43 protein-coding genes, 6 tRNA genes and 1 riboswitch are annotated in these 50,867 nt (G+C 72.9%); of the genes, 25 read left to right on the top strand and 24 right to left on the bottom strand.

The window, feature by feature from the left end:
* Positions 1-392: 392 nt before the first annotated feature.
* Positions 393-467, bottom strand: a tRNA-Asp gene (locus tag ABT122_RS14635).
* Positions 468-562: 95 nt separating this feature from the next.
* Positions 563-4,510, bottom strand: a complete 3,948-nt coding sequence (gene hrpA / locus ABT122_RS14630; RefSeq protein WP_351550648.1) for an ATP-dependent RNA helicase HrpA — start codon at positions 4,508-4,510, stop codon at positions 563-565.
* 151 nt (positions 4,511-4,661) lie between these two features.
* On the opposite strand from hrpA, the gene ABT122_RS14625 reads away from it, so the two are divergent.
* From ABT122_RS14625 to ABT122_RS14615, 3 genes are all read left to right on the top strand, one after another.
* Entirely contained in the window at positions 4,662-5,036 is a 375-nt protein-coding gene (locus ABT122_RS14625) for a hypothetical protein (protein WP_351550645.1), read from the top strand.
* 283 nt (positions 5,037-5,319) lie between these two features.
* Positions 5,320-6,153, top strand: coding sequence for a DsbA family protein (locus ABT122_RS14620; protein WP_351550643.1), 834 nt, complete (start codon positions 5,320-5,322; stop codon positions 6,151-6,153).
* Entirely contained in the window at positions 6,150-7,013 is an 864-nt protein-coding gene (locus ABT122_RS14615) for a cytochrome c biogenesis CcdA family protein (protein WP_351550641.1), read from the top strand. The genes ABT122_RS14620 and ABT122_RS14615 overlap by 4 nt, the downstream gene beginning before the upstream one ends.
* A 9-nt stretch (positions 7,014-7,022) precedes the next feature.
* Here the strand turns inward: ABT122_RS14615 and ABT122_RS14610 are convergent, their stop codons facing one another.
* From ABT122_RS14610 to ABT122_RS14590, 5 genes are all read right to left on the bottom strand, one after another.
* Positions 7,023-7,700, bottom strand: a complete 678-nt coding sequence (locus ABT122_RS14610; RefSeq protein ID WP_502976143.1) for a histone deacetylase — start codon at positions 7,698-7,700, stop codon at positions 7,023-7,025.
* 185 nt (positions 7,701-7,885) lie between these two features.
* Positions 7,886-7,959, bottom strand: a tRNA-Phe gene (locus tag ABT122_RS14605).
* 22 nt (positions 7,960-7,981) lie between these two features.
* Positions 7,982-8,056: transfer RNA gene (locus tag ABT122_RS14600), tRNA-Asp, on the bottom strand.
* Positions 8,057-8,094: 38 nt separating this feature from the next.
* Positions 8,095-8,167: transfer RNA gene (locus tag ABT122_RS14595), tRNA-Glu, on the bottom strand.
* Positions 8,168-8,247: 80 nt separating this feature from the next.
* Positions 8,248-9,882 carry a metallophosphoesterase family protein gene (locus ABT122_RS14590; protein WP_351550638.1) on the bottom strand — a complete coding sequence of 545 codons (1,635 nt, stop codon included), beginning with the start codon at positions 9,880-9,882 and terminating at the stop codon, positions 8,248-8,250.
* Between the two features lie 196 nt (positions 9,883-10,078).
* Between ABT122_RS14590 and ABT122_RS14585 the strand changes: the two genes are divergently transcribed.
* The 6 genes from ABT122_RS14585 to ABT122_RS14560 all read left to right on the top strand — a co-directional run bounded on the left by ABT122_RS14585 (position 10,079) and on the right by ABT122_RS14560 (position 14,798).
* A complete protein-coding gene (locus ABT122_RS14585) occupies positions 10,079-10,429 on the top strand; it encodes a metallopeptidase family protein (RefSeq protein WP_351550634.1) in 351 nt (116 codons plus the stop codon).
* Positions 10,426-10,920, top strand: coding sequence for a fluoride efflux transporter FluC (locus ABT122_RS14580; protein ID WP_351550631.1), 495 nt, complete (start codon positions 10,426-10,428; stop codon positions 10,918-10,920). The genes ABT122_RS14585 and ABT122_RS14580 overlap by 4 nt, the downstream gene beginning before the upstream one ends.
* Entirely contained in the window at positions 10,917-11,270 is a 354-nt protein-coding gene (locus ABT122_RS14575) for a fluoride efflux transporter FluC (protein ID WP_351550628.1), read from the top strand. Before ABT122_RS14580 ends, ABT122_RS14575 begins: the two co-directional genes overlap by 4 nt.
* A 114-nt stretch (positions 11,271-11,384) precedes the next feature.
* Positions 11,385-11,996 carry a hypothetical protein gene (locus ABT122_RS14570; RefSeq protein ID WP_351550625.1) on the top strand — a complete coding sequence of 204 codons (612 nt, stop codon included), beginning with the start codon at positions 11,385-11,387 and terminating at the stop codon, positions 11,994-11,996.
* Between the two features lie 215 nt (positions 11,997-12,211).
* The gene (locus ABT122_RS14565) at positions 12,212-14,500 is read left to right on the top strand and encodes a DEAD/DEAH box helicase (RefSeq protein ID WP_351550622.1); all 2,289 of its coding nucleotides are present in this window, start codon (positions 12,212-12,214) and stop codon (positions 14,498-14,500) included.
* Positions 14,501-14,725: 225 nt separating this feature from the next.
* Positions 14,726-14,798: transfer RNA gene (locus ABT122_RS14560), tRNA-Lys, on the top strand.
* Between the two features lie 353 nt (positions 14,799-15,151).
* Here ABT122_RS14560 and ABT122_RS14555 read toward each other — a convergent pair.
* Both ABT122_RS14555 and ABT122_RS14550 read right to left on the bottom strand, forming a co-directional pair.
* Complete coding sequence (locus ABT122_RS14555; RefSeq protein ID WP_351550619.1) at positions 15,152-15,583, bottom strand: 4a-hydroxytetrahydrobiopterin dehydratase; 432 nt, start codon at positions 15,581-15,583, stop codon at positions 15,152-15,154.
* A gap of 16 nt (positions 15,584-15,599) precedes the next feature.
* Positions 15,600-16,862 (bottom strand): helix-turn-helix domain-containing protein, encoded by a 1,263-nt coding sequence (locus ABT122_RS14550; RefSeq protein ID WP_351550616.1) that lies wholly within the window; start codon positions 16,860-16,862, stop codon positions 15,600-15,602.
* A 377-nt stretch (positions 16,863-17,239) separates the two neighbouring features.
* Between ABT122_RS14550 and ABT122_RS14545 the strand changes: the two genes are divergently transcribed.
* The 4 genes from ABT122_RS14545 (at position 17,240) to ABT122_RS14530 (ending at position 19,929) form a co-directional block, all read left to right on the top strand.
* Positions 17,240-17,431 (top strand): hypothetical protein, encoded by a 192-nt coding sequence (locus tag ABT122_RS14545; RefSeq protein ID WP_351550614.1) that lies wholly within the window; start codon positions 17,240-17,242, stop codon positions 17,429-17,431.
* Positions 17,432-17,546: 115 nt separating this feature from the next.
* Positions 17,547-17,837, top strand: a complete 291-nt coding sequence (tgmA, locus tag ABT122_RS14540) for a putative ATP-grasp-modified RiPP (RefSeq protein WP_351550611.1) — start codon at positions 17,547-17,549, stop codon at positions 17,835-17,837.
* On the top strand, positions 17,837-18,841 hold the full coding sequence (locus tag ABT122_RS14535; protein WP_351550608.1) for an MvdC/MvdD family ATP grasp protein: 1,005 nt from the start codon (positions 17,837-17,839) through the stop codon (positions 18,839-18,841). The genes tgmA and ABT122_RS14535 overlap by 1 nt, the downstream gene beginning before the upstream one ends.
* Entirely contained in the window at positions 18,838-19,929 is a 1,092-nt protein-coding gene (locus ABT122_RS14530; protein ID WP_351550605.1) for a methyltransferase domain-containing protein, read from the top strand. The genes ABT122_RS14535 and ABT122_RS14530 overlap by 4 nt, the downstream gene beginning before the upstream one ends.
* A 63-nt stretch (positions 19,930-19,992) precedes the next feature.
* Here ABT122_RS14530 and ABT122_RS14525 read toward each other — a convergent pair whose 3' ends face one another.
* The 6 genes from ABT122_RS14525 to ABT122_RS14500 all read right to left on the bottom strand — a co-directional run bounded on the left by ABT122_RS14525 (position 19,993) and on the right by ABT122_RS14500 (position 23,656).
* Positions 19,993-20,604 carry a DUF4352 domain-containing protein gene (locus ABT122_RS14525; RefSeq protein WP_351550602.1) on the bottom strand — a complete coding sequence of 204 codons (612 nt, stop codon included), beginning with the start codon at positions 20,602-20,604 and terminating at the stop codon, positions 19,993-19,995.
* Positions 20,605-21,093: 489 nt separating this feature from the next.
* Entirely contained in the window at positions 21,094-21,330 is a 237-nt protein-coding gene (locus ABT122_RS14520; RefSeq protein WP_351550600.1) for a hypothetical protein, read from the bottom strand.
* 44 nt (positions 21,331-21,374) lie between these two features.
* Positions 21,375-21,572 (bottom strand): hypothetical protein, encoded by a 198-nt coding sequence (locus tag ABT122_RS14515; RefSeq protein WP_351550597.1) that lies wholly within the window; start codon positions 21,570-21,572, stop codon positions 21,375-21,377.
* Positions 21,569-21,856, bottom strand: a complete 288-nt coding sequence (locus ABT122_RS14510) for a hypothetical protein (RefSeq protein ID WP_351550594.1) — start codon at positions 21,854-21,856, stop codon at positions 21,569-21,571. Before ABT122_RS14510 ends, ABT122_RS14515 begins: the two co-directional genes overlap by 4 nt.
* On the bottom strand, positions 21,856-22,374 hold the full coding sequence (locus tag ABT122_RS14505; RefSeq protein WP_351550592.1) for a hypothetical protein: 519 nt from the start codon (positions 22,372-22,374) through the stop codon (positions 21,856-21,858). The genes ABT122_RS14510 and ABT122_RS14505 overlap by 1 nt, the downstream gene beginning before the upstream one ends.
* A 100-nt stretch (positions 22,375-22,474) precedes the next feature.
* Positions 22,475-23,656 carry a helix-turn-helix domain-containing protein gene (locus ABT122_RS14500; RefSeq protein WP_351550590.1) on the bottom strand — a complete coding sequence of 394 codons (1,182 nt, stop codon included), beginning with the start codon at positions 23,654-23,656 and terminating at the stop codon, positions 22,475-22,477.
* Between the two features lie 122 nt (positions 23,657-23,778).
* On the opposite strand from ABT122_RS14500, the gene ABT122_RS14495 reads away from it, so the two are divergent.
* On the top strand, positions 23,779-24,351 hold the full coding sequence (locus tag ABT122_RS14495) for a flavoprotein (protein WP_351550587.1): 573 nt from the start codon (positions 23,779-23,781) through the stop codon (positions 24,349-24,351).
* Positions 24,352-24,550: 199 nt separating this feature from the next.
* On the opposite strand, the gene ABT122_RS14490 is transcribed toward ABT122_RS14495, so the two are convergent.
* The gene (locus ABT122_RS14490; protein WP_351550584.1) at positions 24,551-24,877 is read right to left on the bottom strand and encodes a 4a-hydroxytetrahydrobiopterin dehydratase; all 327 of its coding nucleotides are present in this window, start codon (positions 24,875-24,877) and stop codon (positions 24,551-24,553) included.
* 205 nt (positions 24,878-25,082) lie between these two features.
* The gene (locus ABT122_RS14485; RefSeq protein WP_351550581.1) at positions 25,083-25,772 is read right to left on the bottom strand and encodes an HNH endonuclease family protein; all 690 of its coding nucleotides are present in this window, start codon (positions 25,770-25,772) and stop codon (positions 25,083-25,085) included.
* A gap of 220 nt (positions 25,773-25,992) precedes the next feature.
* On the opposite strand from ABT122_RS14485, the gene ABT122_RS14480 reads away from it, so the two are divergent.
* From ABT122_RS14480 to ABT122_RS14450, 7 genes are all read left to right on the top strand, one after another.
* Entirely contained in the window at positions 25,993-26,220 is a 228-nt protein-coding gene (locus ABT122_RS14480) for a hypothetical protein (RefSeq protein WP_351550578.1), read from the top strand.
* A 153-nt stretch (positions 26,221-26,373) separates the two neighbouring features.
* Complete coding sequence (locus tag ABT122_RS14475; protein ID WP_351550575.1) at positions 26,374-26,790, top strand: YciI family protein; 417 nt, start codon at positions 26,374-26,376, stop codon at positions 26,788-26,790.
* A gap of 51 nt (positions 26,791-26,841) precedes the next feature.
* Positions 26,842-28,131 carry an RNA polymerase sigma factor gene (locus ABT122_RS14470; RefSeq protein WP_351550573.1) on the top strand — a complete coding sequence of 430 codons (1,290 nt, stop codon included), beginning with the start codon at positions 26,842-26,844 and terminating at the stop codon, positions 28,129-28,131.
* 167 nt (positions 28,132-28,298) lie between these two features.
* Complete coding sequence (locus tag ABT122_RS14465) at positions 28,299-29,045, top strand: MerR family transcriptional regulator (RefSeq protein WP_351550571.1); 747 nt, start codon at positions 28,299-28,301, stop codon at positions 29,043-29,045.
* A gap of 195 nt (positions 29,046-29,240) precedes the next feature.
* Positions 29,241-29,314: transfer RNA gene (locus ABT122_RS14460), tRNA-Met, on the top strand.
* A gap of 196 nt (positions 29,315-29,510) precedes the next feature.
* On the top strand, positions 29,511-30,734 hold the full coding sequence (locus tag ABT122_RS14455; protein WP_502976142.1) for a PP2C family protein-serine/threonine phosphatase: 1,224 nt from the start codon (positions 29,511-29,513) through the stop codon (positions 30,732-30,734).
* 223 nt (positions 30,735-30,957) lie between these two features.
* Positions 30,958-31,114: riboswitch (cyclic di-AMP (ydaO/yuaA leader) on the top strand.
* Between the two features lie 11 nt (positions 31,115-31,125).
* A complete protein-coding gene (locus ABT122_RS14450) occupies positions 31,126-32,202 on the top strand; it encodes a M23 family metallopeptidase (RefSeq protein ID WP_351550568.1) in 1,077 nt (358 codons plus the stop codon).
* Between the two features lie 95 nt (positions 32,203-32,297).
* Here ABT122_RS14450 and ABT122_RS14445 read toward each other — a convergent pair whose 3' ends face one another.
* The 4 genes from ABT122_RS14445 to ABT122_RS14430 all read right to left on the bottom strand — a co-directional run bounded on the left by ABT122_RS14445 (position 32,298) and on the right by ABT122_RS14430 (position 37,786).
* Complete coding sequence (locus tag ABT122_RS14445) at positions 32,298-33,725, bottom strand: PrsW family intramembrane metalloprotease (protein ID WP_451067321.1); 1,428 nt, start codon at positions 33,723-33,725, stop codon at positions 32,298-32,300.
* Positions 33,726-33,799: 74 nt separating this feature from the next.
* Positions 33,800-34,585 (bottom strand): tRNA (guanosine(46)-N7)-methyltransferase TrmB, encoded by a 786-nt coding sequence (gene trmB, locus ABT122_RS14440; protein WP_351550565.1) that lies wholly within the window; start codon positions 34,583-34,585, stop codon positions 33,800-33,802.
* A gap of 410 nt (positions 34,586-34,995) precedes the next feature.
* The gene (gene lhgD / locus ABT122_RS14435; RefSeq protein ID WP_351550763.1) at positions 34,996-36,174 is read right to left on the bottom strand and encodes an L-2-hydroxyglutarate dehydrogenase; all 1,179 of its coding nucleotides are present in this window, start codon (positions 36,172-36,174) and stop codon (positions 34,996-34,998) included.
* A gap of 175 nt (positions 36,175-36,349) precedes the next feature.
* Positions 36,350-37,786 carry an NsdA family TPR-like regulatory protein gene (locus ABT122_RS14430; RefSeq protein ID WP_351550562.1) on the bottom strand — a complete coding sequence of 479 codons (1,437 nt, stop codon included), beginning with the start codon at positions 37,784-37,786 and terminating at the stop codon, positions 36,350-36,352.
* 913 nt (positions 37,787-38,699) lie between these two features.
* On the opposite strand from ABT122_RS14430, the gene ABT122_RS14425 reads away from it, so the two are divergent.
* A complete protein-coding gene (locus ABT122_RS14425) occupies positions 38,700-40,820 on the top strand; it encodes an asparagine synthase-related protein (RefSeq protein WP_351550560.1) in 2,121 nt (706 codons plus the stop codon).
* Between the two features lie 223 nt (positions 40,821-41,043).
* On the opposite strand, the gene ABT122_RS14420 is transcribed toward ABT122_RS14425, so the two are convergent.
* Positions 41,044-43,287 carry a sigma-70 family RNA polymerase sigma factor gene (locus ABT122_RS14420; protein ID WP_351550557.1) on the bottom strand — a complete coding sequence of 748 codons (2,244 nt, stop codon included), beginning with the start codon at positions 43,285-43,287 and terminating at the stop codon, positions 41,044-41,046.
* Positions 43,288-43,469: 182 nt separating this feature from the next.
* Positions 43,470-44,288 (bottom strand): TetR/AcrR family transcriptional regulator, encoded by an 819-nt coding sequence (locus ABT122_RS14415; protein WP_351550554.1) that lies wholly within the window; start codon positions 44,286-44,288, stop codon positions 43,470-43,472.
* A 325-nt stretch (positions 44,289-44,613) separates the two neighbouring features.
* Between ABT122_RS14415 and ABT122_RS14410 the strand changes: the two genes are divergently transcribed.
* Both ABT122_RS14410 and ABT122_RS14405 read left to right on the top strand, forming a co-directional pair.
* Positions 44,614-46,245, top strand: a complete 1,632-nt coding sequence (locus ABT122_RS14410; protein ID WP_351550552.1) for an NAD(P)/FAD-dependent oxidoreductase — start codon at positions 44,614-44,616, stop codon at positions 46,243-46,245.
* Positions 46,246-46,415: 170 nt separating this feature from the next.
* Positions 46,416-48,260, top strand: a complete 1,845-nt coding sequence (locus ABT122_RS14405; protein ID WP_351550549.1) for an ATP-binding SpoIIE family protein phosphatase — start codon at positions 46,416-46,418, stop codon at positions 48,258-48,260.
* Positions 48,261-48,284: 24 nt separating this feature from the next.
* Here the strand turns inward: ABT122_RS14405 and ABT122_RS14400 are convergent, their stop codons facing one another.
* Positions 48,285-49,553 carry an MFS transporter gene (locus ABT122_RS14400; RefSeq protein ID WP_351550546.1) on the bottom strand — a complete coding sequence of 423 codons (1,269 nt, stop codon included), beginning with the start codon at positions 49,551-49,553 and terminating at the stop codon, positions 48,285-48,287.
* A 144-nt stretch (positions 49,554-49,697) separates the two neighbouring features.
* On the opposite strand from ABT122_RS14400, the gene ABT122_RS14395 reads away from it, so the two are divergent.
* Positions 49,698-50,273 (top strand): MarR family winged helix-turn-helix transcriptional regulator, encoded by a 576-nt coding sequence (locus ABT122_RS14395; protein ID WP_351550543.1) that lies wholly within the window; start codon positions 49,698-49,700, stop codon positions 50,271-50,273.
* The last annotated feature ends 594 nt before the right edge of the window (positions 50,274-50,867 follow it).

Below are 50,867 nucleotides of genomic sequence, written 5' to 3'. Positions count from 1 at the left end.
GGCTCCGCCGCGTGGCACGGCCCCGGGGTGTGCGGCGAGGGCCGGTGCGGTGATCGGGTGCGGGCTCTCGGCCGCGGTCCTGACGGGATGTGCTGTGTCGATCTGCGGCTCCGCCGCGTGGCACGGCCCCGGGGTGTGCGGCGAGGGCCGGTGCGGTGATCGGGTGCGGGCTCTCGGCCGCGGTCCTGACGGGATGTGCTGTGCTGATCTGCGGCTCCGCCGCGTGGCACGGCCCCGGGGTGTGCGGCGAGGGCCGGTGCGGTGATCGGGTGGGGGCCCTCAACCGCGGTCCTGACGGGATGTGCTGTGTCGATCTGCGGCTCCGCCGCGTGGCACGGCCTCCGGGCGCACGACGAGGGCCCGCACCTTCATCAGGTGCGGGCCCTCAACTGCGGTCCTGACGGGATTTGAACCCGCGGCCTCCACCTTGACAGGGTGGCGAGCACTCCAAACTGCTCCACAGGACCAGGTTTCGCGGCCCGTATTTCCTCGCTGGGCTGCGAAACGAGACTCTACAGCAGCGGTGGCCCGGCGGTCGAACTCGCTCTGGGTGACGGGGCCGTCACGGCGCCAGCGCGTCGATCGCCTTCACGATCCGCTTGTCCGAGACCGGGTACGCCGTGCCGAGCGCGTGCGCGAAGTAGCTCACCCGCAGCTCCTCGATCATCCAGCGGACATCGAGCACATCCTGCGGCACGGGCCGCCCGCGCGGCATCTGCTCCAGCAGCCAGGCGTACTCGTCCTGCATCTCGTGGACCTTCTCCATGCGCGAGGTGTCGCGCTGGACCGAGGTCGGCATCTGCTGGAGCCTGCGGTCCGCCGCCACCAGATAGCGCATCAGGTCCGGCAGCCTGCGCAGCCCGGTCCGGGTGACGAAGCCGGCCGGCATCAGGGCCGTCAGCTGCTCCCGAACGTCCCGGACGTTGCTGAGCAGGGTCGGGCTCTTCGTCGCCTTCAGCCGGCGCTCACAGGCCTGCCAGGCCGCCAGGATCTGCTGGACCTGGCCCACCGTGCGGACCGTGGTGTCGACGAGGTCGGCGCGGACCGAGTCGTACAGCTTGCGGTACGACTCCTCGTCCCACGCGGGCCCGCCGCGGTCGGCGAGCAGCTTGTCCGCGGCGGCGGACGCGCAGTCCTCGAACAGGGCCTGGACGGAGCCGTGCGGATTGCCGGAGAGCGCCAGCTTCTGCTGGTTGGTGAGCTTGTCCGAGGCGAATTTGGCCGGGTTCACCGGGATGTTGAGCAGAATCAGCTTCCGGGTGCCCCGCCACATCGCCTGCTGCTGCTCGGCCTCGGTGTCGAAGAGGCGCACGGAGACGCTCTCGCCGCTGTCGACGAGCGCCGGGTACGCCTTGACCGGCTGCCCGGCCCGCCGGGTCTCGAAGACCCTGCTCAGCGTCCCGATGGTCCAGTCCGTGAGCCCGGTGCGCTCGATCGACTCGCCCGTCGGCCCCGCGGTCGCCGCGGCGGCCCGGGAGAGGGCCTGGCGGGCCTTGGGGCGCAGCTGGTGCTGGAGCGCCTCCAGGTCCTTCTCCTCGGCGAGCGCGCGCCGCCGCTCGTCGACGATCCGGAAAGTGATCTTCAGATGGTCGGGCACCTTCGACAGATCGAAGTCGTCCGGCGAGACCGGCACCCCCACCATCCGCTGGAGCTCGCGCGCCAGCGTCACCGGCAGCGGCTCCTGGAGCGGAACGGCCCGCTCCAGGAATGCGGACGCGAAGTTCGGCGCGGGCACGTAATGCCGGCGGATCGGCTTCGGCAGCGAGCGGATCAGCTCCACCACCATCTCGTCCCGCAGCCCCGGGATCTGCCAGTCGAATCCCTCGGCCGTGACCTGATTGAGCACCTGGAGCGGGATGTGGACGGTCACCCCGTCCGCGTCCGTACCTGGCTCGAATTGATAGGTCACCCGGAACTTCAGCGGCCCCTGCCGCCACGAGTCCGGGTAGTCGTCCTTGGTGACGGCACCCGCTTTCTCGTTGATGAGCATTTCGCGCTCGAAGTCGAGAAGCTCGGGCTCCTCCCGCTGTCTCTGCTTCCACCAGGAGTCGAAATGGGCACCCGATACGACGTCCTCGGGCACCCGCTGGTCGTAGAAGTCGAAGAGGGTCTCGTCGTCCACCAGGATGTCGCGGCGCCTGGCCCGGTTCTCCAGCTCCTCCACCTCGGTGAGGAGCCGGCGGTTCGCGGCGAAGAATTTGTGGTGGGTGCGCCAGTCACCCTCGACCAGTGCGTTGCGGATGAAAAGATCCCGGGAGGTCTCGGCGTCGATCCGCCCGTAGTTCACCTTGCGCTGGGCGACGATCGGCACCCCGTACAGCGTGACCTTCTCGTAGGCCATCACCGCCGCCTGGTCCTTCTCCCAGTGCGGCTCGCTGTAGGTGCGCTTCAGCAGGTGCTGGGCGAGGGGTTCGACCCACTCCGGCTCGATCTTCGCGTTGACCCGGGCCCACAGCCGTGAGGTCTCCACCAGTTCGGCGGACATCACCAGCCGGGGCGGCTTCCGGAAGAGCGCCGAACCGGGGAAGACCGCGAATTTCGCGCCGCGCGCGCCCAGGTATTCGTTCTTGGCGTCGGCGTCCTTCAGACCGATGTGGGAGAGGAGTCCGGACAGCAGCGAGATGTGGACACTGGTCTCCGGGCCGTCCTCCTCGTTGATGTGGATGCCCATGGTCTTGGCGACCTGGCGGATCTGCGCGTAGATGTCCTGCCATTCGCGGATGCGCAGGAAGTTCAGATACTCCTGTTTGCACATCCGGCGGAAGCTGGAGGAGCCGCGCTCCTTCTGCTGTTCGCGGATGTAGCGCCAGAGATTGAGGAAGGAGAGGAAGTCGGAGGTCTCGTCCTTGAACCGGGCGTGCTGCTGATCGGCCTGGGTCTGCTTCTCGGCGGGCCGTTCGCGCGGGTCCTGGATGGAGAGCGCGGCGGCGATCACCATGACCTCGCGGACACAGCCGTTCCGGTCGGCCTCGATGACCATCCGGGCCAGCCGGGGGTCGACCGGCAGCTGGGAGAGCTTCCGGCCGAGCGGGGTCAGCTTCTTCCGGGGATCTCGCTCCGCCGGATCGAAGGCCCCCAGCTCCTGGAGCAACTGCACGCCGTCGCGGATGTTGCGGTGGTCGGGCGGGTCGATGAAGGGGAACTTCTCGATGTCGCCCAGCCCGGCGGCCGTCATCTGGAGGATGACCGAGGCGAGATTGGTCCGCAGGATCTCGGCGTCGGTGAACTCGGGGCGGGCGTCGAAGTCGTCCTCGGAGTACAGCCGGATGCAGATGCCGTCGGAGGTGCGGCCGCAGCGGCCCTTGCGCTGATTGGCGCTGGCCTGGCTGATCCGCTCGATCGGCAGCCGCTGGACCTTGGTGCGATGGCTGTAGCGGGAGATCCGCGCGGTGCCGGGGTCGATGACGTACTTGATGCCCGGGACGGTCAGCGAGGTCTCGGCCACATTGGTGGCCAGCACGATCCGGCGGCCGGAGTGCGCCTGGAAGACCCGGTGCTGCTCGGCGTGGGAGAGCCGCGCGTACAGCGGCAGCACCTCGGTGCCATGGCCCTGGCCATGGGCCCCGGCACGGGACTGGAGCTTCTTGTTCAGCGCGTCCGCCGTGTCGCGGATCTCGCGCTCGCCGGAGAGGAAGACCAGGATGTCGCCCCGGCTCTCGCGCCGCAGCTCGTCCACCGCGTCGCAGATCGCGGTGATCTGGTCGCGGTCGCTCTCCTCGCTCTCCTCCTCCAGGAGGGGGCGGTAGCGCACCTCGACCGGATAGGTGCGACCGCTGACCTCGACGATCGGGGCGTCGCCGAAGTGGCGGGAGAAGCGCTCGGGATCGATCGTCGCCGAGGTGATGACGACCTTGAGGTCGGGGCGCTTGGGCAGCAGCTGGGCGAGATAGCCCAGCAGGAAGTCGATGTTGAGCGAGCGCTCATGGGCCTCGTCGATGATGATCGTGTCGTAGGCGCGCAGCTCGCGGTCCGTCTGGATCTCGGCGAGCAGGATGCCGTCCGTCATCAGCTTCACGAACGTGTCGCCGCCCACCTGGTCGGTGAAGCGGACCTTCCAGCCGACGGCCTCGCCGAGCGGGGTGTCCAGCTCATGGGCGACGCGCTCGGCGACCGTGCGGGCCGCGATGCGCCTCGGCTGCGTATGGCCGATCATGCCGCGCACGCCCCGGCCCAGCTCCATGCAGATCTTCGGGATCTGGGTCGTCTTCCCCGACCCGGTCTCGCCCGCGACGATCACGACCTGGTGGTCGCGTATCGCGGAGAGGATCTCGTCCCGTTTCTGGCTGACGGGCAGCTCTTCGGGATAGCTGATCGCGGGGACCCGTTCGGCGCGTCGGGCCACCCGGGCGGCGGATTTCTCCGCCTCGGCCGCGATCTCGTCCAGCACGGCCTGCCGCGCCTCGGGCTTACGGATGCGGCGGGCGCCTTCGAGACGGCGGCCCAGCCGGTGGGCGTCGCGCAGCGACACTCCGGCCAGCAGCGTCTGAAGGTCGGCAAAGGAAGTAGACATACGGCTCCCAGGATCGCACCCCCGTCAAAGCACTGGCGAACGCATTTCCTCCGCAAGCTGGTGCAGTATGGAACAGATCATTCAGCCGCCCTCGGTTCCGCCGTCCGTTCCGGGGCGGCCGAGCCCGGCCCGGGAAGGAGACAGCGCGTCCATGCGGTACCGCGGTGACTCCCCGAGCCGGCTCCCGGTCTCGGTGGCCGTGCTGCTCGCGCTGGTCTGCGCGCTGCTGGTGGCGCTCTGCCCGCCCTCGTACGCGGACGGCCGGGACCCGGCGGGCGCGGACCCGGTCGCGGTGGCGCAGAGCCAGACACCGGGGTGCGGCAAGGGCGCGCCCGAGGACGACCGGGGCGCCCATCCCTCGCCCCCGCCGCGCGGCGGGCCCTCGTACGAGCCGGCGCCCGTCCCGTACGACACCCATGGCACGCCCGGCCCGGTGGGGACGGCGGCGCCCGGGGTGGCTCCGCACCGCGGCCCGCCGCCGCTCGATCCGCCCACTCCGGTGGGTCTGTCGATCCTGCGCGTCTAGGCCCGGCCCCGGCCTCTGCCGCCGCATGCCCGCCCTGCCGCCCCGCCGCGCCTCCGCCCCGGGCCGCTGTCCGGCGTCCGTTTCCGTCCCCGTCCCGTTCCGCCCCGCGCTGTTCCGGCGGGCGGGTGACAGCCGCGCGGCCGGGCCCGGCCGCCCTTCGCGCGGTCGCGCCGGCGCCGGGCCCCGCTCCCCTCACAGGCCCTCACAGGCCCTCACAGTCTTCCCGGACCTTCCCGGACCTGCCCAGACCTGCTCAGACCTCCCTCAGGAGTCCCGAACTCTCATGTCCGCCACCCCGCGCAAGCCCTCTCCGAAGCCCTCTCCGAAGTCCGCTTCGAAGTCCGCCTCGAAGCCCTATGTCACCCCCGCCCAGGCCCGCCGGACCGCCCTCAAGCCGGTGGTCATCTCCGTCGCCGTCCTCGCCGGTGCCCTCCTCCTCGGCCTCGCCTCCTACAGCGCCACCCGGCCCGACGACGGCCCGTCCGCCCACTCCTCGGCCGTCGCCGAGGTCTCCGCCGACCCGCAGGACGACGCCTACGCCGAACTGGCGAAGCTCGCCCGCCGCGACGACGGCGACCCGCTCGCCGTGGGCCGCGCGGACGCCCCCGTCGTCATGGTCGAGTACGCCGACTTCAAGTGCGGCTTCTGCGGGAAGTTCGCCCGGGACACCGAGCCCGAGCTGATCGAGAAGTATGTCGACAGCGGTGTGCTGCGCATCGAGTGGCGGAACTTCCCGATCTTCGGCGAGGAGTCGGAGAACGCCGCCCGGGGCGCCTGGGCCGCCGGGCAGCAGGGCAGGTTCTGGCAGTTCCACTCCGCCGCGTACGCCGCCGGGGCGAAGGAGAAGGGCTTCGGCAAGGACCGGGTGAAGGAACTGGCCGAGCGGGCCGGTGTCCCCGACGCGGACCGCTTCGCCCGTGACCTGGACAGCGACGAGGCGAAGGCGTCCGTCAAGAGGGACCAGGACGAGGCGTACGGACTGGGGGCGACCTCCACGCCGTCCTTCCTCGTCAACGGCCGCCCGATCGCCGGCGCCCAGCCCATGGAGGCCTTCACCCAGGCCATCGAGACCGCCCGGAAGACGGCTCCCCGGGCTTCCCAAGAGGCGGGCCGATGACGGACATCGGCTATCTGGCCGCGTTCCTCGGCGGGCTGCTCGCCCTGGTCAGCCCGTGCAGCGCCCTGCTGCTGCCCGCCTTCTTCGCGTACTCGCTCGACTCGGCCGGCCGGCTGCTGCTCCGTACCGGGATCTTCTACGCGGGTCTGGCGACCACCCTGGTCCCGCTCGGGGTCGCCGGCTCCTACGCCGGGCGGTTCTTCCACGGCAACCGTGATCTGCTGGTCGCGGTCGGCGGCTGGACGATCATCGCGCTCGGGGTGGCGCAGCTCCTCGGCCTGGGCTTCGCCTCCCGCCGGATGGCGGAGCTGTCCGGCCGCATCCGCCCGACCACGGCCGCCCCCGTCTACGCCCTCGGTCTGGTCTACGGGCTCGCGGGCTTCTGCGCGGGCCCGATCCTCGGCAGCGTCCTGACGGTGTCGGCGGTCAGCGGCAGCCCGGTCTACGGCGGGCTGCTCCTGGCGGTGTACGCCCTGGGCATGGCCGTGCCGCTCTTCGCGCTCGCCCTGCTCTGGGACCGCTTCGACCTGGGCCGCCGCCGCTGGCTGCGGGGCCGGCCGCTCACCCTGGGGCGGCTGCGGCTGCACACCACCTCGCTCCTCTCGGGCGTGTTCTTCATCGTCCTCGGCACGGTCTTCCTCGTCTTCGACGGCACGACGGCCCTGCCCGGCCTGCTCTCGGTGGACGACTCCTTCGCGGCCGAGCAGTGGGCGGGCTCGGTGGGCGAGGCGGTCCCGGACTGGGCGCTGCTGGTCGGTGTGGTGGCCGTGGTGGCGCTGGTACCGGCGGTGCGGGGCCTGCGGCACCGGGGCGCACGCACCGAGGTGGCGCCGCACCGGACGCCGGAGGAGGACGTCTGACCCTCCCGGTCAGGACCCGTCCTCCAGGAGCCGGGCGATCTCCCCGGGCGACCAGTGGCCGGCGGCTCCCGGGGCCCGCGACAGATACCGGGCGACGGCCGGGGCCCGCCAGGCCCCGGCCGAGAGCAGCCCGGAGGCGAGCCACCGCAGATAGCCACCGGCCGGAGCCACCCACTCCACGTCGTCCCGGCCCCAGGGCGCGGTGAAGGTCAGCACGGGCAGGCCGGCCAGGAAGCCGGGGCAGACCAGCGTCTCGTACCGCCCGGGCCCGAGGGAGTCCCGGCCGCCGGTGACCGCCGGCCCGAGGTCCAGATCCGTCCCCGGGGCGCGGTACATCTCCTGGGCGGCGATGTCGGAGAACTGCCCGGCGGTGACGAGATGGGCCCGCGCCCAGACCCGGCCGCCGCCCCCGGGGTCGTAGAACGCCCGGCCACCGGTCCAGACGGGTGACTCGGTCGCGAAGTACAGCGCCCCGGGCAGCTCGACCGGTACGGACCGCACCGGATCGGCGCGGTCCCGGCACCCGGGGTGGGTCCTGGCCGACCCCGGCGGCCTGCCGCCGGCGAGGTAGTACCGCAGCCGTTCCGTATCCGTGTTGGACCCGTAGGACGCGTACCAGACCCGGCCGCCGGGGCGGGGGGCCTGGCCGGGCGGTGGGGAGGGGGTGAGCTGATGGACGGTTCGCACGGGGTCACCCCGAGGTGGTGTGGGCCGGCGCTCTCGGGTCCGGTCCGTTTGTCGGCCCGGTCCGGTTCCGATGTGGTCCGGTCCGGGTGTCGGTCCGGTCCGGTTCCGACGGTCCCAGCCGTGGCCCGGAACGACAACAGCTCCACCGATTCCTCGGTGGAGCTGTCTGCCCGAAAGGGCTGCGGTGGCTGGGGCCGGGGTCGAACCGGCGACCTTCCGCTTTTCAGGCGGACGCTCGTACCAACTGAGCTACCCAGCCACGCGGCTCTGACGAGCCGCAGCGGTCCTGACGGGATTTGAACCCGCGGCCTCCACCTTGACAGGGTGGCGAGCACTCCAAACTGCTCCACAGGACCAAGCTATGTGCGAGCACAAGTCTCGCACATGTGTTGCGTGCCCCCAACGGGATTCGAACCCGTGCTACCGCCTTGAAAGGGCGGCGTCCTGGGCCACTAGACGATGAGGGCTAAGGGCCCGCCTGGGCGCTTCGCAGCGCGTCGGGGACGTGAGAAGCATATGGGATGGCGGGAGGTATCGCCAAAACGCTTTACGGACGGCCCGGGGAGGCCCCCGCCGAGCGCTGCGCCGACGGCCCGGGCCCCGGCCCACCGGGTCCGTGCTCCCGCCCCCCGGGTCCGTGCTCGCGCCCGTCGGTGGTGGCCTCCGCCGGGAGATGGCGGGCCACCTCGGCCGTCGTCAGCCCGAGGCCCCCCAGGGTGATCTCGTCCCACGCCTGGAGCCGCCGGGTCTCCCGGTCCAGATAGAGCACCGAGGCCCGCACCTTCTCCGGCTTGTCGTTCTGGAGCGCCCGCAGACCGCCGCCGCCCGTCGAGCCCTCGACCTTCAGCCGGGTGCCGTGCTCCATGACCTCGTCGACCCGCCGGTGGAGATGGCCGGCCAGCACCAGCGGAACCGTCCCGTCGGTCTCCCGGGCGGCGACCGGGTTGTGGACCACCGCGATGTCGGCCGGGGTCCCGGCCCGGGTCTCGTCGCGCAGGGCGGAGGCGAACCGGATGCCCATCATCCGCTCGGCCGGGTCGCCCTCGGCCCGCACCGAGCGGTCGGGGGTGTACTGCGGATCTCCGTGACCCGCGATCCGCAGCCCGGCGACGGTGACCGCCTCGCCGCCGTCCAGCACATGAGAGTTCCTCAGCCGCTTCAGATACGCCTGGGTGGCCCGGGAGTCGTGATTGCCGCGCACCCACACATAGGGCGCGCCCAGGTCGGCGACCGGGTCGAGGAAGCGGTTCTCGGCGGGGTAGCCGTGGTCCATGGTGTCGCCGGAGTCGATGATCACGTCGATGCCGTACTGCTCCACCAGCGAGCCGATGACATGCCAGGACGCCGGGTTGAGATGGATGTCCGAGACATGGAGCACCCGCATGGTGAGCGGGTTGGGCTGGAACGTCGGCAGGCTGGAGGTGGCGTCGTACAGCTTGGTCACATTGGTGACCAGCCGCGCCAACTCCTTCTGGTAGACGTCGAAATCGGTCACGATCGACCGCGCGTCGCCGACGAGCGAGGGCGCCCCGGCGAGCAGCCCGGAGAACCGGGGCTCCAGTACGGACTTCGGGTTCCAGGTGACCAGGGCGCTCGCCCCGGAGGCGGCGAGCAGCGCCAGGGCGAGCCCTCCGGCGGCCAGTGCCCTGCGCGGGCGGCGGTAGACGGCGAGGCCGAGCGTAGTGGCCCCGAGCACCACGGCGGCACAGGAGCGCACGGCCAGTTCGGCGGTGCCGCCGGCGACATCGCGGGCGACCTCGTCGCCCAGTCCGGCGAGCCGTTCGGGGTGTTCGACCAGGGCCCGGGAGCGCACCGGGTCCAGTTGGTCGATGTCCACGTCGAGACGGACGGGAGCGGTGTGGGAGTCGAGTTCGAGCGCGCCCAGCGGAGAGACATTGATCTTCGTCCCGCCGGAGAGGTCCGGGCGCAGGGTCATATGGGTGTCCATGGGCCCGATGGATGTGTGCACGCTGCCCACGACCAGCAGCCCGAGCCAGGCCCCGGCCACCACGACGGCGACCAGACCGAGCGCCCGCGCCCAGGGGCGCGGGGCGTGCGCGGGGGTGCCGGGGAGGTGGTGGGGGTGCCGGGAGCGGTGGTGCCGCGGAAGCCGGGCCAGTGGGGCCCGCGGTGCCCGCTCCGGGGGCGGTGCCGGGTCCGGGGCCTCACGTGCGCGTCCCATGGGGCCCGTATGCCCATCGCGCTCGCGCGCCATGCGGCTCCGGGGCGCCGGCCGCGCGGCCCCCGCCCCGGAGCCGTACCGCCCCCGTACCCTTCCGTACCGCTTCCGCGCGGCCGGGCACGCGGTTGTCGTGCGGCGGGAAACCACCCGCCCGCCCGGGGCGACCGGAACGCGCCGCGTACGTGACAATGGCCGGGTGCTGGAGATGACGCGCGAGGAGTTCGAGGAACTGGTCGCCGAGTCGCTGGACCGGATTCCGCCGGAGCTGACACGGCTGATGGACAATGTCGCCGTCTTCGTCGAGGACGAGCCGCCGGCCGACGACCCCGAGCTGCTCGGTCTGTACGAGGGCACCCCGCTCACCGACCGGGGCGAGTGGTACGCGGGGGTGCTGCCGGACCGGATCACGATCTACCGGGGGCCGACGCTGCGGATGTGCGAGACCCGCGAGAAGGTGGTCGAGGAGACGGAGATCACCGTGGTCCACGAGATCGCCCACCACTTCGGGATCGACGACGAGCGCCTGCACGCGCTCGGGTACGGGTGAGCCGGGAGGGCTCCGAGGCCCCCGTCGACCCGGATGTGGATCTCCGGGTCCCCGCCCAGCGGACGGAGGCCCTGGCGGGCCGCCTCCCGCCGGTGCTCGCGGCGATCGCGCTGGGCGGCGCGGCCGGGGCCCTCGCGCGGTACGCGATCTCCCGGGCCTGGCCCGCCGATGGCGGCTTCCCCTTCGCCACTCTCGGGATCAACACCCTCGGTTCCGCGCTGATCGGCGTCCTGATGGTGCTGGTGGCCGAGGGCGGCCGGAGCGCGCACCCGCTGGCGCGGCCGTTCGCCGGAGTGGGGCTGCTCGGCGGGTTCACCACCTTCTCGGCGTACGCCCTGGACTTCCGCGATCTGGTGGAGCGCGGCGAACTGTGGCTCGCGCCGCTGTACGCGGGCGGGACGGTCGTGCTCTGCGCGGTCGCCGTCTGGGCCGCGGCCTCCTCGACCCGGGCGGTCACCGCCCGCGCCAGGGCCGCTGGGGACCCCCGGTGACCTGGTTCCTGGTGGCGCTGGGCGCGGCCGTCGGCGCTCCCCTGCGCTATCTGACCGACCGGGCCGTGCAGCGCCGCCATGGCTCGCTGTTCCCCTGGGGGACACTCTGCGTCAACGCGGCCGGGAGCCTGCTGCTGGGCGTGCTCGCCGGGGCCGCGGTCTCCTCGTCCGCGTACGCCCTGCTCGGTACGGGACTCTCCGGCGCGCTCACCACGTACTCGGCCTTCTCCTACGAGACGCTCCGGCTGGCCGAGACCGGTCACCGGGGGCTCGCCGCGGCGAATGTCGCGGTGTCGGTGCTGGTGGGGGTCGGGGCGCTCTGGCTGGGGGTCGTGCTCGCCCGGGGATAGCGCCGGTCCGGGTCGTGTACTTGTCAGGCAACGGGGCGTGTCCCTCGCGGGGCGCCGGGAGTTGGGCAGGGCAGCCGTCCCTGTCCCCTGCGCCGACCTCCCGGAGGTGCCCTCGTGCGCCATGTGTCCGCCCCTGGCCGTATCGCTGTCGCATTCGCCGCCTCGCTGGCGTTCGCGGCCTCGGCCGGCTGTATGAGCGTGAGCGACGACAAGAGCGGCGAGCCCGCACCCACCGCGTCCGGAGGCCGGCGCGGCACGGTGGCCGATCCGGACGGCGGGCACACCGGCCCCAGCGGCGGGCACGCGGGCGGCCGGCACGCCACGGGCGCGGAGGCCGGCCGGTCCGGCGAGCGGAAGAGCGGCGGGACCGGCTCCGGGCCGGGCTCCGGCTCCGGTTCCCCGGCGAGCGGTGCCGGCCGGCCGGCAGCGGACGCGGCGACCCCGGAACCGACCTCCGGGACGAAGCGCCCCAAGCCGCCCGCGGCCACGCCCGAGCCGACCAGGGACGCGCCCTCGCCCTCCGCCCAGCCGTCCTCCCCACCGGCGGAGGAGCCGAGTCCGGAGCCGCCGCAGGAGAGCCCCCCGCCGCAGTCGGACACCCCGACCGAGCCGCCGTCGGCCTCCTCCGCGCCGGAGGTCCACGCGGGGGCGCTGCGGACGGCCGAGGCGGATGGCGGGGGGATGCGGGGGGAGCCGCTGGCGTCCCCGCAGCTGGGTCCGGTGTAGGGGGTGTGCCGGGGGTCACTCGGACGGGGTTTGCCTTGGGTGGGGGAGAGTGCGTATGGTGGTAGATCGTTTGATCCCATTGCCCGGCGCCGAAAAAGAAGCGCGCCGTGTGGCGCGTACTCTCCCTAGCCGTGGCTGACCGCATAGAGGCGGTCGAATTGCGAAATCACGGAGTTTGGGCGCGTGCCGAGACTCCGGAAGGTTTCGCATTTCGCATGTCCACTTTCAGTACTGATCACGCCGTCATGCCCGAGAACGACGAGGCCGTCGAGGCGGTCGTCGAGGCTCCCGAGGCTGTGGCCGAGCCCGTCCCCGCCGAGGCCGTCGCGGTCTCCGAGGCCCCCGAGGCCCCCGAAGCCGCTGAGACCACCGCTGACGACTCCGCCGCGGCCGACGACTCGGCCAACGGCTCCGCCGATGTCGACGCCGACGCCGACGCCGTTGTCGAGTCCGACGAGGATGCCGAGCCGACGGTCACCTTCGCCACTCTCGGTCTGCCCGACGGTGTGGTGCGCAAGCTCGCGCAGAACGGCGTGACCGCCCCCTTCCCGATCCAGGCCGCGACCATCCCGGACGCCCTGGCCGGCAAGGACATCCTCGGCCGCGGCCGCACCGGCTCCGGCAAGACCCTCTCCTTCGGCCTCCCGCTGCTGGCGACGCTCTCCGGCGGCCACACCGAGAAGAAGAAGCCGCGCGGTGTCATCCTCACCCCGACCCGTGAGCTGGCCATGCAGGTCGCGGACGCGCTCCAGCCGTACGGCGACGTCCTCGGCCTGAAGATGAAGGTCGTCTGCGGCGGTACGTCCATGGGCAACCAGATCTACGCGCTGGAGCGCGGTGTCGACATCCTCGTCGCCACCCCGGGCCGGCTGCGCGACATCATCAACCGCGGCGCCTGCTCCCTGGAGCAGGTCCAGGTCACGATCCTGGACGAGGCCGACCAGATGTCCGACCTGGGCTTCCTGCCCGAGGTCACCGAGCTGCTCGACCAGGTTCCGTCCGGCGGCCAGCGCATGCTGTTCTCCGCCACGATGGAGAACGAGATCAGCACGCTGGTCAAGCGCTACCTCTCGAACCCGGTCACGCACGAGGTCGACAGCGCCCAGGGCAATGTCACGACCATGACCCACCACGTCCTCGTCGTGAAGCCGAAGGACAAGGCGCCGGTCACGGCCGCGATCGCCGCCCGCAAGGGCCGCACGATCATCTTCGTCCGCACCCAGCTGGGCGCGGACCGCATCGCCGAGCAGCTCCGCGAGGCGGGCGTGAAGGCCGACGCGCTGCACGGCGGCATGACCCAGGGCGCGCGCACCCGGACGCTGGCCGACTTCAAGGACGGTTACGTCAACGCGCTCGTCGCCACCGACGTCGCCGCCCGCGGCATCCACGTCGACGGCATCGACCTGGTGCTCAATGTGGACCCGGCCGGGGACCACAAGGACTACCTGCACCGTTCGGGGCGTACCGCCCGCGCCGGCAAGTCCGGTGTGGTCGTCTCCCTGTCGCTGCCGCACCAGCGCCGCCAGATCTTCCGTCTGATGGAGGACGCGGGCGTCGACGCCTCGCGCCACATCGTCGGCGGAGCGGGCGCCTTCGACCCGGAGGTCGCCGAGATCACCGGTGCGCGGTCGCTCACCGAGGTCCAGGCCGACTCCGCGAACAACGCCGCCAAGCAGGCCGAGCGCGAGGTCGCCGACCTGACCAAGCAGCTGGAGCGGGTGCAGCGCCGCGCGACGGAGCTGCGCGAGGAGGCCGTACGCCTGGTGGCGCGCGCCGCCCGTGAGCGCGGCGAGGACCCGGAGGCGGCGGTCGCCGAGGCGGCCGAGGCCGCTGAGGCCGAGCTGGAGGCGACGGTGGCCGCTGCCGCCGCCGTGCCCGAGCAGGCGACCGAGCGCCGTGACGACCGGGGGAACTTCGACCGCCGCGGCGGTGGCCGTTCGTTCGACCGCCGCGACGAGCGTCCGTCCTCCGGCGGCTTCCGCCGGGACGACCGCCCCTCGGGTGGTTTCCGCCGTGACGACCGTCGCGACGACCGCCGTGACGACCGGGGCGGCCGTTCCTTCGACCGCCGTGACGACCGTCCGTCGGGTGGTTTCCGTCGTGACGACCGTCGTGACGAGCGCCCCGCGTCCGGTGGTTTCCGCCGGGACGACCGTCCGTCGGGTGGTTTCCGCCGTGACGACCGTCGTGACGAGCGCCCCGCGTCCGGTGGTTTCCGCCGGGACGACCGTCCGTCGGGTGGTTTCCGCCGCGACGACCGCCGTGACGAGCGTCCGTCCTCCGGCGGCTTCCGCCGCGACGACCGCCCCTCCGGCGGCCACCGCGGCAGTGACCGCCCGTTCAACCGCGACCGCCGCGACGACCGCCCCTCCAGCGGTTACCGCGCCGGCTCCGCCGACCGCCCGTACGCCCGCCGTGACGACCACCGCGGCGGCAGCACCGGCACGAACACCGGCTCCTTCGGCCGCCGTGACGACAAGCCCCGCTGGAAGCGCAACGGCTGATTGACCCCTGCGGGGCCCGTATCCCGACCGGGATACGGGCCCCGCGCCTTTTCCCTCCCGCCACCATCACCGGCAACACGCCTCCCCCGGAGGCCCGTTGCTGTGGTCGCTTCGTCCCGCTGTGCGCCGACCTGACAGCACCGGCACCCCACTTCGCCGCTCCGTGATCGGGTACCCGATCGGCGCAGGGGGCGGAGGAAGCTATGGTCGGGGATGAATCGGCGAGGGCCGTTAGCTCAATTGGCAGAGCAGCGGACTTTTAATCCGTTGGTTGTGGGTTCGAGTCCCACACGGCCTACCGAGAGCGGGGCCGGGTGCAAGCCCGTGACCTGCGAAGAAGTGCCCCATCCGGCTTTGGCCGGGTGGGGCACTTCGGCGTTGGAGGGCTCGTGCGTGAGCGGACGGGCTCGTACGCGCGTCCCGGCGGGGACGGGGGACAGCTCCGTATGGCCTGCGAGCGGTCAGATCTCCCACCGCCTTGGTTTCCCGAAGCCCCGCTATGGCCTGCCACGGTGGCCGTCCCGCTCCTGCGCCGGCCCGCAGAGGGCTTTGCCGGGAGGTCACGGGACAGCCAGGGCCTTCGGCGGTTCACGCGCTCCCGTGTCCGGTCAGAGCGGGTGCGCCTACCCCTGCGCCGGCCCGCCCGCCGGATCAGCGAGCACCTGCGGGCCGACTGCCCGACCGCAGCAGCGCACCCGCAGGCAGACCATGCGCGTCAGCGGCTCCCGCCCCGGACCGACGGTGCCAGGACGCGGTGAACCCGCCCGTCCAGCCGTCCGCCGGGCGGGCTCCGTGCTCGCCGGCCAGTGCGGTGACGCGGGTCGCCATGGCGGTGTCGAGGGCGGTGATCGCGTCCCCGGCGTCGTGGGTGCTGAGGGCGAAGCCGATCGTCCCGTGGAGGATGGTGATCTCGGCGTGGTGATGGGCCTCGTCCTCGGCGGCGGCGACGGCGGTGTAGAGAGCGGGGACGGCGGCGCGGTCGGCTTCGAAGGTCGCGGTGAGTTTCCCGTCCCGGACGCTCCAGCCGGGGAGATCGGCGAGGCTCCGGGAGAGTTCGGTGTCCGACAGGGGGACGGCAGCCATGGGGCCGCTCCTTTGCTCAAGGGTTTCCATCGGCGAGTGGCTTGAGGGCCTGGACGAGGCGCCCGCCGATGGGATCGTTCCGCCAGCGGCTCATGCTCTCGCGGAGGGTGTCCAGTTCCTTGCGGTGGCGGGCGGAGCGTGTCTGGGCGGCGATCCCGGCCGATTCGGCGGCCAGGGTGACGGCGTGCTCGGGCTCTCCGGTGGCGGCGTACGCGGCGGCCTGGCGGGCGAGATAGACGCCGGTGTCGCGGCGGGCGGCCGGGGGCATGTCGGCGTTGATCCGGTCCCAGATGCACAGGGCCTCCTCGTGCAGCCCCATCCGTCCGTAGCAGGTGGCGCGCTGGACCTCGAAGAAGTACGCGTTGTGGTGGACCCCGCCCCAGGGCACAGCCGGATCTGCTGCGTCGACTACCGCCGACGCCTCGTCCAGGAGCCGGTCCACGGCGGTCCGTTCGCCGAGCAGCGAGTGGCCGTGCGCCTGCTGGTGCATGAGATTGACCCGGATGCGGGGGGAGAGCCGGTGTCGCTCGCTCAGCCCTTGTCCGCAGAGATCTACGGCGGCCCGGCCGTCGCCCAGGTCGGACCGGAGGCGGGCCATGTTGGAGAGGATGTACGCGGTCAGATCGGCGTTCCCTAGCATTTGGGCGTCCATCTGGGCGATGCCGTGCCAGTACGCGGTGGAGTCCCACAGTCCGGCGTCCTGGTGGAGCCATCCGGCCAGCGCGGCGTAGGTGACCCCCACCTGGATCAGCTCTTCCCGTACGGTGCCGCCGGCGGCCCGGGTGAGGTCGCTGATCAGCCGGTACTGCTCGGTGACGGTTCCGATGAGGTCGCGGGGGCCGAGCATCATGTCGGCGGCGTAGTGGCCGCCGAGCTGCTGGTAGAAGTAGCCGACCAGGGCCGGGTCGATGTCCCGGGGCCTGAGGTCGGCGGGGCTCACCATGCCGAGCGCTGCCACCGAACCGGCGGCCAGGAAGCTGCGGCGTTCCATGGAAGATCCCTCCTCCGCGTGGCGCAGACGGGTGGGGTGTCCCGGCGGGGGAGTGAAGCCGAGGTGTTCGGGGCCGAGGCCGAAGGCCGCGCGCAGGGCGGCGGCGGTGTCGGGCCGGGGCCAGCCGGGTCGGTCGGACTCCCAGCGCCGGTAGGTGCGCACGCTGACGGTGAAGTACGGGTCGCCGAGCGCGAGCCGGCCCGCCGTGCTGATCTCCTCGGCCGCCTTCTCCTGGGACAGCCACCCACGGTCGAGCCGTGCCGCCCGCAGCCTGTCGTTGGTCCTCACCGTGTCCCCTTGCGCTCGGCCTCTCCAACGTAGCGCCCAACTGATCGACTCATACCCGGCGTTACGGGTGTTCGGTGCGTCTGTTCGAAGTGGCCGCTCAATGGCCGCTCTGTGGCCCGTCGGGCTTCCTGGTCGCCTGGTGGGATGGGGCGGTTACCTGGAGTGGTCAGCCACCCGCCACCCAGGGAAGAGGTGAAGCCGGTGTCCCGACCCCCCTGCGCGGACGCCGCACACGAGAGCCCCCGGGCGTCTGGGCCCCGTACCGACGACCGGGTACGGCCCTCCGAGGCCGTGCGGGCGTGTCGCAGCCGCCACGGTGACCCCACCCGCTGGACAGCCGAGGAGCGGACGGTGGTCCTCTCCCTGGGCGGCGCGCGATGAGCGGCAGGCACGCCGCCGACCGCCCCTCGCGTCCCGGTCTCGCCACCCTGCTGCTCGGCGTCATCGGTGTCGTACCGCCCTTCCTCGTTCTCAGCCCGCAGGTGATGGACCCGGCTTCGCCCATGAAGCCCATGCCGGTCGTCACCGCCGACACCGAGCCGGACTCCGAGCCGTCCGCCACTTCCTGAGACTGCCCCCGGCAGGGACAACCCCACCTGTTGGACCTCTGTCCGGGGCGCACACCCCCTGGCCCACGGCCCGGGGAGCCGCCCGAGCACCTCTACGACGAAAGGAAAATCCTGCATGTCGCTCCTGCTGGAACGCGTCCCGTCCCTGTCCCACGAGATCACCGCTGAGCCGGCCGGACCCGCCGGGACGAGGCCGTTCGGTCTGGACAGCCTGACCGACCCGGTTCCGGTCACCGGCCACCGTCCGGTGCTGACCGTGGACCCGGTCACCCAGCTCTCCCTGGTCGACGGCCTCCCGGCCGGCACCCACCCGACCATGAGCAAGACGTCGTGCAACACCGAGTCGGACGGCAAGGACGCCATCGCCGTCGACACGGACCAGAACGACGACGAGTACGACGACTGATGACGTTCCGCGCCGGTCAGGGCACGCGCGGCGGCCTCCCGCCGCGCGTGCTCGTCGTCACCCACGCCCTGGACCCCACCGCGGATTTCGTCCTGCGGGAGCTGAACGAGCGGCGGGTCCCGTTCTGGCGGACCGACCTCGCCGACTTCCCCACCCGCACCACTCTCCGTACGGAGCTGGGGGCTCACGGCCGGTGGACCGGTACCCTGCGCGATGACGCCCGGGGCATCGACTTATCCGAGCTGCGGGCGGTGTGGTGGCGCAAGCCCACCGTTCACGAGCTGCCGGAGTCGATGAGCGGTCCGGAGCGCCGCTTCGCGATCGGGCAGGCCAAGCGGGCGGTTACTGTCCTCGGCTCGCTGCCAGGGGCGCTGTGGGTGAACCGACCTCAGGCGAACGTCGACTGCACCAAGCCCGTCCACTTGGCCGCCGCCGTCGCCAGCGGGCTCCAAGTGCCCGAGACCCTGATCACCAACGATCCGAACGCCGTGCCGCCGTTCGCCCGGCGCTGCGGCGGGCGGATCGTGACCAAGGTGCTGGGCGGGATCGTCCACACCGAGGGCGGCACCCGGGGCCAGCTCTACACCCGCCGTGTCCCCGAAGAGCAGTGGCGCGACCCCCGGATCGCACTGACCGCGCACCTTTTTCAGCGGGAGATCACCGACCGGGCGTACGAGGTCCGCGTCGCGGTCGTCGCCGGACGGCTGTTCGCCGCCGCGATCCACGCTCCGGCCGGGCACACCGGCCCGGACTGGCGCCAGGACTCCGACGCCTTCACCCACACTGCCATTGACCTGCCCGCCTCGATCGCGGACGCGGTACGCGAGATGATGCGCCGCCTCGGCCTGGTCTTCGCCGCCCTCGACTTCATCGTGGACGGCCAGGGCGCGCATTACCTGGTCGACGTCAACGCGGGAGGCCAGTGGGCCTGGATCGAACCCACCCGCGAATCGATCACCCACGCCATCGCCGATCTTCTCCAGAAAGGCTCCACCCGCCGATGACCAGCGCTTTCACGGATCAGGCCGCCACCGAGGCCCGCCGTACCCTCGCCCAGACCCTCGCAGACGCGGGCGACCTCACCGACCCGCAATGGCGCCGGGCCTTTGAAGACGTCCCCCGGCACGTCTTCGTCCCGTACTTCTACGCACCCTCCGGGGACCGAGTCTCCGGCGACGAACGATGGTTCACCGCCGTCCACGAGGACCGCAGCCTCGTCACCCACCGCACGGACGGGGCCGCGACCTCGTCCAGCTCGCAGCCCTCCCTCATGGCCACCATGCTCGAAGCCCTCGCCGTCCAGGACGGGATGAGCGTGCTGGAGATCGGCGCCGGCACCGGCTACAACGCCGCCCTTCTCGCCCACCGCCTCGGCGACGATCACCTCACCACCGTCGACATCGCCGAGGACATCACCGGCCCCGCCCGCGAACGCCTGGCCGCCGCCGGGTACCACCCGACCGTGATCACCGGCGACGGCTCCCTCGGCGCCCCCGACCGTGCCCCCTACGACCGCATCATCGTCACCTGCGGCCTGTCCTCTGTCCCCCCGGCTCTGCTCCAGCAGCTCACGGACGACGGCTTCCTCCTCGCCCCCCTCGGCAACGCCCTCGCCCGCATCCACCCCACGGGCCCGGGCACGGCCACGGGTCGCTTCCTCCCCCACGGCGCTTTCTTCATGCCCCTGCGCCACACCCTGACCGACGGCGTCCCGACCCGCCGACCGCCGTTGCCCACCGGCCCTGGCCGCCCGTCCACCCTCCTCGCCGAGGCCATCGCCGACAACCACTTCCGCTTTCTCGCCGGCGTCGCCGTCCCCGGCCTCACCTGGCAGTACGACCTGGGCGAGAACGGTGAGATCACGGGAGCCCGGGTCTGGCACCCTGACGGCTCGATTGCCCAACTTCACCCCGACACCACGGCCGCCGAGACTGGCTCCCGTCCCCTCTGGACCGCCCTTGAAGACGCCCACCGGACCTACCTGATCGCCGACTGCCCGGGGCCCGATCGTTATGGCATCACCATCAGACCCGGCGAACAGTGCGTCTGGCTCGATAACTCCGACGGGCCAACGTGGGCCTTGACCAAGTGACGATCGTGCAGGCCGTGACGTTGAGGAGGGCGCCGCCGTAACTGCTGCGGCTACTTCGGCTTGCTACTTCGCGGGAACGGTCCACTCCAGCGGTATCTCAACGGAGGCTGGTGCGTACACGATCGTCGCGGGCCGGTCTTTCGCAGGCACTGCGAATACGACCTTCCCCTTTACGCACTTGCCTGCGGTCAGCTTTGTTTCCACCGCGTACTCCGGCTTGGGGAAGTCGTCGTAAGTGGTACTCGACGGCTCGATTCGGCTGCCGTCTTCATAGGACAGCGTCCAGTTCATCGTGGTGGCGTAGAAGGACCCCTTCACGCTGCACGACTTCAGTTCGACGGCAGCCCACTCGTAGCCAGTGGTGCCTGCGTCCTCGTCTGCGCTCACGATCGATTTGACACCTTGGGTATATCCGAGGACGGCTTCGGAGCCCTCGACTGCCTCGTCAGCGATGGTCCCTTCGTACTCCCATGCTTGCCCGATGCTTCGGGTCGGTTCTGCTATGGGATCCTCGGTCGGTTCTTCAGTGGGCTCCGGCTCGGGCGCTGAGGTTGCGGCCTTTGCTGGCGTGCTGGCAGCGGCGGCAGGCTTGTCGGGATCGGAAGCGGAACCGCATCCGGTGACAAGAGTGAGGAGAAGCACAGCGGGGACCGTGGCCCTGGTATATCTGGTCATCCCGCTATGGTGTCGGGCTTGGTGGCCACCTGCGGGTGGTGTTTCCGGACCGTGATCGGTTCTTCCTCGGTGGTGTCAGCAGGGGTTGCTGCATGCGTGAGCGGATGCGCCAGCACAGGGCACTCGGAGCTGGATCGGATGGCATCGGTGGCCCTACTGACTGGGCTAATGGGGCCGGGCACTGAACGGAAAACCCCGATCAGTACAAGATCGCCAGGTCTTTTACTCCGTTGGCTGTGGGTTCGAGTCCACACGGCCTACCGATCAACCCCGGGTCAGACTCCGTCTGGCCCGGGGTTGCGCTCTTTGGGGTCGCCCGCAGGACCTGGGCCGATGGCCTCTCCGCCCGCCGGGCCCTCGCGGTCAGCGGGTCGGCTGCTCAGCCCGTTCCGCACCCGGGGCTGGAGCGGTGTGCGGTGCGCCGCGTTCCCGCAGCCGCCGTTCGGGATGTCCGGGCAGCCCCGGCGGCCCGGCACGGGCGGGGGCCGATCACGCGTCCTCCATGTGTCCGCAGGACGAGCAGACGTGCAGCTCTCGCTGGAGCCACATCGTGCCGGCGCACCGGGGGCACCCCGAGGTGTGGATGCCCTGGGGGCCCATGAGCGGCGGGTCCGGTGTCGCCTCGGCGTAGGTGATGATCCGGGCCCGTGCGCGGTCGTCGTCGGTGCGGGCCATGCGGAGGAGGTGGGCCACCCTGTCGCGGGCTTCGTCGGCAAAGGAGGTCATCGCCCGGGCAGGCTATCGAGCGGCGGGCGCCTGAGGGCAGGGGTTCACTCGGTCGTGTGGCGGGTGTCGTCCGGGGCTGGTGCGGGGGTGGACCGGCGGTCGTCGGCGCGGAGGCGGTCCGCGACCTCCCATCCGTGGCCGAGCAGGGAGATCACGCAGATGGCGGCGACGACCCAGGCGCCGAAGTCGTCGGGCGGCCGGTGGGTGCGCGGACGGCCCGGGCGGCGGGGCGGACCGTTCACAACGGTCCCTCGGGTGGTGCGACCGGCACGGGGATCATGGCGCCGGTGCCGGTGTCCAGCCACCGCAGCCGCGCCGCCGGCCGGCGCAGTGCCTCGGCGAGGAGCAGGGCCGCGCCGGCGGGGATCAGGCCGATGTCGACGAACGCGCCGCCCTGGCGGGTGACGGTGGGCTCGATCGATCGCCACACCCGCTCGGGCACGTCGGCGCCGGCGAGGGCGTCCTGGAGGGCGCGGGCCGCGGTGTCGGCCGCCGCGCGGGCACCGCGATAGGTCTCCATGTCCATCAGGACGGCTCCCCGACCGCCGCGCGGCGGCGGAACTTCCGCACGGGAGGGGAGAGTCGCTCGTGGCCTTCCCGGAGCAGACCAGCGACATCGGCCGGGTCGCACAGGCGGCCGGGGTAGGCCATGGATACGCACCAGTGGATACCGGTGCCGGTGTCGTCGGTGCGGTCCGGGCGGGGGACGGTGAGCCAGGTACCGGTGCCGAGGCAGGTGGCGAGGCCGGAGGTCCACCGCTCGCTGGTGCGAGGTGGTACGAGGGCGTAGTACCAGCGGGTGTCGCAGATGACGGGTCCTGCGAGGGCCAAGTCCAGGCCGGCGCTGAGCGTGGCGTGGTCGGTGGCGCCGAGGGAGGCGTGGACGAGGTCCCCGGGCATGCGGACGGCGTCGAAGCGCCGGCCGGCGGGGAGCATCGCGACGGGGCCGACGCGCCAGTGCCCCCAGACGGCTTGTGGTGTGTCGAGGGATTCCGCGAGCCACTGGGCAATCGCGGTGTCGTTCTCTCCGTGCGGCGTCGTCATCGCCGGGTCTCCGTATCCGCTGTGATCAGATCCGGTTCCAGCCTGAGGGCTGAGGAAGAGCTGAACGCTTACAGAATTGTGAGCGCTGTGATCATCACGGTCAGAGGTTGATCCACCTGGCCATGTGCCCGAGGGTGTCCGGGGCACGGCGGCTGAGGTGCACCAGGCCGCTGATCGTTTCCCGGGTGCCCGGGTAGTGCCGGACCTGCTCGGGCGCCGCGCGGCGCGCGGCACCGAGGGATTTGAGGGAGGCGTTCAGGTGCCCGGTCTCCATCTCGGTTCTGGCGCGGTCCACCAGATACCGGGCACGCCGGCTGGTGAGGGTCGACGCGGGAAACCCGATGGCGCGGGCTTGGCCGAGCGCGTCGTCGTAGCGGCGCATGGCGACCGAGGCCCCGAATGCGTGAAGAGCGGTGTTCCTGTGTCCGAAGGACAGCCAGTGCACCTCGGGGGCCTCTCCGCCGATACGGTCCGCCAGGTCCCGGGCGGCAGCCAAGTGGAGGTCGACAGCGGTCCGGTCCTCCGCGCGTGCGGCGAGTGCGGATGCGCCGAGGTGGAGCTGTCCGGAGACGGCGAGGGCCTCGCGGGAACTCTCCCCGGCGAGGAGTTGCTGCCCAGCGGCGATGAGGCGCTGCCCGGTGCCGCGCCCGTCGCCTGTCTTGTGGAGGAGGCCGCGTTTGTACTGCCGGATCGCGGCCAGGCACGGATCTGACGCACGCTCTGCGGCCCACGCCATGCGGTCGAGAGCGATCCGCGCGAGATCAAGGTGTCCCAGCTTCAGGGCGATGTCGGACGCCGTGCGGTACGCGGAGGCCAGGGCCTGCCACACCGGTGTCGCCGGGGCGGTCCACGCTGTGTGGGTCAGCTCAGTGATCAGCGCGGGAAGGTCCTGGGACGCGCGCCGCAGGTGTGCGGCCCGGACCTGCCGGCACAGCCGGTCCGCCTCCCCGGCCAGTACGCCGGCCGGCCGGGCGGTGAGCGCGTCGATCGGCCCGAGGTCGTAGAGGTCGAGGGCCTCGCGGACGGAGGCGAGTGCGGCGCGGCGGTCGTGGTGGGTGTCGCTCGCCGAGAGCGGTCCTGTCAGGGTGCGGACGTCGATTCCGAGGGCGCGGGCGACAGCGGTGCGGAACGCGATGGTGGCGGCCCTTCTGCCGCATTCGACCTGGTTCAGGAGGCTGTACGAGTAGGGCATGCGATCGGCCAGCTGCCTCTGGGTGAGCCGGGCCAGCTTCCGCTGCGCCTTGATGCGCGCGCCGATGTCGTCGTCACGGGGAATGGACATGAGGGCCTCCAGTTCCTGACTCGCCATCGGGAACGGTACCGACGCCCAGGGGCGTTGGACGCGGTTTCGCCCCCCGATCCATCCGACTCGGGGGGGCGAACGCGTGTGGTCGGATGGTTCGCATGACGACGATCTATCTCTTCGGGAGCGCGGCGCCGCCGGTCTTCGAGGTCGGAACGGTGATCCGGGATCTTCAGTCGCGCGGGGCGGACGTGTGTCTCGGGCTGACGCCGACGGCGGCGGACTGGCTGCACGACGACCTGGAGCCCCTGGAGGAGCTGACCGGACACCCGGTGCGCTTCCAGTACAAACGCCCCGGGGAACCGGACGTGTGGCCCCGTGCGGACGTGGTCCTGTTCGCTCCGGTGACGGCGAACAGCCTCAACTCATGGGCCCTGTGCCTCACCACGGCCTTCGTCGTCGGTGTGGTCGCGGAGGGCATGGGCAAGGGCATCCCCACCGTGGCGGTGCCGTGCGTGAACTCCGCCTACGCGGCGCACCCGCAGATCGACCGCTCCGTGGAGACCCTCCGCGCGGCCGGAGTGACGGTGCTGTACGGGGAGGGCGGCTTCACACCGAATCAGCCGGGTACGCAGCGTGCCTATCCCTGGCGGACTGCCGTGGACGCGGCGCTCCGGGCCGCCGCACAGGTGATGGGCCAGCCGGCGCCCACCCACCCGTCCGACCGGTCGTGATCACCGGCGCTCCGCGACCTCGGCGCCCCTGACCGCACGACCCGCGGCGATCACGGCGGCGGGGGCGTCGGGGGAGGCATCGTCGCAACGCTCGGCGCCCCTCTCCTGGAAGGGAAAGACCTCCTCGCGCGGCACGACTCGCGCGAGGAAGCGCCCCACCCCTCCCCAGAGGTGAGGCACCCCCCCCGCCGCCCCCGGTTCACCCTCCGGCCGCCCGGGCGCCGTGTTCCTTCGCCAGGGTGGTGATCCGGGCCGCGAGCGCGGTGTCCAGGGCGGTGATCGCGTCTCCGGCGTCGTGGGTGTTGAGGCCGAAGGTGATCGTCGCGTACAGGATGTGGATGTCCGCGTGGTGGTTGCTCTCGTCCTCGGCCCCGGCCACCGCCGCGTACAGACCCGGCAGCGCTCCCCGGTCCGCCGTGAAGCCCGCGGTGAGCCTCCCCTCCCGCACGCTCCATCCGGGGAGCGCGGCGAGAGCCTGGTCGATCTCGGCTTCGGTGAGGGGGGTCGGGGTGGGGGTGGCCGGCATGGTGGGATCTCCTTCGGGTCGGGATCGGGCGGCGATCGGCTGAGGGGCTTCGGCGAGCCAGTGGCCGGCCGATGGGTGGTTCCTCCACCTGCTCATGCCCCGTCACGGCAGGTCCACTTCCCCCTACCGCACGGGGGAGGGGAGCGGGCCGGGCCGTGGACCGTACCGGACTCCGGAGCGCCGGCGGCGGGACAGCCCCGCGGCTCTACGGCGCGGGCTCGTAGGTGACCGTCGTGCCCGGGCACCCGGCGGCGAGCAGGAAGAGGCGGTCCTGTTCGGCCTCGTCCACCGTCAGGTTCCAGCGGAGTTTGGTCGCGGTCCACTCCGCGAGGTAGCGGCAGTGGGTGTTCTCGGCCGGGGGGAGCCACTGGGCCGGGTCCTGGTCGGACTTCTGGCGGTTGGTGCGGGCGGTGACCGCGATCAGGGAGGTGGCCGCGCCCTGGTCGTTGGCGTAGGCCTCGCGGCGGGCGGGGGTCCAGGCGGAGGCGCCGCTGTCCCAGGCCTCGGCGAGGGGGACCATGTGGTCGATGTCGAGCGCGCCGGCCGGGGTGACGGTCAGGCCGTCGTAGTACGAGAACCAGGAGCCGCCGGTCAGGGCGCAGCGGGCGCCGACCGAGGGGGGTTCGACGGCCTCGGCGATCAGGACCTCCGCGCGGGTGTTGCAGCCGTCGTCCGGGTCGAGGCCGGTGTTCCAGTGGCGGAAGGAGTCACGCTCGTACCCCGTGCGGTCCTCGGTGGTGACGGCGAGACGGCCCACCGCCACGCCGATGGCCGCGGTCTCGGGCGCGCGGGCCGCCGCAGGGGCGGAGCCGGCCGCCCGGGCGGGGGTCAGGAGGGTGAGGGGCAGAAGGGCGAATGCGGCGGCCGCGGTGGCACGCCTCCAGTTCTTGATCACGACACCGGAGATACGGGCAGATCACCCGGAAGTGGGCCAACGAACCGAACTGCTGCGCCATATGGGGGTGCGGGTTCACCCGTTTGTCCGCTTCTGTCTGCTGCTGGTGTTCGGCCGTCCACTCACCGGGTCAACGCGCCCTCCCCGGCCGGACGCGCTCCTTGTGGGTCATCCCCGGCCCGGGGCCGTGACCCGCGCCGCCCGCCGACGTTGACCCGGCATGACCAAGACACAGCGCATGCTCGCCGCCGCCGCCCTCGCCGCCGGTGCCTCCGTCCTCTCCGTCTCCGGTGCCTCCGCGGCGCCCGCGCCCCCGGCCGCCGGCCCCGTCGAGCAGGTCACCGGCGGCATCAACCAGCTCCACCAGCTGAACGCCCTGATGGAGGTGCCCGCCCAGCTCGCCACGCTGACCGACCCGGTCACCGGCCTGGTCGGCGCCGTTCAGTAGCCCCCGTATCCCCCGCCGGCTGGCCCCGGGCACGCGGAACCCCCAGAATTTCCCGCGAGTGCGCCGAGACCTGTCGAGAACCCGTCATCGGCTCCGACGTCCCCTGTGAGAGCCGCCCACAAGGGGCGGCCACCACAACCGAGGAGCGACATCATGAAGTATCTGGTGATGGTTCAGGGCACCCAGGCCGACTACGAGGCCATGGCCGGCAAGGCATCCCCCCACGCCCCGGCCTGGAGCGAGCAGGAGCTCCAGGCGATGTTCGCGTACATGAGCGCCATCAGCGACGACCTCGCCGACTCCGGTGAGCTGGTCGACTCCCAGGGGCTCACCGCGCCCGCGCAGACCCGGCATGTCACCGCCGGCCCCGACGGGCGGCCCGTGATCACCGACGGCCCCTACGGCGAGACGAAGGAAGTCCTCGCCGGGTACTGGGTGGTGGACTGCGAGAGCCTGGAGCGGGTCACCGAGATCGCCGCCCGGGTCACGCGCTGTCCCGAACCGGCCGGCACCCCCGTCCACGCCGTCGTCATCCGGCCCATCCAGGACGGTGACGGCGGTGAGGTCTGACGGCGACCGCGGGGAGTCGTCGGCGGGCGCGGACACCCGCTCCGCGGGCGCATGACCGAACCGGACAGCACCGCCGGCACCGACCGCACCGCTGGCACCGACCGGACCGCCGGCACCGACCGCACCGCCGGCACCGAGGACCTGCTGCGCCGCCACGCGCCGCAGGTCCTCGGCGCGCTCGTGCGCCGGTACGGACACTTCGGCCTCGCCGAGGACGCCGTGCAGGAGGCGCTGCTCGCCGCCGCCGTGCGGTGGCCCGCCGACGGCGTCCCCGGCAACCCCCGGGGCTGGCTGATCAGGGTCGCCGCGCGCCGTCTCACCGATCTGCTGCGCGCCGAGGAGGCCCGGCGCCGCCGCGAGGAGACCGCCGCCGCCCTCGCGCCCCCGCTCCCGGACGGGGGCGCGCCGGGGGAGAGCCGCGTCCCCTCCGAGGACGACACGCTCACCCTGCTCTTCCTCTGCTGCCACCCCGCACTCGCCCCCGCCGCCCAGATCGCCCTGACCCTGCGCGCGGTGGGCGGGCTCACCACCGCCGAGATCGCCCGCGCCCACCTCGTACCGGAGCCGACGATGGCGCAGCGCATCAGCCGCGCCAAGCAGCGGATCAGGGGCGTCCCCTTCCGGCAGCCGCTGCCCGAGGACCGTGACCAGCGGCTCGCCGCCGTGCTCCAGGTGCTGTATCTGATCTTCAACGAGGGGTACACGGCGACCTCCGGCCGCGCCCTGCACCGCGCCGACCTCGCCCGCGAGGCCATCCGGCTGACCCGCCGCCTCCGCAGGCTGCTGCCCCGGGAGGGAGCGGTCACCGGACTGCTCGCGCTGATGCTGCTCACCGACGCCCGTTCGGCCGCCCGCACCGGTCCGCGCGGCGAGCTGATCCCGCTCGACGAGCAGGACCGGGGCCGCTGGGACCGGCCGGCCGTCGAGGAGGGCTGCGCCCTGGTCGAGGAGGCCCTCGGGCAGGGGCCCGCCGGGCCGTACCAGCTCCAGGCCGCCATCGCGGCGCTGCACGACGAGGCCGGTTCCGCCGATGCCACGGACTGGCCGCAGATCCTCGGGCTGTACGACCTTCTCGTACGGCTCACACCCGAGCCGATGGCCGCGCTGGGCCGGGCCGTGGCGGTGGCGATGGTCCACGGGCCCGAGGCGGGGCTCACCGAGGTCGCCTCGGTGGAGGACCGGCTCGCCGGGCACCACCGGCTCGACGCCGTCCGCGCGCATCTGCTGGAGCGCGCGGGGGACGCGGAGGGCGCGCGGGCCGCCTACCGGCTCGCCGCTCAGCGCACCCTCAGCGTGCCCGAGGCGAACTATCTGCGGATGCGGGCCGCCCGGGTGCGGTGAGCCGTCGCCGGACCGGGGCGCGGCCACCGCCGGACCGGGACCCCGGGGGCAGAGGGTGTCCCGGAGTCCCGGGGTCCCGGAGTCCCGGGGTCCCGGGGTCCCGGGGTCCCGGAGTCCCGGACATCCGGCTTGACCTTGACGCAACGTCAAGATCTAGCGTTCGGGCCATGGAGTGGTCGATCCAGGAAATCGCCCGGCGCGCCGGGACCACCAGCCGCACCCTGCGCCACTACGGCGACATGGGGCTGCTCGAACCCAGCAGGGTCGGTGCCAACGGATACCGCTACTACGGGCCCGATGCCCTGGTGCGGCTCCAGCGGATTCTGCTCCTGCGCGAGCTGGGCCTCGGCCTGCCCGCCATCGCGGAGGTGCTCCGGGGCCAGCGGGACACCGCCGCCGCGCTCCGGGCCCATCTGGGCCTCCTGGAACAGGAGCGCGAGCGCATCGGGCGGCAGATCGCCTCGGTGCGGACCACTCTGCACAAGACCGAGAGAGGGGAACAGCTCATGGCGGAGGACGTGCTCGACGGCTTCGACCACACCCGGTACGAGCGGGAGGTCACCGAGCGCTGGGGCCGGCGGGCGTATCAGCGCGGCGACCAGTGGTGGCGCTCGCTGAGCGAGCCGGAGCGCCAGGGATATCTGCGGGAGCAGAAGGGCATCGCGGCGGACTTCGCCCGGGCGCTGGCGGACGGCGAGGAGCCCGGCGGCGAGCGGGCGCAGGCAATCACCCGGCGCCAGTACGGATGGCTGTCGGCGATGGACGCCCCGTCGAAGTGCCATTTCATCGGACTCGGTGAGATGTACGTCACTGATGAGCGGTTCGCGGCCCACTACGAGCGCCATGGGGAAGGGACAGCTGCCTTTGTCCGGGACGCGATGAGGATTTTCGGCGAGCGGGAACTGACCGACTGACCGGCCGCCGCCTCCCCGGCGGGACAGCCGGATGGGGGTGGCGAAGAGGGTGAATTCGGTGCATTAGGTGGGGGTCGGGGCGGGAAATCCGGCCCCCGCAGGCCGGGAACACCCCGGAAATGAGGGCTCGCTCCGCGCCTCCGGGGGAAAGTGGGGAGAAGCGCGCTCCGGATGGCGTAAGGTTGTGTTCAACGACGCGGGGTGGAGCAGCTCGGTAGCTCGCTGGGCTCATAACCCAGAGGTCGCAGGTTCAAATCCTGTCCCCGCTACTGAAAGACCGTGGCCCGGCACTTCTCAGGAAGTGCCGGGCCATTGTCGTATGCGCGCGTCCTCGGCCCCCGCCCGGTGTATCGCCCGGTTGGACGGCGGCGGCTCGCCTCCCCGCGCGGTTGCCGCGACCCTGGGAGGGGCGCGGGAGACGTGTCCGCAGCCGTCGGCGGGCCGGAACCGGTCGGGAGAGCACCCTTGGCGCAGGAACAGCTCAGTGGATACGGCGCGCGCCGCTTTGTCCGGATGCTGCCCGTGCTCATGATCGTCGGCGGCTTCGTCTTCGATCTCGCCACCCCGCAGCGGTTCACCGCCGCGCCGATGTTCGCGGCGGCCCCGCTGATCGCCGCACCCTTCTTCTCCTGGCGCACCACCCTGCTGACCGGGCTCGCGGCGACCGCCGGGGTGATCGGGCTCCACTTCTACAAGGAGACGCTGGACGAGCCCACGACGTACACGGAGCTGGTCACCGTCGTCACCGTCTCCGGTCTGGCGCTGCTCATCAACCGGGTCATCCGGCGCGGCAACGAGCGGCTGGCCTCGGCGCGGGTCGTCGCCGAGACCGCCATGCGGGCCGTGCTGCCCACCCCCGCCGAGCGGATCGGCGGGTTCCGGGTCGCCGCGCGCTACGAGGCGGCCGTCGCGGACGCCTTCATCGGCGGCGACCTCTTCGCCGTCCAGGACACCCCGCACGGCGTACGGCTGGTGCTGGGCGATGTCCGGGGCAAGGGGCTCGGCGCGGTGGAGGCGGTCGCTGTCGCCATCGGCGCCTTCCGGGAGGCCGCCGAGCAGGAGACATCGCTGGAGCGGGTCACCGGCCGGCTGGAGCGGGCGCTGAACCGCGAGGCCGGCCGGCGCGAGACGCTGGACGCCGTCGAGGCGTTCACCACCGCCGTCCTCGGCGAGATCCCGCGCTCCGGCGGCGTCGTACGGCTGGTGAACCGGGGCCACCCGGCCCCGCTGATGCTGTACGGGGACGGGGGGCTCGGCCCGCTCGAACCCCGCGAGCACGCCCTCCCGCTCTCCATGGGCGAGCTGGAGCCCCGGCCGGACCGGGCGGACGAGTACCCGCTGCCGCCCGGCGCCACGCTGCTCCTCTACACCGACGGGGTCTCCGAGGCGCGTGACGCGCACGGGGTGTTCTACGACCCGGCCGCGCGCCTGCGGGGCCGGATCTTCACGGGGCCGGGGGAGCTGCTGGACGCGGTACTGGACGATGTGCGGCGGCACACGGGCGGGGGCGCCACGGACGACATGGCCCTGCTCGCGCTGACCAGCCCGGCGACGGCCCCCGAACCCGGTCCCGAACCCGGTCCCGAACCCGGTCCCGAACCCGGTCCCGAACCCGGTCCGGTGTCCGGCGGCGGCGATGGCGCCGGCGATGGCGGGAACCGGTCGGGCCGCCCTTCCCACGGTGCGTAATCAGAGGTCACCCCTCCGACAACGACTGATAACAATTGATATACCGTCAGTTTCGGCGCGGAGGCTGACTGCCGCTCAGGTCGCCCGAATCCGGCTGCTTGTGTCCCGTTAAGTCCATGGCAAAGAGTTTAAAGATCACTCGGAACAACTTGGAATCCGGACCGCGTGTCTATTAACGTTCGATAACGCAGCGCGGTCGTCCCAGCCGCCGTCAGGGTGGCGCCGCGCGCGTGCGCCGAATCCCGCAAGGGAACCGGGGAACCACCCATTGGGGTGAATCGGACATCGTCCACCGTTCAGTTCGCGGTGAGCGCTGCCCGTAGGAGACCTTCCTGCTCCGAACCCGTCAGCTAACCCGGTAGGCGATAAGGAAGGAAAGGAGTACGCCTCAGTGGCGTCAAACAGGCCTGCCCCGGAATCGCCTTACACGACTGCGGTCTTCAGCGAGGACGGGGCCGAGCGGTCCGTCGGTGAGTGGAACCCCACCGCGGAGACCGTCCGCCCGGTGCGCGGCCGGCACCGCCACCGTGTGATGAAGCAGCGCGGTGGATTCGCCCGCAGCTCCACCGTTCTCGGTGTCGGTGTGATCGCCGCCGTCGGCGCCGGTGGCATCGCCACCGCGCAGAACAAACCCGCCATCGCGATATCCCTCCCCGACGTCGACTCTCTTCCCGGCGTCGGCGCTTTCATGTCCGAGGACGCCGCGGACGGCGCCGAGGCGGACCGCGAGCGGACCGCCGAGTACGAGACCATGGGCCTCGCCGCCCAGGAGGCCCAGCCCACCGCGGCCGAGGCCCTGCGCTCCCGCATCCTGGAGCAGGCCGAGGACCAGCAGGCCGGTGCCGCCGAGGCAGCGCGGGCCGCCGCCGAGCGCGACGCCGCCGAGAAGGCCGCCGCGGCGGCCGAGAAGGCGGAGAAGGAAGCCGAGGCCAAGGCCGAGGCCGAGCGCGAGGCGGAGCGGAAGGCCAAGGAGAAGGCCAAGGCCGAGGCCAAGGAGAGGGCCGAGCAGAAGGCCAAGGAGAAGGCGGCGGCCGAGGCCGAGGCCAAGCGCGCCGCGCAGCTCGCCGGCAGCTACGCCCTGCCGACCTCCTCGTACACGATCACCGCCACCTACGGTCAGTCCGGCTCCATGTGGTCCTCGGGCCAGCACACCGGCCTCGACTTCGCGGCCCCGGCCGGCACCCCGGTCAAGGCCGTGGGCGGCGGCACCGTCAAGTCGGCCGGCTGGTCCGGCTCGTACGGCTACCGCATCGTGCTGCAGCTCTCCGACGGCACCGAGGTGTCGTACGCGCACCTCTCCTCGATGACCGTGGGCGCGGGCCAGCAGGTCTCCACCGGCGAGACCATCGGCCGGGTCGGCTCCACCGGCAACTCCTCCGGCGACCACCTCCACCTGGAGGTCATGACCCCGGGCGGTTCCGCCATGGACCCGATGGCCTGGCTGCGCAGCAAGAACCTCAACCCCTGACGGCTCCCTGAGGGGTCCCCCTCACCGGCCGCGGAACCCCGGCAGCCCTGGCATCCACCCCCCATGCCAGGGCTGCCGGTCTTTCCCGGGCGGACTCAGCGGCGGTACGGGTTGTACCCCTCGTAGTCCCGGTACGGCGGCGGCACCCGGACCCGGCCGGTCGCCCGCGCCGCGTGGATCAGCGCCGGGGACGCCGCGTCCTTCCGCTGCCACATGTGGTGGAGCAGCTCCTGCTCCCGGGCGACGAAGTCCGGGCCCGCCGCGCCCCGGCCGGCCCGGTGGCGCAGAAACGCCAGCGAGGTGGCGAACCGCTGGTACTCCGACACCGTGTGCGCCGCCGCCGGACCTCCCGTGCGCCGGGCCACATCACGGGCCAGGGCGCGGGCCTTCATCGACGACAGCGCCGGCGGCTCCGCCGGGGCGAGCCAGCCGGCCGCCGCGTAGGCGGGCAGTTCGGACGCTATCGTGCGCAGCTCCCGCTGCCGGGTCCAGATCACCAGCCAGGTCAGCAGCGCGAACGCGGGAACCATGAACGCCCCGTACACCGCGTAGAAGCCCCAGGGGCCGAGATACGACGCCGAGCCGTTCCACAGCGCGTGCACGGCCATCGACAGCAGCAGCCCGAGCAGCGGCAGCGCGGTCCTGCGGAACCGGCGGTGGCGGGCGGCCAGGGCGGCGGCCCCGAAGCCGATGCCGGTCAGCACGGTGAAGAGGGGGTGGGCGAACGGCGACATGACGATACGGACGAAGAAGGTCGCGGCGGTCACCGACTCCAGGCCCGACTGGCCCAGCTCCCGGTCCTCACCGAACGCCGTGCCGAGGTAGAGGATGTTCTCGGTGAAGGCGAAACCGGTGGCGGTGAAGCCGGCGATCACCACGCCGTCCACGATTCCGGTGAACTCCCGGCGGCGGAAGAAGAAGATCAGCGCGATGGCCACGGCCTTCGCGCTCTCCTCGACAATGGGCGCGATCACCGTGGCGCCCAGGGTGTCCGCGCTGGTGGGGTCGGCGGTGGCGGTGGCGATCCAGCGGATCGCGAAGGAGTTCGCGAGGATCGCGACCAGGGCGGCGGCGAAGGCGCCCCAGGCGAAGGCGAAGATCAGATTCCGCCAGGGGCCCGGTTCGACCCGGTCCAGCCAGCGGAAGGCGGCGGCGAGCAGCGGTACGGGGAGGGTGGCCAGCCCCAGGCCGACGAGGAAGCCCTGGGTGCCGGTCTCGTCCCGGACCAGCGCGAGGATCACCAGGGCGCACAGGGCCAGCACGGTGATCGGGAGACCGGCCCGGAGCGCCTTGCTCTGCCAGAGCCGGGCGGCCCGGCGCGGCTTGTAGCGCCAGCGGGCCCGCTCGGGCACGGCGTCGAACACCGGCTGCCGCGCGCAGGCGGGGACGGCGGGACCGGGGGTGGGAGCGGTCGCCGGACGCGGGGGCGGAACGGGGGCGGGGGACGGCTCCCCGTCCGGCTGGAGGGGTGGCGCGTTGGACGGCGGACGGGGCTGCGGGTGATGGGGGAGCGGCTCGGACACCCAACGACCCTAACGACGCCCACTGACACCTGGCGACGCCGTCTCGGCGCCCACCCTGCCGCGAGACGCCGCGTCTACCGCCCGGGAAGCCGTTCGGGAAGCCGCTCGGTCCGGCTGAACAGCAGGTCCCGCACGGTGTGGCCCTTGTCCAGGCCCTGGCCCTCGAACCGGGTCAGGGGGCGGAACGCGGGGCGGGGCGCGTAGCCGCCGTCCGCCCGGGTGTTCTCGAAGTCCGGGTGCGCGGAGAGCACATCGAGCATCTGCTCGGCGTACGGCTCCCAGTCGGTCGCGCAGTGCAGCACCGCGCCCGGCCTGAGACAGCGCGCGGCGAGGGTGAGGAACTCGGGCTGGATCAGCCGGCGCTTGTGGTGCCGCTTCTTGGGCCACGGGTCGGGGAAGTAGACGCGGAGGCCGTCCAGCGAGGCGGGGGCGAGCATCTCGCGGAGCAGGATGATCGCGTCGCCGTTGGCGACGCGGATGTTGGAGAGGCCGTTCCGCTCGGCGAGGCCGAGGAGATTGCCCTGGCCGGGGGTGTGCACATCGACGGCGAGGATGCCGGTGCCGGGGTCGGCGGCGGCCATCCGGGCGGTGGCCTCGCCCATGCCGAAGCCGATCTCCAGGACGACCGGGAGGCCGCCGAAGGTCTCGGTGAGGTCGAGCACACGGTGCCCGTCGATCTCGATGCCCCACTGCGGCCAGAGCCGCTGGAGCGCTTCCCCCTGTCCGGTGGTGACCCGGCTGCGGCGCGGCTGGAAGCTGCGGATGCGCCGCTCGTGGTGGGAGCCGGCGGGGTCGGCGACGGGCCCACCGGGGAAGCGGGGGGTGGGCGGGGCGTGGGTGTGGTTTCGCGTCTCGGACACAGTTCCTGAATTCTACGACCCCCTCGCCCCCTCGCGAGAGCCCCGCGACCCGCCTCCGCCCATCACGGTCAGCCCGAGCCCTCCCAGCGGGTCCGGCCCACTCAGCCCGCCCGGCGTTTGAGGACGGACGCCGCACCAGGGGTGGCCCGAGCCCTCCCAGCGGGTCCGGCCCACTCAGCCCGTCCGGCGTTTGAGGACGGACCCTGTGCGACAGGACCCCGCATCCTGCGGACCCGGGTCGGGGGCCAGCCCCCGAACCCCGCTCCTCAATCTCCCCCAGAGCTGCCTCTGGGAGGTGCCCCCAGAGGTGCCGGACCTCGTGCCTCGGCTCCCCAGCGGAGCTGCCCCCCCCCACCTCCCGGAGGCAGCTCCGGGAGAGACCAAGCCCCACCTCCCCCGCCCCCAAAATCTCAGAGGTGCCGCAGCACCCGGCGGGCCACCTCCCGGCCGATGGGGAGGGACGCCGTCGCCGCCGGCGAGGGCGCGTTCAGGACATGCACCGCCCGCGCCGTCTCCTTGATCAGGAAATCGTCCGCCAGGCTCCCGTCCCGCAGCACCGCCTGCGCCCGCACCCCCGCCGGGGCCGGCCTCAGCACCCCCTCCGTCACCGAGGGCAGCAGCCGCCGGACCGCCGTCGTGAAGGCCCGCTTCGAGAGGGAGCGGTACACCTCCCCCGCCCCGTACCGCCAGTGGCGGCGGGCGAGCCGCCAGGTGCCGGGCCAGCCCAGGGTGGTCGCCAGCTCCCCGGGACGGATCACCGCCGCCCGGTACCCCTCCCGGGCCAGGGCGGGCACCGCGTTCGGCCCGACATGGACGGAGCCGTCGATCCCGCGCGTCAGATGCACCCCGAGGAAGGGAAACGCCGGGTCGGGGACCGGATACACCAGCCCCCGCACCCGCTCCGGCTCCGTCAGGTCGTAGAACTCGCCCCGGAAGGGAACGATCCGCATCCCGGGGTCGTCCCCGGTCAGCCGTGCCACCCGGTCGCAGTACAGCCCCGCGCAGTTCACCAGGACCCGGGATCTGACCACGGTCCCCGAGGCGGTCCGCACCGCCACCCCCCAAGGGCGGCGGTCCACCGCGACGACCTCCTCGCCGCAGCGGATCGCGGTGCCGGCCGCGTCGCACTCCGCCGCCAGCCGGGCCGCCACAGCCCCGAAGTCGCACACCCCCGTCGTCCCCACATGGATCGCGGCGAGCCCGCGCACCTCCGGCTCGTACTCCAGGATCTGCGCGGGGCCCAGCTCCCGCACCGGGATGCCGTTCTCCCGGCCGCGCTGGACCAGGGCGTGGAGCCGGGGCAGCTCCTCCCGGCCGGTGGCGACGATCAGCTTTCCGGTGACCCGGTGGGGAATGTCGTGCTCCGCGCAGAATTTGATCATCTCCGCCGCGCCCCGCACCGCGAACCGCGCCTTGAGCGAGCCCGGCCGGTAGTAGATCCCGCTGTGGATCACTCCGCTGTTGCGGCCGGTCTGGTGGCGGGCCGGGGCCGGCTCCTTCTCCAGGACGGTCACCCGGGTGCCGGGAGCCGCGCGGGTCAGGGCATGGGCGGTCGACAGACCGACGATCCCGCCGCCGATCACCAGCACGTCGCAGTCGAAGGCACCCCTCCGCCCGCCGTCGCCGGAGCCGCCGCCGGCACCACCGCCGGAACCGTCCCTCTCCACCGCCACCACGCCACCTCCCACCCCGATAGTGCACCGGCCCACTGACAACGGCCCGGTACCGGGTCCCCCCTCCCGGCCCCGGAGCCCCGCTGAAGCGTTACGCCGGGGTCATCAGCAGCGGGCGGGCCCGCTCCCGCAGCTCCACCACCCTCGGCTCGTCGCCGTACGGCTCCAGCCGGTGCAGCAGATCCCGTACGTACTCCGTGGTCCGCGCGGACGAGATCCGGCCCGCGACCTCCACCGCCCGGGTGCCCGCCGCGCAGGCCGCGTCCAGGTTCCCCGACTCCAGCTCGGCGACGGCGCTCACCACCAGCCGCAGCCCGTGCGAGCGGACGAACTCCTCGGTGGGCCGGGAGAGCGCCTGCTCGGTGAAGCGCCGCACCTGCCGGGGCGCCTTCAGATCGCGGTAGCACTCCGCCGCGTCCGCGCAGAACCGGTCGTACGAGTAGAAACCGAGCCAGGTCGGGTCGGGGTCGCCGTCCCGGGAGCGCTCCAGCCACCCCTCGGCCGCCTTCAGCGCCGCACCGGCCGCGACCGCGTCATTGGCCTTCGCGTGCGCCCTGGCCTCCACCAGCCGGAAGAAGCTCATGGTGCGGGCGGTGGCCAGGCCGCGGTTGCGCTCCAGTGCCGCCTGGGCCAGGTCCACGCCCTCGTCGGCGAAGCCCCGGTAGATCGACTGGAGCGACATCGAGGCCAGCACATAGCCGCCCAGGGGGACATCGGCCGCCGCGCGGGCGAGGCGCAGCGCCTGGATGTAGTACCGCTGGGCGGCCTCCTGCTGGCCGGTGTCGAAGGCCATCCACCCGGCGAGCCTGGTCAGTTCGGCGGTCGCGCCGAAGAGGGCGCGGCCCACCTCGTCCGAGTACGAGGAGAGCAGTAAGGGCGCCGCGTCCACCCGCAGGCACTCGGGGACCATGGACGAGCGCCAGTCCCCGCCGCCGTACTTGGAGTCCCAGCGGCGGGCGTCCTCGGCCGCCTCGCGCAGTTTGGCCACATCGCTGTGGCCGACGCGGGCCGGCGTGTCGTCGGGTGAGCCCTCGCCGGGCGGCGGGTCGGGGAGGCGTTCCACCGAGGAGTCGGCGGGTGTTATCAGCCAGCGGGAGGCGGGGGTGGCGTAGGCGCTCACCGCGAAGGACCCGGCCAGGGACTGCCAGATCCCGCCGCTGCCGGCCCGCCGGCCCGCGAGGTCGAGGCGGTACAGCTCGGTGGCCGACTTGACCGCCGCGCCCACGTCGCGCGGGAAGGCGAGCCCGACCTCGGGCGCCGGGTCGGCGTCCGCGAGCCCGATCTCGTGCAGGGGTACGGGACGGCCGAGCTTGGCGCCGATCGCGGCGGCGATGAGATGGGGGGCGGCGCCCTGGGGGACCATGCCCTTGGAGACCCACCGGGCGACGGAGGTCTTGTCGTAGCGGAGGGTCAGTCCGCGCTGGGCGCCCAGGTCGTTGACGCGCCGGGCGAGGCCGGCGTTGCTGATTCCCGCGAGGGCGAGAACGGTGCCGAGCTTTTCGTTCGGCCCGCGTTGCTCCCTGGACATGGCCCACCCCTCGACACACAGACGGCCGCCGCGTCGCTGTCCGGCGCGCGGCATTCGTACCGAGTCCTCGCCGTCGGGCGGCTTCCGGCCCCCCGGTGCGGCCCCGGTCGCAGAAGTGCCTGGCCGGGCCCGCGGAATATGCCCGTAGGTTCAGAACATCAGTAAACCCAGCGTAGTTCGCCGCATCCCGACCGTTAAGGGGCGGAGTTCCGTATGGCGAGATTGTTGTGCGTTGGGGATGTGCGGTCGCGGAGGCGGTGCGGGGAGGGTCGTGGCGCGCCCTGGCTGAGCCCCGGTTGTGTGGCCGTGCGCCTGTGTGTGCGCTCTGTCCGGAGTGTCGGGGAAGAGCTTCCATGAGTGCTGCGTGGGTCGGTCCACTGCGTACTGGAACCAGTGGGCTGGGGGACACCGCCGTCTTCAATCCCCGCGGGCGGCGGACCGGTCCGGGAGGCGCAGCCCGCCTCCCGGACTGCTGTGTGCCCGCGGCGGTCCCGGGCGGCGGAAGTTCCCCTGGGGTGGTTCGGGGGCTTCTGCGCTGCCTTCGATCTTCCAGAGATTGTCCGAATATCGACTGTCTCCGTTAAGCGTTTTGTTCGTTTTGTGCTCGGCGTGACCGATCCGCCGTTCCCCGGACCGCCGTCAACCCGGACCCGCCGGGGGCGCGTTCACTTTTTGCTCGTGCTACCCGGCGGCGCGTCCGTGCGCCGCCTTCGTGGCACCATGGGCCCGAACGGCCAGGTGCGGCCCTGCGCACAGGGCGGGCGACCGGCCATCGGGCGGCAGCTGTCAGGTGTGTTCGGGTGTGATGCTTGTCCCGTGTGTCCGGCTGCGGCGTGCTCGCCCGCCGGGCGTAGCGTACTCCCGAACGGCCGGGCCCGGCGGCCGGGTCTGTCCACAGCCTGTGGAGGCGGCGATGCGGTGGTTGGTGGGATGGAGCAGTATCGCCGCCCGCTTCGGCTCGGCGGGAGCCGTGGGCGCGTCCGACGAGGGCCGCACCATCCAGCCCGTCGGCTCCCAGCTGCTGTGGGGTGACCCCGACCCGCTCTGGGCCGTCGGCGACTGGCGCCCCGACGAGGTCCGCGTCGTCGCCCTCGACCCGCCCCCCGGCGCCGCCGGAGCCCCCACCCGGATGGCCGTCCTCGGCTGCTGCGCCGCGAGCGACGCCGAACTGCGCGCCGGACTGCTCTCCGCCCGCGGCGGCGCCCTGCGCCACCTCACCGCCTGGCCCGGCAGCTACACCGCCGTCGTCCAGGCCGGACGGCGGATCACCGTCGTCGGCGACCTCGCCGGCGCGAGACCCGTCTTCCACACCCCCTGGGCCAACGGCACCGCCTACGCCACCGCCGCCCTCCCGCTCGCCGACCTCATCGAGGCACAGCTCGACATCGGGCACCTCGCCGCGCTCCTCGCCTGCCCCGAGACCCCCGAGGCCCTGCGCGACTCCACCCCGTACGAAGGCGTCAAACGCATCCCGCCCGGCCACGCCCTGATCCTCCGCGAGGGCTCCCGCGAGGTCACCGGCTACGAACCGGTCGCCTCCCTCGCCGTCGCCGGCCCGCGCATCGAGCCCGAGCGGGCGGTGGACGGCGTACGGGACGCGCTGATCGAAGCGGTACGGGCGCGGCTGACCGCACCCCGGCACGCGCCCGAGACCGCGCCGCCCGACCCGGGCCCGGTGCCCGGGATGGGCCCCGCCGACCGGCGCGCCCGCCGGGGAGCCCCCGCCCCCGGCATCGGCGCCGACCTCTCCGGGGGCAGCGCGTCCGGCACTCTCGCCCTGCTCGCCGCCGGGCTCCCCGGCAGGCCCGGCACCCTCCTCGGCCACGGCACCGGCGCGGGCGAACGCCTCCTCGCCGTCACCTACAACGACCTCACCGAGGACGGCCGCGAACCCGAACTGGAGCGCGCCCGCGCCCTCGCCGACGACCCCCGGCTGCACCACGTCGTGGTCGCGGCGGGCGAGGAAGGGCTCCCGTACACCCATCTGGAGAACGGGCCGCTGACCGACGAGCCCGCCCCCTCCCTCGTCGTCGCCGAACGCCACCGGGGCCGGCTCGCGTCCGGCAGCGCCGACCACTTCACCGGCGCCGGAGCCCGCCAGGTCCTGGACGCCCACCCGGCCCGCCTCGCCGATCTGCTGCTCGACCGCCGCCGCCGCCATCTGCTGCGGCCCGTCGCCGCGCTCACCCGCGCCGAAGGGGCCTCTCCGCACTCCCTGTTCATACCGCTGACCGTCTACCGCGCGGCCCGCCGGCTCGCCCGTACGCCCTACCGCACCGGACTGGAGACCGCGGCCGACCGGCTCGTCGAAGCCAACCGGGCGGGCGCCCGGGCGGGCGGGACCGGCCCGCTCGACGCCTCCCTCGCCGCCCTGACCTGGTCCCGCCCCGGCCCGGCGGCCCGCTGGCTCACCGGCGAGGCGCTCGCCGAAGTATCGGTTCGCCTCATCGACGCGGCGACCCGCCCCGTCTCCGTACAGCGCCCCGGCGAGGCCCGCGCCCGCGCCGCGCTCACCCGGCACGCCCTGGACCAGCGCATTCTGGAACAGGCCGCCGAGGTCCGCAGCCAGCGGATGCATGCCCCCTTCCTGGACAACCAGGTCGTCCGCGCCTGCCGCGACCTGCCCGAGTCCCTGCGGGTACGCCCGGGGGCGCGCGCCGAGATCCTCCGTACCGTCCTCGCGGGCGCGGGCATCCACCAACTGCCCCCCGGCTGGGGCACCCCCACCCACTCCTCCGCCACCGCCACCGCCCACCGGGGCCTGCGCGCCGCGCTCCCCCAGCTGATGGCCCTCTTCGACGCCCCGCTGCTCGCGGACGCCGGGCTCATCGAGGCCCGGGTCGTCCGCAAGGCGCTGCGCGCCGCGGCCGAGGGCGAACCCCTGCCGCTCGACGGCCTCGCCGACCTCGTCTCCACCGAACTCTGGCTCCGCCGGCTCCTCTCCCGCCGCGGCACCTGCTGGACCGGCACCGCGGCCCCCCGCAGCCGGGCCGTCGCGGGCGGGGTACCGCTGAAGCCGTCCCTGAGGTCGTAGCGATCGGACCGCCGGTACGGGGGTGCCCGCGGCCGGCCCGCTGGGCACGGCACCCCCGGGCTCGGCACCCGCGGCACGGCGCGCGGTCCCGCGCCCTCCGGGACGGACACCCGTCGTGAGCCGCGAAAGTCCGGCGGGCCGGGCCCCGCTCGGGAGGGACACCGCCTCGTGCCGGCCCGGCGGCGGACCGGGCGGCCCTCCGCTCCCCTCCGCTCCCCTCCGCTCAGGAGCAGCTGATCCGGGAGCGGGCCCAGTCGGCCAGCGCCACCTCGTCGAAGGGGGTGTGCGGCTCCACCACCAGCCGGATCGACTTCCGGCCGCCGATGGCGACCTGCATCGGCACCGCCGGGTCGCCCCCGCGGACCACCGGGGACCGCCACAGCCGCGTGCCGTCGCCGTAGACGGAGAAACGGACCGCGCCCAGCCCGTGGGTGAGGTCGTCCACCCCGACGACGGCGTCGTAGCGGGAGCACGGGCGGTTGAGATCGATGGTGATCGACGACCGGGCGTTCACCGTCGCCCCGTGCGCGTACCGCACCCCGCCGATCAGCAGATTCGTCCGCTGCCAGAGCCAGGTGCTCTCGTGCAGCCGGACCTCGGGCCCGGTGTGGTCGCCGTACACCCCGTACGGCAACCGGTTGATCTGGTAGACCTTCGGCCGCGGTGAGGGAGTGGGGCTCGGCTCGGGCGGCTTCGGGCTCGGCTTCGGCGTCGGCTCCGGCCCGGGTGTGGGCTTCGAGGAGGGGGCGGGCGAAGGGGTGGGGCTCGGCCGGGGCGATTCCGACGCCGAGGGCTCCGGCTCCGGGGGCGCCGGCCGCTCGGGCGCGGCGCTCGGCTTCGCGGGCCGTGGCGCGGGGCGCTCCGGCTCCGGCTCCGGCTCGGGCCGCGGCGGCACGGGCAGTTCCGGTTCGGGCGAGGGCGGGGGCGCGGGCGGCACGACCGGCCGCACGGCCGGCGGCTTGGCCTCCGGCCCGGGCGGCTCGCTGTCGCCCGCGAAGGCCCACACCAGCCCGGCCGCCGCGGCCACCGCCACCAGCGCGCCGATCCCGGCCTTCGCCGGAGCTCCCAGCCCCTCGGACGCCATCGCGCCCCCGGCCGCACCCGTCGTCCCCCCGGCCGCGCCGCCTCCCGTGGCAGCGGCGGCGGCACCCGCCCCGGCGGCGCCCGCCGCGCCCCCGGCGGCGATGCCCGCCGCCTTGAGCGAGTACCCCGCGGCGAACCAGCCGACCACCGCGACCGGCAGCAGCGCCGGGATGGCGGAGTTGACCTGCGCCAGCTCCCCCGCCGCCAGCCGGCACTTGGCGCACTCCTCCAGATGCTTGCGCAGCCCGCGCTCCGCCCGCATCCGCAGCCCGCCCCGGGCGTAGGCGCCCAGCCGGTCCGCGTATCGCGCGCAGTCCCCGCCCGAGGTGAGCGAGGAGCTGACATGCGCCTGGAGATAGGCCTGCTTGAGCCCCTCCCGCGCCCGGCTGGCCAGCACCGCCGTGGCGTTGGCGGTCAGTCCGAAGAGCGGCGCGACCTCACTCGGCGACTCCTCCTCGACGGTGGTGTGCCACAGCACCGCCTGCCAGCGCTCCGGCAGCGACCGGAACGCCTGCATCGCCAGCGAGCGCTCCGCCTCGTTCATCGCGCGCACATCGGCGCCCAGTTCGAGGGTGGTGCCCGCCGCGCCGGCCGGTTCCCGCGTGGCCTCCGCCGCGAACACCGCGAAGTCCTCAACCAGGTGCTCCCGCTTCGCGGTCCTCGTCCAGCCCGCTGCCACCCGCCGGACCGTGGTCAGCAGATACGCCCGCACCGCGTGCTCGGGTCCCGCGCCCCCGCGCACGGCCTGCAGGGTCCGGGCGAACACCTCGGCCGTCAGATCGTCGGCGGTGTGGGCGTCCCGGCAGCAGGTGCGCGCGTAACGGCGCACGGCCTCCGAGTGGCGCCGGAACAGCTCCGCGTAGGCGCTGTCGTCCCCGCTCCGCATCCGCTGGATCAAGTCGGCGTCGGAGTGGGGCAGTTCGCGCGGCGGCGGGAGCAGTGACCCGTACCCTCCCCCGCCGCCCTCGCGCTGCGCGGGCACGGCCGCGTCCCGGGGGCCCACGGCGGGGACACCGAACACCGGCGAGTCGTCCGCCCGGGTGCCCCCCGTCCCCTGACCGGGCACGGAGGCTCCCCCGGAGGCCGCGCCGGAAGAGGAGGAGGACGGCAGGGAGGAGGAAGACGGAGAGGAAGGCGAGGAAGCCGAAGACCGCGACGAAGGTGAGGAGGCCGAGGACGGAGGGGAGGAGGTGAACGGGGGGACAGCGGGAACCCCGGGCCGGGACCCGAACCGGGCCCCACCGGGCCCGCCCTGCTCCGGCACCTGCTCGGCGGGCCGCCCGCCGGTCTCCGTGCCCCCCGGGCCCCCGCCGCCGTCCGGGCCTTCCGAACCGCCCGGGCCACCCGCTGATCCGTCCCGCGCGTCCCGCCCGTCACCGCTCATCGCGGAAAGCCCTCATTCATTGCGGAAGCCGCCGTCAGCACCTCAGACCCGAACACCGGGCAAGCGTGCCACACGGCACCAGCGCACCGGACGTCCAGCGGTGTCAACCACTCATCCGGGGAGACCTGACCGAATCCACGCACGATCAGGACCCCCGAATCACCCCCGGAGGGGCACCGCCGTCACACCGCCCTCGGCCGCAGCCCCTCCAGCAGAATGTCCAGCAACCGGGCGGAGGCCGCCGCCTGCTGAGCCGCGTCCGGAAGCGAGGGCGCGGCCGTGGCTATCACCAGCAGCACATCGGCCACGGTCACATCGCCCCGCAGCTCACCCGCCGCCCGCGCCCGGTCCACCAGTTGTCCCACGACCTCCAGCAGCACCCCGGCGCCCGAGTCGTCCTGCTCACCGGCCGGTACCGGGCGCTGCCCGACGACCCGCAGATCCGGCTGTCCGGTCCCCGGCCGCTCCGGCACGGCCCGGTCCACCGGCGCACCCGACCGCTGATGCGGCACCCGCGCCTCGGCCGACTCCTCCGGCTCCACACCCACCCGCAGCACCTGCGGCGGCAGCAGCCTGCCCGCGCCCGACGCCACCGACGTCCGCAGGAACCGGGCCAGCGCCGACCACGGCTCCTCCTCCTGCCCCAGAGCCGCCCGCGCCTGCTCGGTCAGCCGGGAGGTCTCCTCCTCGGCTATCCGGCGCACCAGCACATCCTTGCTCGGGAAGCGGCGGTACACCGTACCGACGCCCACCCGGGCCCGGCGGGCCACATCCTCCATCGGCGCGCCGTAACCCAGCTCGCCGAACACCTCACGAGCGGCGCGCAGCACATGCTCCAGATTGCGCTGGGCGTCCACCCTCAGCGGCGCCGAACGGCCCGCCCCGCCCGATCCCGTCCGCCCGTTCGCGCCGGTTCCCTCACCGCTCGGATGACCGACCGGAACACGAGAGTCCGTGGCCGGCGATACGGCGGTCTGCCAAGGCGAATCCTGAATGGTCATACGCGTTCCCCCGGTCACTGTGTCTCCCCCCGGAGACCTCCCCACTGGTCTGCCGGGCGCGCCTTGACCAAGCACCCCGACGAGGTACGAACATAGTTGAGCGGGGGTCAATTCAGAAGGGGGTAGTTCCGCACGGAGCGCCCCCCGATCGGAGCAAGGACCGGAAGCCTCCCTTTTACGCCCCCCAGCACCCCCCTTCACGCCACCCCTGACCTGCACACCTTCCCTTTCGCCCGACAGGCACCCGGCGCACGGCGGCACAGAGCCTCCGGTCACACAATTTGCCGGGGCTGTGGACAAACGCCGGGGACCGTTGCGTCATGGGATGGTGAAGGCAGCTGACTCCCGGGGCCACGCCCCCGGCACCCCACCGGACGTGCCCACCGCCGGCACGCGCATTCTCGTCCTCGGTGGTGGCTATGTCGGGATGTATACGGCTCTCCACCTCCAGCGGAAGCTGAGAGGGGAGATCGAACGCGGCGAGGCGGAGATCCTGGTGGTCACCCCCGAGCCCTATATGACGTATCAGCCCTTCCTCCCCGAGGCCGCCGCCGGCTCCATCTCCCCGCGCCATGTGGTGGTCCCGCTCCGCCGCGTCCTCGACGGCTGCAGAATCCTCATCGGCGAGGCCACCGCCGTCCACCACGCCAAGCGCACCGCGACGGTGACCACCCTCGCCACCCCCGAGGAGGGGACCGGCGCGATCGAAGTGCCGTACGACGAACTCGTCATCGCGCCCGGTTCCGTCTCCCGCACCCTCCCCGTCCCCGGTCTCGCCGACTACGGCATCGGCTTCAAGACCGTCGAGGAGGCCATCGGGCTGCGGAACCATGTCATCGAACAAATGGACATCGCCTCCTCCACCCGCGACCCGGCGGTCCGCGACGCCGCCCTCACCTTCGTCTTCGTCGGCGGCGGCTACGCGGGCGTCGAAGCACTCGGCGAACTGGAGGACATGGCCCGCTACACCGCCCGCTACTACCACAACATCAAGCCGGCGGACCTGAAGTGGATTCTCGTGGAGGCCAGCGACCGCATCCTCCCCGAGGTCGGCGAGGAGATGGGCCGTTACGCCATCCGGGAGCTGCGCGCCCGCAATATCGACGTCCGGCTCACCACCCGTCTGGACTCCTGTGAGAACCGGGTCGCCCGGCTCAGCGACGGCAGCCGCTTCCCCACCCGTACGGTCGTCTGGACCGCGGGCGTCAAACCCTCCCCGCTCCTCGCCGCCACCGACCTCCCGCTCACCGAGCGGGGCAGGCTGCGCTGCACGGCCCACCTGGCCGTGGACGGTACGGAGCACGTCTGGGCCGCCGGGGACGCCGCAGCCGTCCCCGACATCACCTCCGCCGCCCCGGGCGCCGAGTGCGCGCCCAACGCCCAGCACGCCGTGCGCCAGGCCAGGACCCTCGCCGCGAACATCGCCGCGTCCCTGCGCGGACGCCCCCTGGAGGAGTACGCCCACAAGTACGTCGGCTCCGTGGCCTCCCTGGGTCTGCACAAAGGTGTCGCCCATGTCTACGGACGCAAGCTGAAGGGCTATCCGGCCTGGCTGATGCACCGGGTCTACCACCTCAGCCGGGTGCCCACCTTCAACCGCAAGGCGCGGGTGCTGGCCGAGTGGACCCTCGCCGGCCTGTTCAAACGGGAGATCGTCTCCCTCGGCTCGCTGGAACACCCGCGCGCCGAGTTCGAGAGCGCCGCGATCGGCGGCCCGCCGCGGGACACCCACCGCCCGGGCCCCCCGGACCTGCACCGGCCCGGGCTCCCGGGAAACCACCGGCCCGGGTCGCCGGAGGCCCACCGCTCCGGTTCGCCGGACACACACCGTTCCGGACCCCCGGACGCATCGAGACCGGAACCCCCGGACGCGCCGGAACCCCCGGACACGCCGGAGCCCGGACCGCCGGACACCCCGGGACCCGGACCCGGCGGCAGCGGCCCCGGAGGCGGATGACCACGGCGCACAGGGCCCGGAAGGCCACCCCGGAAGGGCCTAGTAGACGCCCAGTCGACACCGGCTGTCAGTACGTTCGGTCACACTGGACGTGTGACCATAGGTGGGCTCACATTTGCACAGAGTGACCCTCGTGACCCTTGGCGACAACCATTGAGGCTAGAAAGTCAGTGAACTTCACGCGTTGGAGCGCAAGGCTCCCCGGGACGCAGCGCCGCGCCGCGGCGCGGAGGACCGACCGCGGTATCTCCACGGCGTCGCCGCGCCCGGCCCAGCGGGGAGACGGCGGCCGGACCGACACCCGGGGCGACGGCTCGGTCCCAGCCGCCCGGGGGGACACGGCCCGGGAGGATGGCGCCCACGACGGCCGGACCGGGCCCGGCCCCACCGGGTCCACCCCCACGGGCCCCGCGCCCACCTGCGACAACGCTCCCCGGGACGCCGCCGCGGCCACGAACGCCGCCCGCGCGGGGACCACCGGGGCCGCTCGCCCGGCCGGACCGCCCCCCGGCCCGCTCCCCGCCGCCCCCGCGATCGAGAACGTCCCGATCCGCGAGCTGCTCGGCGGCCTCCCCGCCCTGGTCGCCGTCCTCCACGGCGTCGAGCACCGCGTCGCGTACGTCAACGACGCCTACACCACCGCCTTCGGCCCCCGCCCGATCGGCAGCCGGGCCGCCGACTCCTGCCCCGAACTGGCCGAGCTGGGCCTGACCCCGCTCATGGACCAGGTCCTGCGCGGCGGCACCTCACGCACCGTGAAGTCCCGCAGAGCCGCCGGCGGCTCCTACACCGCGAGCTGCCTCCCCGTGGACATCCCCGGCACCGGCCCCGGAGTCCTCGTCTTCGCCGCCGATGTCACCGACCACGCGGAGGCCGCCGACCGGCTGCGCGCCAGCGAGCGCCGCCAGCGCGAGATGGCCGTCACCCTCCAGCGCTCCCTCCTCCCCCAGGAGCTGGAACAGCCCGACGATCTGCGGATCGCCGCCACCTACCAGCCGGGCAGCGAGGACGCCGCCGTCGGCGGCGACTGGTACGACGTGATCACCCTCGGAGCCGGCCGCACCGCCCTCGTCATCGGCGACGTCATGGGCCGGGGAGTGCGCGCGGCGGCCGTCATGGGCCAGCTCCGCACCGCCGTCCGGGCCTACGCCCGGCTCGACCTCCCACCCCACGAGGTCCTCCAGTTGCTCGACGGACTCGCCGCCGAGATCGACGCCAGCCAGATCGCCACCTGCGTCTACGCCGTCCACGACCCCAACGAGGGCAGACTCCTCTACGCCTCGGCCGGCCACCTCCCCGTCCTCGTACGGGACGAGGACGGCACCGTGCGCCGCGCCGCCGGTCCCACCGGACCGCCCCTGGGCACCGGCGGATGGCTCCACAGCTCCGCCTCCATCGCCCTCCCGCCCGGCTCCAGCGCCGTCCTCTACACGGACGGCCTGGTCGAACGGCGCGGCGAGGACATCGACGAAGGCGTCGCCTCGCTCGAACGCGCGCTCTCCGGCGCCACCGGCACCCCGCAGACCGTCTGCGACCGGCTGCTGCGCTCCCAGGGAGTCACCGCCGACCACGACGACGACGTCGCCGTCCTCGTCGTCCAGCACCCCGCGCGCACCGGCCCCACCGCCGAGCTGTTCCACAACGCGGCGCTCGACCTCCTCGGCGGCACCGAGGCGGCCCCGCGCGCCCGCGCCTTCGCGTCGGGGGTGATGGCCTCCTGGCGGTTCTCCCCCGAGCTGCACGACCTGGGCGTGCTGGCCACCAGCGAACTGGTCGCCAACTCCCTCCAGCACGGCACCCCGCCCATGCGCCTCAGACTCCGCCGCACCGACCGCCGGCTGATCATCGAGGTCACCGACGGCGACGACCACCTCCCGCGCCGCCGCCGCGCGGAAACAGAGGACGAGGCCGGTCGCGGAATCTCCATCATCGCGACGATCGCCTCGTCCTGGGGCAGCCGCCGCACCCCCGGCGGCGGCAAAGCGGTCTGGTGCGAGTTCGCACTCCCCGCCTGAACCCCGCGAAGGGCCCCGGCGGCCTCAGGCAGCCGCCTCCACCTGCTCGGCCGGCTTGTGCTGCGCCACCACCCGGGACTTCACCGCCAGATACGGCTGATTCTGTACGGGAGTGAGCTGCCGCCCCAGCTTGATCGCCAGCACGGTGATCCCGATGGAGAACAGCACGAACGTCACGATGTACGGACCGTGCAGCGCCGCCCCCATCGGCCCGCCAATGGCTGGCCCGAGCGCCAGCGCCATCTGCTTGACCAGCGCGAAAGCGGAGTTGTACTGCCCCACCATCGACTCCGGCGCCAGATCGGCGACCATCGGCGCCACCGTCGGCGCGAGCATCGCCTCCCCGAGCCCGAAGAGCGCGTACGTGGAGATGAACGCGGCCGTGGCCATGGCCTGGCTGCTCGACCCCAGGCCCGCGACCCCCGCGAGCACCCAGGCGACCGCCCAGATCAGGCCAACCGCGGCGATCACCCGGCTGCGCTTGCGGCGCTCGACGAACTTCAGCACCACGAACTGCGCCAGGACGATGACCGCGGTGTTCGCCGCCAGCGCCGTACCGAGGGTCGACGGCTCGATCCCCGCGGCCTCTGTGCCATAGGCGGCCAGACCCGACTCGAACTGTCCGTAGCAGGCGAAGAAGAGGACGAACCCGAGCACACAGAGCTGGACCATCGCCTTGTGCCCGAGCAGCGCCCGCATCCCGGCCCGGCCGCTCTGCGGCGCGGCCGGTGCGCCCTGGAGCGGCACCGGACGCGGCAGCCGCACGGTGAGCGCGATCCCGGCGAGCACCAGGAACATCACGGCCTCGATGCCGAACAGCAGGGTGAAGCTCTCCGGCCGGCTCTTGTCGACGATCTGTCCGCCGATCAGCCCGCCGAGGCCGAGCCCCAGGTTCTGGAGGAAGAACTGCATGGCGAAGGCCCTGGTGCGGCCCGGGGCGTCCACGCACCACACGAGCATCGTGGCGAGCGCCGGCTGCATCACGGCCGTACCGGCTCCCAGCACGGCGGCCGAGGCCACCACCGCCGGGACGCTCTCGGAGAGCCCGATGGCCACCGCGCCCACCGAGGCGAGCACCGCCGCCCCCACCAGCACGGGCAGCGGCCCGCGCCGGTCGATCACCCGCCCGGTGAAGGGGAGGGCGACCAGGGCGGCCATCGCGAAGACCGCGAGGACGGCACCGGCCGTCGTCGCGCCCAGGTCCCGTACCTGCGCCACGTACACATAGAGATACGGAACCGTGAAACCGAGTCCGAACGCGCTCAGCGCGCTCCCCGTCTGGATTCGGCGCATCGCTGCACCAGCCGCCCTGGTCACACTCACCTGCCTCAAAGATCGAAGTACTGAAGCCTGAAGACTTCAACAGTAAAGTTAGATCCTTAACAATACACATCGAAGGACTTCAACACCAATGAGTGCCGTGCGATACTGCCCCGTATGCCTACCGCGAGCCCCGACGGCCCAGCAGTGACCGGCTCCGCCATCCAGGAGCCGTCCCTCGACGAGCAGATCGCCGCGTACCAGCGCGAGTACGGAGACCTGGACCCCCAGGTCGAGAAGGTGGTCTCGGCACTCGGCCGGCTCAACCGCCGGATGAACGTCGGCTACGGCCGCCAGCTCGCGACCCTCGGCATCAGCAACGCCGAGTGGGAGGTCCTCAAGACCCTGGTCCTCGCCGGCGCCCCCTACCGGATGGGCCCCGGCGAGCTGGCGAAGCGCCTCGGCCTCACCCCGGCCGCGATGACCCACCGCATAGACCGCATGGCGAACGAGGGCCTGGTCACCCGCGACCGCGACGAGAACAACCGGGTGCGCGTGATCGTGGAGCTGACGGACGAGGGACGTACGAAGTGGCTGGAGGCGATGCGCATGGCCAGCGACTTCGAGGGAGACCTCCTCCAGGACCTCTCGGCGGACGAGCGGGGAGTCCTCGGCGAGCTGCTGATCCGGGTCCTGCGCCGGGTGGAGGACGCCCAGCCGGACGCCGGCGGCCGGCTGACCGACCTGGACTGACCGCCCGGCTCCACCCCGGCCCCGGGCGCCAACGGCCCCGGAACCCGCCCGAACGGCGCTCCACCGCCCCGGACCAGCACCTTTTGCTCCGGCTGTCGAGTGGATTTGACACGAACTTCACGCATCCGTAAAGTTCTCCGGGTTGTCGCGGGGCCGGAACGGTTCTGCGACGGCAACTCCCGCCGCGGATGCGGCACTCACACTCAGCGCGATCCCCAGCCGGGGTGGATTTCGGTATGCCGAAATCCATTCGACAGACTCGATTATGAGTCGGCCAGGAAATCCGCTAGAGTTTGAGACGTCGGAACGGCCCAACAGCCGGGAAGACACCCCGAGTTCGACCGGGAATCAGACCCGAAAGGATCTGATAAAGTCGGAGCAGCCGAAAGGCGAAAGGCCGGTCCAACTGGCCGCTGGATCTGAATCCAAGTCCGGAAACGGAATGGGAAAACGGTCTGGTAGAGTTGGAAATGCAAGACCGAAGGGAAAGCCCGGAGGGCCTGGTGAAAAGGGTCTGAAGGAAGCGTCCGTTCCTTGAGAACTCAACAGCGTGCCAAAAGTCAACGCCAGATACGTTGATACCCCGTCCCCTTA

The organism is Streptomyces sp. NPDC001985, assembly GCF_040296845.1.
Taxonomy (GTDB): Bacteria; Actinomycetota; Actinomycetes; order Streptomycetales; family Streptomycetaceae; genus Streptomyces.
The sequence above is the reverse complement of the archived record's forward strand: the minus strand, read 5'-3'. Positions and strand labels throughout refer to the sequence as shown.

Bases quoted from the DNA above. Each gene is read 5' to 3' on its own strand.
- ABT122_RS14625 (WP_351550645.1), top strand. From the start codon at position 4,662: ATGCGGTACCGCGGTGACTCCCCGAGCCGGCTCCCGGTCTCGGTGGCC.
- ABT122_RS14590 (WP_351550638.1), bottom strand. From the start codon at position 9,882: ATGGGACGCGCACGTGAGGCCCCGGACCCGGCACCGCCCCCGGAGCGG.
- ABT122_RS14535 (WP_351550608.1), top strand. From the start codon at position 17,837: ATGACGTTCCGCGCCGGTCAGGGCACGCGCGGCGGCCTCCCGCCGCGC.
- ABT122_RS14490 (WP_351550584.1), bottom strand. From the start codon at position 24,877: ATGCCGGCCACCCCCACCCCGACCCCCCTCACCGAAGCCGAGATCGAC.
- ABT122_RS14525 (WP_351550602.1), bottom strand. From the start codon at position 20,604: ATGACCAGATATACCAGGGCCACGGTCCCCGCTGTGCTTCTCCTCACT.
- ABT122_RS14410 (WP_351550552.1), top strand. From the start codon at position 44,614: ATGGTGAAGGCAGCTGACTCCCGGGGCCACGCCCCCGGCACCCCACCG.
- ABT122_RS14425 (WP_351550560.1), top strand. From the start codon at position 38,700: ATGCGGTGGTTGGTGGGATGGAGCAGTATCGCCGCCCGCTTCGGCTCG.
- ABT122_RS14465 (WP_351550571.1), top strand. From the start codon at position 28,299: ATGGAGTGGTCGATCCAGGAAATCGCCCGGCGCGCCGGGACCACCAGC.
- ABT122_RS14395 (WP_351550543.1), top strand. From the start codon at position 49,698: ATGCCTACCGCGAGCCCCGACGGCCCAGCAGTGACCGGCTCCGCCATC.
- ABT122_RS14565 (WP_351550622.1), top strand. From the start codon at position 12,212: ATGTCCACTTTCAGTACTGATCACGCCGTCATGCCCGAGAACGACGAG.
- ABT122_RS14510 (WP_351550594.1), bottom strand. From the start codon at position 21,856: ATGGACATGGAGACCTATCGCGGTGCCCGCGCGGCGGCCGACACCGCG.
- ABT122_RS14530 (WP_351550605.1), top strand. From the start codon at position 18,838: ATGACCAGCGCTTTCACGGATCAGGCCGCCACCGAGGCCCGCCGTACC.
- ABT122_RS14505 (WP_351550592.1), bottom strand. From the start codon at position 22,374: ATGACGACGCCGCACGGAGAGAACGACACCGCGATTGCCCAGTGGCTC.
- ABT122_RS14555 (WP_351550619.1), bottom strand. From the start codon at position 15,583: ATGGCTGCCGTCCCCCTGTCGGACACCGAACTCTCCCGGAGCCTCGCC.
- ABT122_RS14415 (WP_351550554.1), bottom strand. From the start codon at position 44,288: ATGACCATTCAGGATTCGCCTTGGCAGACCGCCGTATCGCCGGCCACG.
- hrpA (WP_351550648.1), bottom strand. From the start codon at position 4,510: ATGTCTACTTCCTTTGCCGACCTTCAGACGCTGCTGGCCGGAGTGTCG.
- ABT122_RS14480 (WP_351550578.1), top strand. From the start codon at position 25,993: ATGACCAAGACACAGCGCATGCTCGCCGCCGCCGCCCTCGCCGCCGGT.
- ABT122_RS14545 (WP_351550614.1), top strand. From the start codon at position 17,240: ATGAGCGGCAGGCACGCCGCCGACCGCCCCTCGCGTCCCGGTCTCGCC.
- ABT122_RS14615 (WP_351550641.1), top strand. From the start codon at position 6,150: ATGACGGACATCGGCTATCTGGCCGCGTTCCTCGGCGGGCTGCTCGCC.
- ABT122_RS14475 (WP_351550575.1), top strand. From the start codon at position 26,374: ATGAAGTATCTGGTGATGGTTCAGGGCACCCAGGCCGACTACGAGGCC.
- ABT122_RS14495 (WP_351550587.1), top strand. From the start codon at position 23,779: ATGACGACGATCTATCTCTTCGGGAGCGCGGCGCCGCCGGTCTTCGAG.
- ABT122_RS14500 (WP_351550590.1), bottom strand. From the start codon at position 23,656: ATGTCCATTCCCCGTGACGACGACATCGGCGCGCGCATCAAGGCGCAG.
- ABT122_RS14420 (WP_351550557.1), bottom strand. From the start codon at position 43,287: ATGAGCGGTGACGGGCGGGACGCGCGGGACGGATCAGCGGGTGGCCCG.
- ABT122_RS14430 (WP_351550562.1), bottom strand. From the start codon at position 37,786: ATGTCCAGGGAGCAACGCGGGCCGAACGAAAAGCTCGGCACCGTTCTC.
- ABT122_RS14400 (WP_351550546.1), bottom strand. From the start codon at position 49,553: ATGCGCCGAATCCAGACGGGGAGCGCGCTGAGCGCGTTCGGACTCGGT.
- ABT122_RS14620 (WP_351550643.1), top strand. From the start codon at position 5,320: ATGTCCGCCACCCCGCGCAAGCCCTCTCCGAAGCCCTCTCCGAAGTCC.
- tgmA (WP_351550611.1), top strand. From the start codon at position 17,547: ATGTCGCTCCTGCTGGAACGCGTCCCGTCCCTGTCCCACGAGATCACC.
- ABT122_RS14520 (WP_351550600.1), bottom strand. From the start codon at position 21,330: ATGACCTCCTTTGCCGACGAAGCCCGCGACAGGGTGGCCCACCTCCTC.
- ABT122_RS14470 (WP_351550573.1), top strand. From the start codon at position 26,842: ATGACCGAACCGGACAGCACCGCCGGCACCGACCGCACCGCTGGCACC.